Raw genomic sequence first — 42,242 nt, 5'->3', positions numbered from 1 at the left:
CTTCGATCCGTGACGGCAGAAGCGATACCTGCTCCCGATCCTCGCCGACGATATATCCCATGAAAATGGCCGCCCTGTTCCCAAGGCGGCCATCCTATCTGATTTGCCCGGCTTTCCACACAGCCTGTTCCGCCAGGGCCTTGTCAATAGTCTGAGGGCCCGGCAAATGCCGGGCCCTCAACATGATCGAAGCTAGGTTCGATTAGAAGTTGCGCTGGAAGCGGAGGTATCCAGCGGTCAGATCGGATTCGGCCGGGCCGGCATAATCCACCTCGGAGTAGTAGATGTCGGCCGACACGACGAAGTTGTCGGTGAGCTCGTAGGAGCCATAGAGCTCCGCGCCCCAGACGTCCGCGCTACCGTAGTAGTCGACATCGCCGACGCCATAGCCGAGGTCGAAGGTCTCACCGTAGAAGCCGCCGACCGCGACGAAGAGCTTGCCGAGTTCCTGGCCGTAACCACCCGAAGCCGACCACTCGATCGGCAAGTCGAAGCCGCCGTCCCAAACCGAATAGCGGTTCGGATCGAACGAGTAGGTGCCTTCGACGGTGAGGGTCGAACCAGCGGCAACCAAGTCGGTCAGGGTCAGATTGGCCTTGAGCGAACCAGACGTGTCGCCTTCGCTGCCTTCGAGGACGAAGGTGTCATAGGCATCGAACGTCTCGTAGTCGGTCGGATCGAGGAAGTCGTCACCGAAGCCGTAGTCGGTATCCTCATCCAAGCCGCCGTAGACGAAGAACGAACCCCAACCACCGGTGTAACCGATCTTGGCGCTGAAGTCTGGAGTGACGTCGCCCGTGCCATCGTCGTCAGCACCGATCGCAACGACGAAACCGTTGCTGGAGAACGTGTACTGGATGGTCTCGTCCTTGACCGCACCGACCTTGAAGTTCTGGTCGGCAGGCGTACCGGTACCGGCCTTGTAGATCGAGTCCAGATAACCCATCGTCAGGCCGCCCAACTGGATGTAGGCGGAGTCGATATGGAAATCGGCCGAGCTGTCGCTGTCGTCCTGCAGTGCCATGTAGGCGCGCAGCTGACCGAATTCGGTCTCTTCGCGAGCGTCGACGTTCAAGCGAGCGCGAGTCCGCCAGCTGGTGGCGTAGTCGTCGCCTTCGGAGTTTTCGGTATCGTCACCGCCGGTGCCCGAAATCTGGAAACGGACGAAACCGCCGATCTTCAGGCAGGTCTCAGTGCCCGGGATGTAATAGAAGCCCGTGCCGTACACGTCGCAAACGCGAACGTAGTCAACCGGCTCGGGTTCGACCATGACGACCGCGTCAGCCGCGCGGGCGCCAGAAACCGCGACGAGAGCCGCGGCGGAGCCGAGAAGAAGGCTCTTGATGTTCATGTCCTGACCTCCAGTCAATCTAGGTTAGGGTTGGGCCTTTTTTGAAGGACAGCCTTCCCTGCCCCAATCCCCTCTTCGAAAGCCCCGAAGCTTCCGCTCCGCGTCCTTTCCATGGCGACAATATCCAGGGCGCTTTTCGATGCAATCTCAGAAATGGCCCAGCGGGGGGTCTGAGACGCTTTGGACACACCGCTGTTGCGCAGATGCCACGATTTTCGTTACCACCCGGTAAGAACCCCTTCCAAATCGTTAACAAGCGGGTCTCCAAAGGCGCGATTTGCGCCGTTCGAGCCCTCGACTCCGGTCAGAATCACGCCGCAGGCTCGATTTCACCGAAACGATCCAATGACGACCACGCCGGCTCCGGCAGGAGCGAATCCGGCCGCATTCACCAAGCCACCTGCCGGAACGGAACGAGGCGCGTGCCGCCTGCGTTGATTCGCTCGATGCGGCATTTGTAGTTTGGAGTGATCGATGGCGCCTCGCCCCGTCTGGAAAGGACAGATCCGCCTGTCTCTCGTCTCGATTCCGGTCGAGATGTACACAGCCACCTCTTCCGGCTCGACCATCAGCTTTCGCCAGATCGATCGGAACAGTGGCAAACGCATTCATTATGAGAAGATCGTGCCCGGTCTCGGACCGATCGACGCCGCCGACATCGTCAAGGGCTACGAGGTCGGCAAGGACGACTACGTGGTCCTGACCGACGAGGAGATCGAGGACGTCAAGCTGGAGACGAAGAAGACGCTGGAACTCGTCCAATTCGTCGACACCTGCGAGATTCCTCCGCTCTATTTCGACAAACCGTATTATCTCGTCCCGCAGGACGACCTTGCCGAGGACGCATTCCGTGTCGTGCGTGACGCCCTTCGTCAGGCCTCGAAGACCGGCCTCGGCCAGCTCTCGTTGCGCGGCAAGGAGTATCTCGTGGCGGTGCGCCCTTGCGGCACCGGCCTGCTGCTGGAGACGCTCCATTACGAGGACGAGATCCGCAAGTCCGATTCGGTTTTTTCCGACATCTCCTCCAAGAAGGCGGAGAACGACCTTCTCGCGGTGGCCACCGAGCTGATCGAGCGCAAGACCGCGCCGTTCGAGGCCGGTGCGTTCAAGAATCACTATAGCGATGCGCTGAAGCGGCTGATCGCCGAAAAGCGCAAGGCTGGCGGCACGGTCGAGATTCACGAGGATGAGGATGAGGCGCCGACCTCCGGGCGGAGCAACGTCGTCGATCTGATGGCGAGCCTGAAGAAGAGCCTCGAATCGGACGGTGCCAAGAAGAGCGGGGCGAAGGCGGGCAGCGAGGCCAAGAGCGCCAAACGCGAGACGAGCCGTAGCGGCAAGGCGCGGGCCAAGCCGGTGGAGAAGAAGCCCGCCGCCGCGCCGCGCCGCCGCAAATCCGCCTGAGCGGCTGGGATCGCCCGATGGCCGCCAAAGCCGATACGCTGCTCAAGACCTATCGCGAGAAGCGCGACTTTTCGCAGACGCGCGAGCCAGCCGGTGCAGGGCGCAGGCGACGGAGCAAAGCGCTCTATTTCTGTGTGCAGAAGCATGCCGCGACGCGGCTGCATTACGACTTCCGGGTGGAGTGGGAGGGTGTGCTGAAGAGCTGGGCGGTGACGCGCGGCCCGAGCTACGATCCCGCCGACAAGCGGCTGGCCGTGCGCACGGAGGACCATCCGCTCGACTATGGCGACTTCGAGGGAACGATCCCCAAGGGTCAGTATGGTGGCGGCACCGTGATGCTGTGGGACGCCGGCACGTGGGAGCCGGTCGGAGATCCGGACGCGGGCTTGCGCGACGGCTCACTCAAAATGCTTCTCAAGGGCGAGAAGATGACCGGCCACTGGGCCCTCGTCCGCATGAAGGGCAAGAAGGGCGAAACCCGCGAGAACTGGCTTCTCATCAAGGAAAAGGACGATGTGGCCGATCCCGACCGCAACATCGTCGACGAAATGCCGCTAAGCGTGAAGAGCGGACGCGACCTCGATGCGATCCGCGAGGGCGATTCCCCGGTCTGGAACACCGGCGCCACGAGGACAGCATCGAAGGCCGGCACCAAGAGCGGATCGACCTCCCCCGCTCCGGCCTCGCATAAGGAGCCCAAGAAAAAGGCCGGGGCACTGGCGCTGCCCGAGTTTCGGCCGGTTCAGTTGGCGACGCTGGTCGATACGGCGCCGGACGGCGACGGCTGGATCAACGAGATGAAATATGACGGCTATCGCGTGCTGATCGCGGTCGCCGACGGGACATGCCGCCTTTACACCCGCAGCGGGCTCGACTGGACCGAACGCTTTGCGCCGCTGGGACCGGCCATCGAATCGCTTCCCTGCGACAGCGCGCTGATCGACGGCGAGGTCGTCGCCTTCGACGCGCACGGCGGCACCGACTTTTCCTCCCTGCAGAAGCGCCTGAAGGAGGGGGGCGATCTCGCCTGCTTCTGTTTCGATCTGCTCGAGATCGATGGCGAGGACCTGACGAAACGTCCCCTGATCGAGCGCAAGGAGCGGCTGGAAGAGCTGATCGGCAGCGCCGACCGCAAGGAACTGCTCTACAGCGAGCACATCACCGGCAAGGGGCCGCAGGTGCTCAAAAGCATCTGCGCGGCCGGCCATGAAGGAATCGTCGCCAAGCGCGCCGATGCGCCCTATCGCGGCGGCCGCGGCAAATCATGGCTCAAGGTCAAATGCAGCAAGCGGCAGGAGTTCGTCATTGGCGGCTATGCGGCAACCGACAAGAAGGCGCGGGCCTTCCGCTCGCTCCTGCTCGGCACCCACGAGAGCGGGAAGCTGCGCTATCGCGGCAAGGTCGGCAGCGGCTTCGATCAGGAGATGATGGACGACCTGAAGCAGCGCTTCGCCTCACTGACGCGCAAGACGGCGCCGTTCGACGACATCGCCCGGGCCGAGGCGCGTGGCGCCACCTTCCTGACGCCGACGCTGGTCGCCGAGATCGAATTCGCTGAACTGACTGCCGATGGGCACATCCGCCACGGCGTGTTCAAGGGCCTGCGCGAGGACAAGACAGCGGAGGACGTGGTGGACGAGAAGCCGCAAGCGACGAAAGCCGCAGCCGCCCCCTCGGCGAAAGACACCGCAAGACCGGCGCGAACGCGATCGACCGGCACCTCCAACGACCACCGGGTCGCCGGCATCAAGCTGACCCACCCCGATCGCGTGGTGTTCGAGAGCCAGGGCCTGACCAAGCTCGACCTCGCCCGTTATTATGAGGCGGTGGCCGACCGGATGCTGCAATATGCGGGCGATCGGCCGATCTCGCTGGTGCGCTGCCCGCAGGGCGGCCAGAAGCACTGCTTCTTCCAGAAGCACGATTCCGGCGGCTTTCCCGATGCCGTTCACAAGGTCCCGATTACCGAGAAGGACGGGGGAACGGAGGACTATCTCTACGTCTCCGATGCCGCCGGGCTGGTGGCGGCAATGCAGATGAACGCGCTCGAATTTCACATCTGGGGTTCGCGCAACGACCGCATCGAGCGGCCCGACCGCATGGTATTCGATCTCGACCCCGACGAAGGTCTCGGCTTCGACGACGTCAAGAGCGCGGCGAACGATCTGCGCGACCGTCTCGCGAAACTCGGGCTCGAAAGCTTTCCTATGGTCACCGGCGGCAAGGGCGTGCACGTCGTCGTGCCGCTCGCCCGGCGCCAGGAGTGGCCGCAGATCAAGGCGTTCGCCAGAGCCTTTGCCACCCAGAGGGCCGACGACGAGCCGCAGAGGTTCGTCGCGACCATGTCGAAAGCCAAGCGCAAGGGCCGCATCTTCATCGACTGGCTGCGCAACGAGCGCGGCTCGACGGCGATCGCGCCCTATTCCACCCGCTCCCGCCAGGGCGCGCCGGTCGCCACCCCGGTGAGTTGGGACGAGCTCGAAGGGCTCGCGGCCGCCAATCTGTTCCACCCCGCCGACATCCTCGAACGGCTGCAGGATGCCGATCCGTGGGCGGACTATATCGATGTCAAACAATCGCTGGCCAAGAAAGCAATGGCTGCCGTCGGCGCCGAATGAGCGACTGTGACCTGTGTCTTTCAGCTTGACGGCGGTCGCCGCGACGCGCGAGCGTGCGCGCGCCACGGAGAAAGACCCATGCCCATCTACGCCCTCGACGAGGAGGCGCCCGACCTGCCCGACGCCGACGATATATTCGTCGCGCCGACGGCCCATGTCATCGGCCGCGTCCGGCTCGAGCGCGACGTCGGCATCTGGTTCGGCGCGGCGCTGCGCGGCGACAATGAATGGATCCGGATCGGAACCGGCAGCAACGTCCAGGAAAACTGCGTCTTTCATACCGACATCGGCTTTCCGCTGACAGTCGGCCGGGGCTGCACCGTGGGTCACGGCGCCATCGTCCACGGCTGCACCGTCGGCGACAACACAATGATCGGCATGGGGGCGATCGTGCTCAATGGCGCCCACATCGGCGCGAATTCCATCGTCGGTGCGGGCTCGCTGGTCACCGAGGGAAAGTGTTTTCCGGGCGGGTCGCTGCTGCTCGGCAGCCCCGCCAGAGTCGCGCGCCCGCTCGCCGAGGCGGAGATCCGGAGGCTGCGCGAGATTGCCGCGCGCTATGTCGCCAAGGCTCGACAGTATAAGACCGGGCTGAAACGACTCGATCGTGAATAAGCTTTACTCCAATGGTTCCCATGTCCGCACGTCTTGCACTGTTCACGCCCCTCGCCCGCGAGCTGCCCGCGACCATTCCCTTCGTCGGACCGGAGGCGATCGAGCGCCAGACCGGCGTCCGGTTCCGGGCTCGGCTCGGCGCGAACGAGAGCGTCTTCGGGCCGTCACCGAAGGTGATCGAGGCGATGCAGGCCGCCGCCGCCGAAAGTTGGGCCTATGGCGACCCCGAAGTGCACGATTTGCGCGCGGCGATCGCCGCCCATCACCAGGTTAAGCCGGAGAACATAGCGGTCGGGGAAGGGATCGACGGGCTGTTGGGGCTGCTGGTGCGTGTGGCCATCGAACCGGGCGATACCGTGCTGACCTCGCTCGGCGCCTATCCGACGTTCAACTATCACGTCGTCGGCCATGGCGGCGTGCTCGACTTCGTACCGTATCGTGACGATGCGGAGGACCTCGACGCGCTTCTGGAGCGCGCGCGGGACATCAGACCGAAGCTTCTTTATTTCGCCAATCCGGACAACCCCACAGGGTCCTGGTACGACGCCGAAAGCGTCGAACGTCTGATCCGGGAGACACCGGAAGAGACGATCCTGGTGCTCGATGAAGCCTATGGGGATCTGGCGCCCGCCGGAACGCTGCCGTCGATCGGGCTGATGCGCCCCAATCTGCTGCGCTTCCGCACCTTTTCAAAGGCCTATGGCATGGCGGGCGTGCGGGTCGGCTACGCCGTGGGCGAGGCCGAGGCCATCGTGCATCTCGACAAGGTCCGCAATCATTTCGGCATTTCGCGCATGAGCCAGGCCGGTGCGCTCGCGGCACTCGAGGACCAGGGCTATCGGCGCCGAAGCATCGAGTCGATCGTCTCGGCGCGAGGCGCGCTGTGCGGTATCGCCACAGCCCAGGGACTGCGGCCCCTGCCCTCGGCCACCAACTTCGTCGCCATCGACTGCGGACGGGACGGCGCTTACGCGCGCGCGGTGTTGAATGGCGTGCTCCGCCAAGGGGTGTTCATTCGAATGCCGGGCACCCCGCCACTCGATCGGATGATCCGCGTCACCGTCGGACCCAGCGAGGATCTCGCTCTGTTCGCCGAAGCGTTGGCAGAGGCGCTGAAACAGGCCGACGCGACCGATCGTTGACGGGCGGCCGACCGGGCTGCAGTCTGCTCAGTGCAGCGAGCGCCATTCCCGCGCGGCGCGCAGGGCCCGGGCGATCTCGATCTTCGACATCTGCTCGGCGACTTCCTGGCGATAGAAAGCGGCACGTTCGGCGCCCAACTGGTCGGCCAGGTTGAAGTACATGTGAGCGGCGATCAGGTCGGTGTCGCTGTCGCGCCCGGAGGCGCAGCGCATGCCCATCTCGAAGAGAATTTCGGCGCTGGGGTGGAACGCGCCGCCGGCGGTGGCCATCGAAGGATCGAGGAGTTCAAAGCGTGCCATTGTCGTCTTCCCTGTTCTGCGCCGGGATCGCTGTCTGCCCCGGCTTTGATGACACGATCATCGCTCGGGGCCTTGAAAATCCTCCTAAAATGCGTGGCTAATTTGAGTTAAACGCCGAGGAAACATTTCAGAAAGCTTCGTAAGCGCGGCGGATCAAGCCGCTGCCTTGCAAGCTTTCTCTATTAATTTGACAGTTTCTTTAGCATAAGCCGGCAATATTGCATTCACCATCAAGTTCAAAGAGCGACCGCGAAAACAGACCCCGACTGGACATCGGCCGGGCGGAGAGATGTCGCGGCTACGGCTGATAGGCGATCGTTGCCGACGGCATCGTCGGACGGTGGTGCGTCGAGCCGCGAACCACGTTAATATGGAAGCATGACCTTTCCGAAACTCCGAAATCCAATCGGCGCCGTCATCCTCGACATGGACGGCACGTTGCACGACACCGAGATCGTTTATTATCGCGCCCTGAAACACGCTGTCGCCGCCACCGGTTTTTCGGCAAGCGACAGCCTTTGCCGGTCGTTGATCGGCATCCCCGGCAAGGAATGCGATCTCATCTTGCAGGAGCACTTCGGATCGAGTTTCCCGTTCGCGGAGTGCAACCGGCTATTTGCCGAGCATCGCGATGACCTGCTCTCACAAGGCGTACCTTTGAAACCGGGAGCGGTCGAACTGCTGGATGACCTCGTCGCGGAAGGGATCCCGACCGCCGTCGCAACATCTTCCAGTCGCCGAACCGCCGAGTCGCATCTGGCTCGCTCCGGCCTGCGAAACCGGTTGGCCACGCTTGTTACCCGCGATGACGTGGAACGTGGAAAGCCCTACCCTGATCTTTTCCTAACGGCAGCGAGGATGTTGAACATCCTCCCAACTGCATGTCTGGCCGTCGAGGACTCCGTTGCCGGAATCAGGGCAGCCCATAGTGCCGGAATGATGGTGGTCATGGTGCCGGATCTGGTGGCGCCAACCGCGGACATTCGCGCGCTCTGCGTTCATGTGGCCTCGGACCTTCACGAGGTCAGGGAGATCGCCGTCAAGCACTGGAACGCGCGATAGCGCATATGGCAAAGCGGGTCGGCCGAGCTGATCGGCGAGGCCTTGGTCATTCCTTATGCCATCGGACCGAACACAGGGGCCGGCGTCCGATGTCGCCGGCCCCTCGTCATGTCTGCCGTCGTGGCGTGCGTTCGCCATTCCCCAGGATCACATCAGTTCCGCGCCTTCTGACCGAACAGCACGCTCTGAGCGTTCTTGTCGGTGGCGAGATTCATCTTCTCCCGTTCCTCCTGCCCGATCGCCAAGCCCTTCTCGACCGCCGGACGCGCCAGCAGGGTCTCGAACCAACGCTTCACATTCGGAAAATCCTCGATCTCCTGGCCCTGGTTCTTGTACGGCTTGACCCAGCCGACGCAGGCCATGTCGGCAATGGAATATTCGCCGGCCAGGAAGTCACGGTCGCCGAGCCGCTTGTTCATGACGCCGTAGAGCCGGTTCACCTCGTTGGTGTAGCGGTCGATGCCGTACTGGATCTTCTCAGGCGCATAGTTGCGGAAGTGATGGCACTGGCCGGCCATCGGCCCGAGCCCTCCGACCTGCCAGAACAGCCACTCGTCGACGGCGACGCGCGCCCGCTCGTCGCTCGGATAGAAGCGGCCGAACTTGCGCCCGAGATATTGCAGGATGGCACCCGATTCGAACACCGAGATCGGCTCGCCGCCTGGCCCCTCGGGGTCGACGATCGCGGGCATCCGGTTGTTGGGTGAAATGGCCAGAAAGTCGGGCTTGAACTGGTCTCCGGCGCCGATGTTCACATACTGGATCTCGTAAGGAATGCCCAATTCCTCCAGCATGATGGAGATCTTCCAGCCGTTCGGCGTGGGCCAATAGTAAAGCTTGATAGGGTTGGTCTGAGTCGCCATGAAAGGCCTCGCAATGGATTGGGGAGAAATGTCTTGCGGAGGAGTCCGGTTTGATTTAGCGCATCCGATGTCGTTCGCAAACCTGCCCATCCGCCATCCTGAACGCTGATTGTATGAAAATGTCAGCCCCGGTTCAGCTTGGCTGTGCGACAGTCATCGCACCATCCAGGAGGCCACCGATGCTGATTCGACTGACGCTCGTCACCACCTTGATCGCGCTGTTCGCGCTGAGCTTCAGCGTCATTGTCGGCACCGCGCGCGGCGAACGCAGCTTCGCCGTCAGCCAGTCGCTGAACTGCAGCGGCTCGCAATCCCCGGCCTGCAGTTCCACGGGGAGCGCGTCGGGCCTGTTCTAGACGTCCTTGCGCCGCTTCGAAAGAAACGGCCGCAATCATGCTGTGTCGTCTTTCGCCGGTCGCAGAGTGCGGGTAGATTGCCGCGATGACGCCACTTGCCCAAGCTTCAACGGATCTTCCTCTCGTCAAGCCGGACGCCAGCCCGTCTCTCGCCTTCACGGATGCGGAAGCGGCGGTGGAGGCTCTCACCCGGCTCTATGACCGCTCGGTCGCCTTTCTGGCGGAGAAGTTCGACCACGTGCTGTCGACCAGCGAGACCAACCGGCACTATCGCGCCTTCTATCCGGAGATCGCCTTCGTCGCCGACAGTCATGCGCGCGTCGATTCACGCCTCGCCTTCGGCCATGTCTCCGAACCGGGCCGCTACGCCACAGCGATCACCCGTCCCGACCTTTTCGGGCCGTATTTGACCGAGCAGATCGAGCTTCTGATCCGCAACCACGGCCACCCGGTCTATGTCGGCGATTCGAAGACGCCGATTCCCCTGCACTTCGCCTTCCGCGAGGGGTCTTATGTCGATGGCGGCCAGGCCGCCAAGCTCAACCGGCCGCTGCGCGACCTCTTCGACGTCCCCGATCTGGCGGCGACCGACGACCGGATCGTCAACGGCAATTTCGAGCCGCAAACGGGCGAGCCGCTTCCGCTCGCGCCGTTCACCGCGCAGCGCGTCGACTATTCGCTGCATCGGCTGGCGCACTATACGGCCACTCACCCGACGCACTTTCAGAATTTCGTCCTGTTCACGAACTACCAGTTCTATGTCGACGAGTTCTGCATGATGGCCCGCGAGGTGATGGCGGGCGGCGGTGGCGGCTACACCGCCTTCGTCGAGCCCGGCAACCTGATCACGCCGGCGGGCGCCCGCGAGCCGGCCTCGGGGGTCGCACCGCTGCGCATGCCGCAAATGCCCGCCTATCACCTGGTGCGCGAGCACGGCCACGGCATCACCATGATCAACATCGGCGTCGGGCCGTCCAACGCCAAGACGATCACCGACCACGTCGCCGTGTTGAGGCCGCACTGCTGGCTGATGCTGGGCCACTGCGCCGGCCTGCGCAACACCCAGGCGCTGGGCGACTACGTGCTGGCCCACGCTTATGTCCGCGAGGACCACGTCCTCGATGCCGATCTGCCGGTCTGGGTGCCGATCCCGCCTCTGGCGGAGGTTCAGGTCGCGCTCGAGGAGGCGGTGGCCGAGATCACCGGCTATTCCGGCTACGATCTGAAGCGGATCATGCGCACCGGGACCGTCGCCACCATCGACAACCGGAACTGGGAGCTGCGCGACCAGACCGAGCCGGTGGAGCGATTGTCACAGTCGCGGGCCATCGCGCTCGATATGGAATCGGCGACGATTGCCGCCAACGGCTATCGGTTCCGGGTGCCCTATGGCACGTTGCTGTGCGTCTCCGACAAGCCGCTGCACGGCGAATTGAAGCTGCCGGGCATGGCAACGGAATTCTACAATTCCCAGGTCGCCCAGCATCTGCGGATCGGCATCCGAGCGATGGAAAAACTGTCGCAGATGCCGCCGGAACGGCTTCATTCGCGCAAGCTGCGCTCCTTTTACGAGACCGCGTTCCAATAGGCGTGGTGGGATGGCGCATCTGGACGACCGGTCCGTTTCCGCGCTCCGCGATGACGGCACAGCCGTGACCGCGGCCGGGCTGTTCTCAGCGGTCGTTCTGGGCGCCATGATCCTCGCTGGATTCCAGGGCCGACATGTCCATGCACTGGACAGCCTGAGCCATTTTCGCGTCCACTTGGCAGTATTGCTGGTCCTGGTCGTGCCGGTGCTGCTGGTGACGGGCCAGTGGCTGGCGGGCTTGGCCTGCGTGCTCGTGGCCGTCGTGGGGTTAAGCTCGGCCGTGCCCTATCTCGTGTCACAGCCGGAAGATGCCCCGCTCCAGGACGAGCAGCCGCGCTATACGCTGCTGCAGATGAACCTGCTCTATGATGCCGAGGATCACCGGCCGACGCTGCAGCGCATCAATGAAATCCGGCCGGACGTGATCACCCTGCAGGAGGCATCGCCGCGTTGGATGACCTCGCTTGCCGGCATCCGGGACAGCTATCCCTACCAATATTTCTGCGGCGGCACGTCGGCCAGAGACAAGATCGCCATCCTGTCGCGCCGCCCGTTCGCCGGCGACTGGTCGACATGCCGCCGGGACGACGGCCTGGCGGCGCGCGACGTCGACTTCGACGGTACCCCGGTGCGCATCGGCTCGATCCATCTCAACTGGCCTTGGCCGAGCCACCAATGGCGGCAGATCGGGTGGTTGCAGCCGATTCTCGCAGGCTTTCCCGGGCGCTCGCTTCTCGCCGGCGACTTCAATGCCGCGCCCTGGAGTGCTGCCGTCACCACCGTCGCACAGGCCGGCAGCATGCGTGTTACGCCCGGCATCGGGCCGACCTGGATCCACGCACGGCTACCGACAGCGTGGGCAGGCCGTGTCGGGCTGCCGCTCGATAATGTCATCGCCGGAAGCCAGATCCGGCATATAGCCACGCAGCGATTGCGGCCGACGGCCTCGGATCACCTGCCCGTACTCGTTGCATTCAGCGTGGTTCCACTGCCGAAGCATGACGAAGAAGACATATCAGGCGGGCAGCAACTGGCATCGAAACAGACCATACTTAACCATTAAAGCCACTTCATTACCGTTTTCGAATAATTTTTACAGCATCATCAAGACGAGAAATACCATAAGACGTAGCGGCAAGGAACTTTTACAAACAGCAATTCTTCTTTTCCCGAAAGGTCTTTTCGGACCAATAGTTTGGGAGAATAAGATGACTGACCGCACATTTCCGCGAGGGCTCGTCGTTCTGGCTCTGTTGACCGGGGCCAGCGGTCTCGCGATCGCTCCGACCTTCGCGCAGGTGAGTGTCGATGCCGGTGACGGCGGTGTCGATGCCGACGCATCGGTCGGTGGCGGCGACGATGGTGGTGTCGACGCGGATGTCGATGCCTCCGTGGGCGGCGGTGGCGGCGTCGATGCGGATGCCGACGCGTCCGTCGGCGGTGACGACGGGGTCGACGCCGATGCGGATGCCTCAGTCGGTCGCGACGATGGCGTCGATGCCGATGCGGACGTTTCCGTTGGGGGCGGCGATGGTGTCGACGCGGACGTCGATGCCTCGATAGGCGGCGGCAATGGGGCCAACGCAGACGTGAATGCTGCCGTCGGCGACACGACAAATGCCAATGTCGACGCATCGATTGGCGGCGGAACCGCTGCCGCGACGGGTGCGGTCGGCACGACCCCGGGTCAGGCGGCGGCTGGGACCCAGACCGTCGACCTGTCCGGCTTCACCGGCGAACAGGTGCAGTATTACAATTCGTTCGCCTCGATGTCGGAGGCCGACCAGATCGCCACCGTCAAGAAGTGCGCCGCGATCGTGATGGACCCCAAGGCCTACGACCACGCCCTCGTTGAGCTGTGCAAGGTGGTGCAGGCGGTCCAGTAGGGCTCGCATCGTCCCCTATCGAAGACCGAGAACGCCGGCTTGGTTGTCGGCGTTCTTTTTGCGCCCGCTACATCGCTTGATAGACCGGTCCCTCACCGCCCTGTGGAGGGACCCATTCGATGTTCTGGTTCGGATCCTTGATGTCGCATGTCTTGCAGTGGACACAGTTGGCGGAGTTGATGACGAAGGTCGGGCCTCCCTCCCCCTCGACCCATTCATAGACGGCTGCGGGGCAATAGCGCGCCGACGGTCCGGCGAAGACATCGTGTTCCGACGCCTTCTGCAGCGCCGGGTCCTTCACCTTTAGATGGACCGGCTGGTCCTCCTCATGGTTCGTTCCCGACAGGAACACCGACGACAGCCGGTCGAAAGTCAGGATGCCGTCGGGACGCGGATAGGCGATCGGCTTGTGCTTTGCCGCGGGCTCGGTCGCCGCATGATCGGGCTTGCCGTGGCCGAGCGTGCCGAAGAGCGAAACGCCCAGGAGCGCATTCAGCCACATGTCGAACCCGCCGAGTGCGATGCCGAGGCCTGTGCCGAAGCGCGACCACAACGGCTTGACGTTGCGCACCGGCTTGAGATCGCGACCGATCGAGGATGCACGCCAGCCCTCCTCGTAGGCGTCCAGCCTGTCGTGCTGCCGGCCGGCCGCGATCGCCGCGCGCGCGGCTTCGGCGGCCTGCATGCCCGACGCCATGGCGTTGTGCGCTCCCTTGATGCGCGGCACGTTGACGAAGCCGGCCGAGCAGCCGATCAGCGCGCCGCCGGGAAAGGCGAGCCGCGGCACCGACTGCCAGCCGCCCTCGCTGATCGCCCGGGCGCCATAGCCGATGCGCCGTCCGCCCTGCAGCAGCGCGGCGACGTCGGGATGCGTCTTGAAGCGCTGAAATTCCTCGAACGGCGAGAGATAGGGATTTCTGTAATTCAGATGGACGACGAAACCGACGGCCACCTGGGCATCGGCCATATGATAGAGGAAGGAGCCGCCGCCGGCCGACGAGCCCAGCGGCCAGCCGAAGGAATGCTCGACCAGGCCGGGCCGATGCTTGGCCGGATCGATCTCCCAGACCTCCTTGAGTCCGATCCCGAATTTCGGCGGCTCGCGACCGGCATCGAGGCCATAGCGCCGGATCGCCTGCTTGGCGAGAAAACCGCGCGCGCCCTCGCCGATCAGCACGTACTTGCCGAGAAGCGCCATGCCGCGCTGGTAGTTCGGCCCTGGCTCACCGTCCCGGCCGACCCCCATGTCGCCGGTGGCGACGCCGATGACCGCATCGGCTTCATCGACGATCAGCTCCGTCGCGGCAAAGCCGGGATAGATCTCGACGCCCAGCGCCTCGGCCCTTTCTGCGAGCCAGCGGCAGACCGGCCCGAGTTCCACGACGAAGCAGCCATGGTTGTTCATGAACGGCGGCATCAGCGCATTCGGCAAGCGGATGCCGCCCTGCGGCCCATAGAAGTGAAACCGGTCGCGCGTGACCGGCGTCTTGATCGGCGTATCCTCGCCGCGCCATTCGGGCAGCAACCGGTCGAGCGCCGAAGGATCGAGCACGCAGCCGGAGAGAATGTGGGCGCCAACCTCGGCCCCTTTCTCCAGCACCACCACCGACAGATCCTCGTCGAGCTGTTTCAGGCGGATCGCTGCAGCCAACCCCGCAGGCCCGGCGCCGACGATGACGACGTCGAACTCCATGCTCTCGCGTTCGGGCGCCCCGGCCTCGCTCATTGTCATCCCTTCCGATACTGGTCCGTCTTCGGCTACCCTGTCGGCCTGCACGCCGCAAGAACACAAAACTGCGCTTCGAAGCCGTTATGGGAAATGTCTTTCGCCTGTCGGCCAAGCCAAGGCGGTTTGGCAACGAGGCAATGGCATCGATTCACCCCGCGCTTTGATCTATGACAGCAGACGATGACCGAAGGCCCTGAATACGATCGAAGCCCGCAAGCGGCCGCCGCGCTTCTGGCGTGGTACGCCGAGGCCGGCGTTGACGCGCTGCTCGGCGAGACCCCGCGCGACCGCTTCGGCGAGACGGCGGCGCAGGCGCAGGCGATCGAAGGCCGCGATCCGACACCGTCGCCCGCCCCGGCGCCGCGGCCCGAACGCCGGGCCGAAGCGCGACCTGAGGAAGGGGCTGCCCCCGCCACGCCGTCCGCCGGCGAACCGGGGCGGTCCTCCACCGGTTTTCCCGCGCCCCATGTGGCGGTGCCCGACGAAATCGCCGTGGCCGACGCGCGTGAGCGGGCCCGCTCGGCGGCCACGCTGGAGGATTTGCGCCAGGCTCTGGCCGGCTTCGAGGGCTGCAACCTCCGCAACGCCGCGCGCTCGATGGTGTTCGGCGACGGCGCCGCCGACGCCGAACTGATGCTGATCGGCGAGGCTCCCGGTCGCGAGGAGGACGCCGCCGGCGAGCCGTTCGTCGGCCGCTCCGGCCAGCTTCTCAACCGCATGCTGGCGGCGATCGGCCTGGAGCGCGACGCGGTGCGCGTCACCAACACGGTGCCGTGGCGTCCGCCCGGCAATCGTCCGCCGACGCCGGCTGAAACCGAAATCTGCCTGCCTTTCATCACCCGCCAGATCGAGCTGGTGAAGCCCAGGGTCATCGCGTGCCTCGGCTCGCCGGCAACCAAGGCGATCCTGCGCGCCGACGACGGAATCCTGCGGATTCGCGGCCGCTGGATGCACTTCACCTACGGCCTGGAGGCCGAGGAGACGATTCCCGCCATGCCGATGCTGCATCCGGCCTACCTGCTGCGCCAGCCGGCGCAGAAGCGGCTCGCCTGGCGCGACCTCCTGGCGCTGAAGAACCGGCTCGACGAGCTCCGCACGGGTACCTCTACGGGGTCCTGACAGGCTCGATTCGTCATCAAAATGCCGCTCGCCAAGCGGCGGCAAATCAGCTACGGGCGGCCATCGCAGACATGTGCGGCGAGCCGCCGCACATCGTTTCAAGCTACTCGCAGCAGCCGACGCGCCAGGCTTCTTCATGTCCCTCCCGATCCTGCCGATCATCTCCCTGATGACCTCCACCTTCTTCCTGATGGCGGGTGCGGGCCTTCTCGGGATTCTATTGCCCGTGCGCGGTTCGATCGAGGGCTGGTCGGCCTATGAGATCGGCCTGCTCGGCACGGGCTATGCCATCGCCTTTACCGTGGGCTGTCTGATCGCACCGAGGATCGTGCGCAGCGCCGGCCACGTGCGCACGTTTTCCAGCCTCGCGGCCCTCCTCGCTATCTCGATGCTGATGAATGCGCTGATCGTCGACCCGATCGCATGGATGCTGATCCGCGGCCTTTCCGGCTTCGGGCTCGCCGGGGCCTACATGGTGATCGAGAGCTGGCTCAACGAGCGGGTGACCAACGAGACACGCGGCACGGTGTTCTCGCTCTACATGATCGTCACCATGAGCGCGATGATGGGCGGCCAGTACGTCATGCCCCTGAGCAATCCCGCGCTCGATGCGCCTTTCATGCTCGGCGCCATCCTCTTCGCCCTCGCGGTGATCCCGACCGCGCTGTCGCGGGCGCCCTCTCCGGCGCCGCTGACCGTGGTCAAGCTCGACGTCCCGCTGATCTACCGCAATTCGCCGGTCGCCGTCGTCGGCGTCTTCCTGGCCGGCGTCATCGCCAGCGCCTGGACCAATATGGCGCCGGTCTTTGCCGAACGGATCGGCTTCTCGACGACCGAGATCGCGACCCTGCTGGTGGTGACGATGGCCGGCGGCATCGTCTTCCAGTATCCGCTCGGCAGGATCTCGGACAGGACCGATCGGCGCTATGTCATGACGGCAGCCGGCCTCATCGGCGCGCTCGCGTCGTCGGTCGCGATCTTCTTTGCAGGCGCGACGGCGATAACGTTCTTCGCCGTCGCCTTCGTCATCGGCGGCGTGATGTATCCGGCCTACTCTCTGACCGTTGCGCACGCCAACGATTACGCGGACGACAAGGACTTCGTGAAGATCTCGAGCGGTCTGCTGATCCTCTACGGCTTCGGCACAATGATCGGGCCGTTGTTCGCCGCGGGTATGATGGCCAATCTCGGGCCGGTCGGCATTTTCGTGGCGATCGGCAGCGCAAATGCCGCCTTTGCTCTCTATGCCTTCTATCGCACCTACCGCCGCGAGCCGCCGAAGGCCGAGGAGCGCATCGACTTCCAGACTATCCCGCTGGCCCGCACCCAGACGCCGGCGACCTTCGCGCTCGATCCGCGCGCCGAGCTCGCCGAGCAGTCGGTCGAGCCTGTGTGAGGACGCCGGGGAAGCGTGATCAGCCGTTCGGCGTCATCACCTTGCGCGCCCGGGCGCGTTCGATGCCCAGCTGGTGCTCGCGATAGATGATGAAGACGCCAGCGCCGATGATGATCACCGCGCCGATCAGCGTCGTCGACGACACCGATTCGTCGAAGATCGCGTAGCCGATCAGGATGGCGAGCAACAGCGAGGAATATTCGAACGGCGCGACCGTCGAGGTGTCGGCGAAGCGGTAGCATCCCGTCAGAAGAAGCTGGCCCATACCCCCGCACAGTCCGGCGGAGACCAGGAAGAAGGCCTGCCAGCCGGTCGGCACCGTCCAGCCGAAAAAGATCGTCAGCGCCGAAATCGCGCTGCACATGACGCTGAAGTAGAGCACGATCGTGGCGGTCGGTTCGGAACGCACGAGGCGACGCACCTGGATCGCGGCGATGGCGCCGAAGACGGCGGAGGTCAGTGCGACCACCACGCCGACGGCCTCCGAGCTGTCGAGCCCCCCGCCGATCAGCGTCAGCTTGGGCGCCGAGACGACGAAGACCCCGGCCAGTCCGATCACCACGGCCGTCCACCGATAGGCGCGCACGACCTCGCGCAGGAAGATCGCGGCAAAGACCACGGTCAGCAGGGCCGCCGCATAGGAAATCGCGATGAACTCGGGGTAGGGCAGACGGGTCAAGGCGAAGAAGCCGAGCCCCATCGACGAAACGCCGATGACGCCGCGCCACACGTGGCCCAGCAGGTCGTCGGTCTTGAACGCGGTCTTCAGGACGCCCAGCCAGGCGAGATAGGCGGCAACGGGAATGAGTGCGAAGAAGGAGCGGAAGAAGACCACCTCGCCCGGCGGAACTCCCTGCCCGGCCGCCTTGATGCAGGTCTGCATGCCGACGAAGAAGACGATGGACAGAAGCTTCAGGCCAATGCCGATGGCGGGATTTCCCTGCTGGGCGGCGTTCGGTGCGGACGGTTCACTCAGCATGGCTCTTTCTTTTCGCCCATTCGGGCTGCGCTTTCACTCCGGGGCCCGGCGAAACCGGACATTCGGCTGGACTGCCTCCGATCGGGCCTATCCGGACGACGGCGCCTCGGCACCGCGCACAGCGCGTCGAACGGCCGCATCGACTGTGCGGCGAGGATCGCGAGAGGCTCCTGAAACAGACCCGGCGGGAACGCATCGGTAACGATGCGCATAACCGGGTTACTTATGGCGTGGTGAAGGCTACGTCGAGCCCGAAAAAACAGCCGGACCGCCAACTGTGATCGGGCGCGGCGAAGGCGGGCGTTGGCAAGCGCGTGCTGGACGGCTATCCCCGCACGAAAGCGTTGAGGAACCAGACATGTTGGACACCGACCAGTCGCAAGTCGTTCGGCTTGAGGATTACCGACCGACCGATTTCGTCATCCATACGATCGACATGACCGTGCGCCTGTTCGAGCAGCGAACGGACGTGACCACGGTGCTGTCGATGGAACGGCGGCCGGAAACGCCCGCGTCTGCCGCACTCGTGCTCGACGGCGACGAGTTGGTCCTGACAGGGCTCAGGCTCGACGGCGAGCCCGTGCCCGCCGATCGCTATCAGGCGACGCCCGACGAACTGCGGATCGATGGCCTCCCGGAAAGCGGCCGGTTCCAGCTGACGATCGAGACCGTTCTCGAGCCCGAGAAGAACACCAAGCTGATGGGCCTCTATCGGTCGAACGGCGTGTGGTGCACCCAGTGCGAAGCGGAGGGCTTCCGGCGGATTACCTATTTCCTCGACCGGCCCGACGTCCTGTCCGTCTACAGCGTCCGGCTGGAGGCCGACCGCACCCAGGCGCCCGTGCTGCTCTCCAACGGCAACCGGGTTGAAACCGGCGATCTCGCCGGAGGTCGCCATTTTGCCGTGTGGCACGATCCGTTTCCCAAGCCGAGCTATCTCTTCGCGGTGGTCGGCGGCGACCTCGACGCCCTGAACGACACGTTCCGCACCATGAGCGGCCGCGACGTCGCTCTGGCGATCTATACGGAAAAGGGTATGGGCCGGCTGGCCACTTACGCCATGGACGCGCTCAAGCGCTCGATGGCCTGGGACGAGCGCCGCTTCGGCCGCGAATACGATCTCGACCAGTTCTCCGTCGTGGCGATCTCCGACTTCAACATGGGAGCGATGGAGAACAAGGGGCTCAACGTCTTCAACCACAAATACGTTCTGCTCGATCCCGACACCGCGACAGACACCGACTATGCCGGTGTCGAGACGGTCATCGCGCACGAGTATTTCCACAATTGGACCGGCAACCGCATCACCTGCCGAGACTGGTTCCAGCTCTGTCTGAAGGAAGGTCTGACGGTCTATCGCGACCAGGAGTTCTCGGCCGACGAACGCTCCAGGCCGGTCAAGCGCATCGCCTCGGTGCGCGGTCTGAAGGCGCACCAGTTTCCCGAGGATCAAGGACCGCTGCAACACTCGGTGCGGCCGCACGAATACCGCGAAATCAACAACTTCTACACCGCGACGGTCTACGACAAGGGCGCTGAACTGGTCCGCATGATCGAGACGATCGTCGGCTTCGCCGGGTTCCGTGCCGGCATGGATCTCTATTTCGAGAGGCATGACGGCGAGGCGGCGACCGTCGAGGATTTCATCCGCTGCTTCGAGGATGCGACGGGTGCCGACCTCGGACAGTTCATGCTCTGGTACGATCAGGCGGGCACGCCGATGCTGTCGATCGACGAGCGTTTCGACGTGGCCTCCGGGACGCTGACGCTGACGATGCAGCAGGAGCTGGCCTGCGGCGCAGCCAAGACCGGCATCAAGCCGATGCACATTCCGATCCGCTTCGGCCTCGTGGGTGCGAACGGCGAGGACATGGCGTTCGATAAGGCCACCGGGGCCGAGATCGCGGACGATGTCATTCATCTGCGCGAACGCCAAGCAACCGTCACCTTCACCGGCCTGGGTTCGCGGCCGTACGTATCGATGCTGCGCGACTTTTCCGCGCCCGTCAGCCTGCGCATGGAGCAAAGCGAGGACGATCGGCTCGCCCTCGGCCGGCTCGATCCCAATCCGTTCAACCGCTGGCGTGCGCTGATGGACGTCGTGGGCGACGAATTGCGGCGGGCCAGCGCCGACGCGCGCCTGGGTGCGAGCGTGCGGGTCGACCCACGGGTGATCGAGACGCTGATCGCCACAGCTGCGGATCCTGCCCTCGACCCGGCGTTGCGGGCTCAGGCGCTGTCGCTGCCGGGGGAATCGGAGATCGCCCGCCTGATCGGCGAGGAGATCGATCCCGACGCCGTGCACACCGCCCGCGCGGAGGCGGTCCGCGCCATCGGGGGGGCGGGACGCGATGTCTTCGCGAACCTCAGAACCTCTCTCGATGAGCAGACGGCGTTCTCGCCCGACGCGGCCAGCGCCGGCCGCCGGGCCCTGCGCAACGTTGCGTTGGAATATGCCGCTGCGGCCGGCGGCGACCCCTCGGTCGTGGCTTCGCAGTTCGAGACCGCCCAGAACATGACCGATCGCCTGGCGGCGCTCGGCATCCTGGCGCACTGGTTTCCTGAAGCCTCCCCGACCGCTTCGGCCCTCGGCAGCTTCTACGAGCGCTACTGCGACAATTCGCTCGTCATGGACAAATGGTTCGCCATCCAGGCCACCGTGCCGCAGACCTCGACCCTCGACGCCGTGCAACGGCTGGCCGGCCATCGCCTCTTCACCCTCAACACCCCGAACCGGGTGCGTGCCCTGATCGGCAGCTTCGCCTCCGGCAACCAGGTCGCGTTCAACAGGGCGGACGGCGCCGGCTATCGCTGGGTCGCGGAGCATCTGGTCGAACTGGATGCGCTCAATCCGCAGATTGCCGCGCGCATCGCCACGGCGTTCCGCTCCTGGCGCAGCTTCGAGAGCGGGCGGCGCGAGGCGGCCCGTTCGACCTTGACCTGGCTCTCGGAGCAGAAGGATCTGTCAGTCGATCTTCGCGATATTGTGGATCGTTCACTGAGGTAGTTGACTCCTTAACTATTTCTTTTGCGACCGACAAGGTCTGGACAAGCTGATTCGCATCTGATCAATTCGACGCGATTCGGATGCATCGCATTCGAATCAAATGCGGCGGAATACGAGGGGTCAGATATGGTAGCGGACGCGCCCAGCGTGTCGGCACGGAGGCGTTTGTCCTTAATTTGGGACCTTCTGGGATCGGGCAAAGCGATCCTGGAGCGTGTCCGGCCGGCCTCCAGGCCGCCGCGCCCGCCTCTGCCGACTGCTTCTCTGTTGCGGCATGCCATCCCGATCTTCATCGTCGTCTTTCTCAGCGCGCTCGCTTGCGTGCGCTTCATTTCCCTGATGGATGCCCGCCAGACGATCGAGGACGGCGCGCGGGACAGCCTCAAGGTCGCGGCCAGCCTGCTGCAAGCCCAGAGCGAGAGCCTGGCCCGCGGCGCGGCTGATCTGCGGACCCAGGCCACGACCATCCTGACCAGCGCGATCCCGCAGGAGCTCTCCGAACACGGGCGCTTCGCGCTCATTTCCGATGCGTCCGGGACCATCGTCGGGACCACACCGGGGCAAGAGCACTACGTCGGCAGCAATCTCAATCAGCTGCTTCCCGGCATCCAGCCTCTGCTGATGTTCGGCATTCGCGCCGACGTGCTGGACAGCGATCTCGACGGCGAACCGGTGATCGTCGCCAATGCCCGGCTGGAGCCGCCCTTCGGCTCGACCACCTTCATCCAGCGCCAATCCGACATCCTGGCCGATTGGCGCGAGAGCGTATCCATCAACGTTTCGCTCTACGCCATCACCAGCCTGGTGCTCCTCGTCATCCTCTTCGCCTATTTCCGGCAGGCCGATTACGCCCGCGAGGCCGACGCGCTCTACCTCGAGGCCCATCAGCGCGTGGACACCGCGCTTTGCCGCGGCCGCTGCGGACTTTGGGATTGGGACATCGCGCGCGGCCGCATGTACTGGTCGCGGTCCATGTACGAACTGCTCGGCATGCGCCCGCAACGGAGCATCGTTTCCTTCGCCGAGGTCGACGCGCTGATCCATCCCGACGACGGCAAACTCGTCGATATCGCCCGGGCCGTCGCAGCCGGCAAGCTGGACCTGCTCGACGAGACCTTCCGGATGCGCCAAAGCAACGGTGAGTACCGCTGGCTGCGGGCTCGTGCCGAGGTGATGCGCAGCAGCGAAAACGAGGTGCACCTCATCGGCATCGCTGTCGACATCACCGAGCAGCAGGCGATGGTGCGCCGGACGACCGAGGCCAACACGCGCCTTTTCAACGCCATCGAGAACATCTCGGAAAGCTTCGTCCTATGGGACAGCCAGAAACGGCTCGTCCTCTGCAATTCCAAGTACCAGCAGGTGCTCGGCCTGGCCACGCATGAGGTCATGCCCGGCACGCCCTACGACACCATCATGGCCCGGGCCAGGAAACCGATCGAGAACCGGCGCCTGTCGAACCCCGCCTTTGCCGACGGCGAACGGGTGAACGAGGCGCTTCTGCCCGACGGTCGCTGGCTGCAGATCTCCGAACGGCAACTGACGGACGGCGGCTACGTCTCGATCGGCACCGACATCACGCAATTGAAGATGCATCAGGAGCGCCTCAGCGATTCCGAGCGGCGTCTGATGGCGACGATCAACGACCTGTCCGTGGCGCGCCGTGACGCCGAGGCCCAGGCCAGGCAGCTGTCCGAGCTGAACCGCCGCTACGGGACCGAGAAGGATCGGGCCGAGGCGGCGAGCCGGGCAAAGACGACCTTCCTGGCAAACATGTCGCATGAACTGCGAACGCCGCTCAACGCCATCATCGGCTTTTCCGAGATCATGCGCGAGGCGAGCTTCGGCCCGCTGGGCAGCGACCGCTACGTCGAATACGCCTCGGACATCCACCAGAGCGGCCACTACCTGCTGCGGCTGATCAACGACATTCTCGACATGTCCAAGATCGAGGCGGGTCGCCTGATCCTGGCGCAGGAAGACATGAACCTCGCCGAGACGATCGACGAGGCGATGAACATCCTCAAGATCCAGGCCAAGCAGAAGTCGATCGAGGTCGACGCCCGCGTCGCCGACAGCCTGCATGTCTCGGCCGATCGGCGCGCCGCCAAGCAGATTCTGCTCAACCTGCTCGCCAACGCCGTCAAGTTCACCGGCGACGGCGGCACCGTCCGGCTCAGGGCACGCTCGCTCGGCGAAACGATTGTCGTCACCATCTCCGACACTGGCATCGGCATTCCGCGAGCCTCCCTGGAAAATCTCGGACGGCCGTTCGAGCAGGTGGAAAACGAGCTGACGCGCACCAACAAGGGCACGGGTCTCGGCTTGGCGATCGCCCGATCACTGATCCACCTGCATGGCGGCCGATTCCGCATCGTGTCCACCGTCGGCGAGGGAACCATCGTCGCGATGCGTCTCCCGCAGAGCCGGCCGCAGGAGATCATCGAAGTCGAGACCGGGCCTCGCTCCACTGCGGCGGCCTGATCGAGGGACCTCGGAACCGCTCGGACGCGCGAGCCGTCAGGCAGGCCCGCCCATCTGGTGCCCGGGATCAAGCGGCAGCAGAGCGCCGAAGCATTCCCGCACACCATAAGCCAACGTATCCATCGTCGGCTCGATCTGTCCGACATCGGGCACTTCCAGCGCCTCGGCGATGCGTTCCGCCAAGCCTGGCGGCAGCGCCTCGACCGTCCAGCTTCCTCCCGGACCGAGCCGCAGCAACTGGATGACGCGCGTCTGGGCAAGGATCGCCGCATCGAGCGCGACGCCCGAACTGGCGCCGGGCAGCGCCCGCTGTCGCTCGGCGGCGGCGATCACCTCGCAGGTCGGTCGGCCGACGAGATCGACCGGCACGGCGCCCTCCAGAAGCGCCCATTGCGCCATGAACTCCAGATCGATCAGTCCACCCGCCCGAAGCTTGAGATCCAGAGGACCGCGCGACGACTTGTCCCGCTCGATCCGAGCGCGCATCGCCGCAATGTCCTTGCGTTGGAGCTCCGGGTCGCGTCGATCCTCAATTGCATCCCGGACGATACCGCCGATCTCGTCGATCAGGCTGTCGTCGCCGGCGATCGGCCGCGAGCGGGTCAGCGCCATGCGTTCCCACGTCCAGGCCTGACTTTTCTGGTAGGACCGGAACGAACCGACATGAGTGGCGAGCGGCCCCTTGTTGCCGGACGGGCGCAGGCGGAAATCGACCTCATAGAGCACCCCCTCGCCCATCGGCGCGGTAAGAGCGGCGATGAGGCGCTGCGTCAGTCGTGCGTAGTAGAGCGACGGCGGCAGAGGCTTGGGGCCGTCCGACTCCTCGGCCTTTTCGTCGTGATCGAAGAGCAGCATCAGGTCGACGTCGGAGCCGGCGGTCAGCTCGCGGCTGCCCAGGCGCCCCATACCGAGGATCGCCATCCGACCGCCCGATACCCGCCCGTGCTGCTCGACGAACATCGCCTCGACGGCAGCGAACGCCTCCTTCAAGACGACATCGGCAATGTCGGAGAAGGCCGGCCCGGCCGCCTCTCCCTCCATCGCGCCGCTGAGCAGCCGCGCGCCCACCAGGAAGCGCTGTTCCGAGGCGAAAATGCGCAGTCGCGCCAGCTTGTCCTCATAATCCTCCGCGTCCGCCAGGAAGCCTTCGAGGCGTTCGGCCAGCAGGTCGCGCGAGGGCGCCTCGCGATAGAAGGCGGGATCGATCAGGGCGTCGAAGACGTGCGGCCGAGCGACGATCGTCTCGGCCAGGCGCGGCGCCGACGTGATGACCAGCGCCAACAGATCGAGAATGCGGGGGTTGGCCGCGATCAGAGCGAAGAACTGCAGGCCGGACGGCAATCGCGCCAGAAACGCATCGAAGGCCGCCAGCGCCGAATCCGCCTCCTTGGCCCGGCCGAAGGTGCGCAGGAGCAGCGGCAGGACATTGGAAAGCTGGGCGCGGGCGGCTTCCGAGCGGGTCGCGCGATAGCGGCCGAAGTTCCAGTTTCGGATGATGCGGGCAATGTCCTTGGGCCGTTCGAAGCCGAGTTCGGCCAGATGCGCCACGAGTTCGGGATCCTCGTCTCCGGCGGAGAAGTCCCCCATCCGCATGCCTTTGGTCGCCGGCCCGCGCCGTCCGGCGAAGAGCTCGGCAAAACGCCGATCGACCACGGCGAGACGCTGCATCAGCGCCTCGCGAAGCCCCGCCCGCGTCTCGCAGCCCGCCAGGCGGGCGACCCGCGCCAACCCTTCCTCGTCTTCGGGCAACGTGTGGCTCTGATCGTCGGCGACCATCTGGATCGCATGCTCGACCCGTCGCAGAAACCAGTAGGCCTCGGTCAGCTCGGCCGCTGCTCCGTCGCCGATCCAGCCGCCGGCGGCGAGCTCGCGCAACGCCTCCTCGGTGCGTCGCACCCGAAGTCGCGGCGAGCGGCCTCCGGCGATCAGTTGCTGGGTCTGCGCGAAGAATTCGATTTCACGGATGCCGCCGCGCCCGAGCTTGACGTTGTGGCCTTCCATGCCGAGGTCGTCGAAGCCGCGATGACGATCGATGCGGTCCTTCATCGCCTGGATGTCGGCGATCGCCGCGAAATCCAGATATTTGCGCCAGACGAAGGGCGCGATGTCCTCCTGAAACCGCTGTGCGGCCTTGCGATCGCCGGCAAGCGGGCGCGCCTTGATCAGCGCCGTTCGCTCCCAGTTGCGCCCGCTGCTTTCGTAATAGGCGAGCGCAGCCGGCAGCGGGATGGCGAGCGGCATCGCCCCCGGATCGGGCCGCAGCCGCAGATCGGTGCGGAAGACGTACCCGTCGGCCGTCCGCTCGCCGATCATGCGGACCAGGCGCTTGACCAGTCGTGAGAACAGATCGACGCTCTCGCCCGTATCGAGAACGGCCGGCGCCTTGGGATCGAAGAAGCAGATCAGGTCGATGTCGCTGGAATAATTGAGCTCGCGGCCGCCCAGCTTGCCCATGGCGAGCAGGAAGATGCCGCAGTCCTCCTCCGGTCGGTCGGGGTTCGGCAGGGCCAGCTTGCCGGTTCGATGCAGCTCGGAAAGGCCGAAGCGAAGCGCGGCTCCGACCGCCGCCTCGGCCAGATCGGACAGGTCGGCACATGTTCTTGCCGTGTCGACAGCGCCGAACAGGTCACGCAGGGCGATCAGGAGCGACGCCTCCAGCTTGGCCTGACGCAACTCGGTCATCAGCTTGGCTTCGGTGGTCTCTTCCACCGGCAATCGGCGCAGCCCCGCGATCAGTTCGCCCAGGCGCTCGCCCGCATCCTGATCGAGGAGCCGGGCGATCCATTGCGGACTGCGCAGCATGATGCCGTTGAGATAGGACGACAGATCGAGCACCGCCGCCAGGCGCCGCCGGTCGGCCTCGGCGCCTTCGCTGAGAAAGCGCTGAAGAGCCGGCAGCTCCTCGGCCTCGGCGCGAGCGCCGAGATCGGCCAACCATTCGTCCGCCCGCCTGCGATCCAGAGGCTCGAGGCCAGCGTCACCGCCGATCCTCAGCCGGTTCCTCCCGCTGCTTGCCATCCTCTTCAGCCTCTTTCCTCACGGGCAAGTCGAGCGTCACCCTCAGCCCCGGCTCGGCATCACCGAGAACGATCTGGCCTCCATGCAGCCGCGCGATCGCCTGCACCAGAGAGAGCCCCAGGCCGGAGCCCGGTTTGGAGCGACTTTCGTCGAGCCGATAGAATCGCTCCAGGACGCGGTCGCGCTTATCCTCGGGGATGCCTGCTCCGTTGTCTACCACCGAGAGCAGCAAGCGGTCGTCGCGATGCGCCAGCTCGATCGCGATGCGCGTCGCGCCATCGGCCCGAGACGCATATTTCAACGCGTTGTCGATGAGATTGGACAGCGCCTGCGCAATCAATTCGCGGCTGACGCGCGACTCGACGGAATCGCAATGGCCGACGACGATCTCGGCTCCGGCCTCATCGGCCAACGGCTCGTAGAGCTCGGCGACGTCGGAGACGATATCGGCGAGATCGACCGGCGTCATCAGCGTCGGCAGGAAGCCGGCCTCGACGCGCGAGATCATCAACAGCGCGTCGAAGGTGCGGATCATCTGATCGGCTTCCGCAATCATACCCTCCAGCGCGGCGCGCTGTTCGGCCGTTGCCGTGCGGTCGGCGATCGCCGCCTCGGCGCGGTTGCGCAGTCTGGTCAGCGGCGTCTTCAGATCGTGCGCGATCGAATCCGAAACCTGGCGCTGGCCTTCCTGCAGAAGGGCGATGCGCGCGAGAAGCTGGTTGAGATTGTCCGAAAGCCGATCGAACTCGTCGCCGGCGCCCGTCACTGGCAATCGTTCGCTCAGATCGCCCGCCATGATCCTGGCGCTTGACCGGCTCATCCGGTCGAGCCGCCGAAGCGCACGCCGGCCGACCAGGAACCAGGCGAGCAGCGCGCCGGCGCCCATCAGCCCGAGCGCCAGAATGACCGCGCGATTGACGATCGCGCTGAACCGTTCCTGTTCGCTCTGGTCCCGCCCCACAAGGATGCGCATGCCGTTGGGGAGTTCGACGATCTCAGCCACCGCCCAGTGCAGCGGGTCCTTGCCGGTCTCGGAAAACCGCTGATACAGAAACGCGTTGTCGGTAAAGCCGACGTCGTCGAGGATCCCGGCCTCCAGGCTCTGGACGTTGCCGGCAAGAATCCGGCCGGTCGCGTCCGTGACGAGATAAAGCGAGGCGCCCGGCTGGCGCGAGCGCAGATCGATCGTCTGGACCAGGCCGATGATGCCGGAAGTGCGGTAGACGCTGCCGAGCTGTGCGATCTCGTCGCGGATCGCCTCGCGGCTCTGCGCCTCGAGTACGCTGGAGGCCGTGCCCGTCACATAGACGACGAGCACCACCGCGAACACCGCGAACAAGGCCAGATAGACCGCCGACAGCCGCACCGCCGTCATCCGCGACAGCGCCCTCAGACGCGCCAACACGCTCATCGGATCATCGCTTCCGACGCGGGATCAATCGTCCTCGCGCATGATGTAGCCCGAGCCGCGCACGGTGTGCAGCAACGGCTTGTCGAAGTCGCGCTCGATCTTGGAGCGCAATCGTGAGATATGCACGTCGATCACGTTCGTCTGCGGGTCGAAGTGATAGTCCCAGACGTTTTCCAGCAGCATCGTGCGGGTCACCACCTGCCCGGCATGCTCCATCAGATATTCCAGCAGGCGGTATTCGCGCGGCTGCAGGACGATCGGCTTGCCGGCCCGCTTGACCTCGTGCGACAGCCGGTCGAGTTCCAGCTCGCCGACGCGGTAGACCGTTTCGATCTCGCGACCGCCGCGGCGACGGCCGAGAACCTCGACGCGCGCCAACAGCTCCGAAATGGCGAAGGGTTTCGGCAGATAGTCGTCTCCGCCGGCCCGCAATCCGGTCACCCGGTCGTCGACCTGGCCGAGGGCCGACAGGATCAGCACGGGGGTTCGATCCCCCTCGCCGCGCAGGCCGGAAATCAGCGACAGGCCGTCGCGCTTGGGCAGCATCCGATCGACCACGAGCACGTCGTAATCGCGGGTCCGGGCCATGTGAAAGCCTTCTTCGCCGTCCGGCGCGTGATCGGCGACATGGCCGGCCTCGCGCAGCGCCTTGACGAGATAGGCGGCCGCCTCGCGGTCATCTTCGATGATCAAAATGCGCATGGACTGCTGCTGGGGCAACGATTCGGCGAGGGCCATCATAGGGCCTCCGGGGGTACAATTGAAAGAAAGGGCGGCGGACCGTTACGATCCGCCGCCCGCAGTTTTCGACCGCTCGCGGCGGGTGGCCGATATCAGCTCTTGGAGAGCGGCAGCGCCACGAAACGATTCTGGTCGTTGGTGCGAAGCTGCAGCAGCGCCGCCCGGCGGCCGGAATCGGCCGCGCTCTTCAGCGCCTGCTCCACATCATCCTGCGACTCCACATCCTGGCCGTTGATCGAGACGATCACGTCACCAGCCTGGATGCCCTTGTCGGCAGCCGACGAGGACGGATCGACATCGGTGACCACGACACCCGAGCCATCCTCGGACGGCGTAATGGTCAGCCCGTAGCCGGACAGCGAGGACGGATTGACCGGCACCGACGGGTTCTCGGTCTCCGAGGCCATCTGCTGGTCCAGCGTCGAGAGATCGCCCAGCGTTACCGAGACGGTCTTGCTCTTGTCATCGCGCCAGATGGTGACGTCGACCTTGGTGCCCGGCGCAAACGCCGCGATGGTCCGGGCCAGTTCGCGCGGGCCGTCGACCACGTCGCCGTTGACGGCGGTGATCACGTCGCCTGTCTCGATGCCCGCCGTGGAAGCCGGCGTATCGCCGTCGGGCAGCGTCACGATGGCGCCCTTAGGCTCGGCCAGACCAACGGCGTCGGCGATATCCTGGCTGACATCGGCGATCTGCACGCCGAGCCAGCCGCGCTTGACGTCGCCGTTCTCGCGCAGGGAGCTGACGACGGTCTTCGCCACCGACGCAGGGATCGCGAAAGCGATGCCGACATTGCCACCTGACGGCGAGAAGATAGCTGTGTTCACGCCGATAACCTTGCCGTTCAAATCGAAGGCCGGGCCGCCGGAATTGCCGCGGTTGACCGCCGCGTCGATCTGCAGGAAATCGTCATAGGGGCCGGCGCCGATATCACGGCCGCGCGCCGAAACGATGCCCGCTGTGACAGAGCCGCCGAGACCGAACGGATTGCCGACGGCCACGACCCAGTCGCCGATCCGCACCTTGGAATCATCGCCGAATTCGACGTAGGTGAGCTTGCGGCCCTTGGGATCGATCTTCAGCACCGCCAGGTCGGTGCGCTTGTCGGTGCCGATCAGCGTGGCGGGGAATTCGGTGCCGTCGTCCATCACGACGGTGAAATCCGAGCCATCCTCCACCACGTGGTTGTTGGTCACCAGATAACCGTCGTCGGAGATGAAGAAGCCGGAGCCCTGGGCCATCGCCTGGCGCGGCTGCTGCCGCTGCTGCATGCCGTTCTGGCCGTCGGGCATGCCGAACTGGAAGAAGCGGCGCAGCGGATGGTCTTCCGGCAAATCCTCGAACGGGAATCCGAATTGATTGCCCTGCATCGCCGTCGGCTGGATGGTCTCCGTCACGCGGACGGAAACGACCGCCGGCGAAACCTTCTCGACCACATCGGCAAAGCCGAAATTCTGGGCCGGCGCCTCGACCGCCACCGGGTCGGCATGCACCGGCAGCGTGTTGGAGACGATTCCGCCAGACAGCGCCAGTCCGGCGACGCCGGCGGCCAGCACAGCGGCGCGGAAACGGCTCGTGCCCTTGGTCTTCTGCGTGGTGTTCCGCATCGTTGATCCTTTCTGAGATTCGACCGCGACGGCAGCGTCCGGCAGGGACCGTCCCCCGTCTTCGTCTCCCTAGATAGGACAGCACAGATTACAGGACCCCTTCGATGGCATGACAGTTTCGTAAGGTGGGACAGGTTCGCGCGAAATCGGTGCGCAGCCCGATCGCCCGGCTTCGCCGGTAGACGTTTCGAGAGAGTGCGGTGCTCCGCGACCTTTCCGGCCCGTGATGATGAGGGCCTGGAGGGCGGATCAGTCGTCATCCTCCAGGATGCGTACCGCATCGCCTTCCAGATCGTCGAACTGGCCGTTGCGATAGGCCCAGAGGAAGGCCCCGAGGCCGAGGCCGCCGAGACCGATGGCGATCGGGATCAAAAACACAAGCACGTTCATGCGGCGGCCTCCAGCCTGGACGCCGGCTTTGCCAGCGAATCGCGCCGCTGCGGCTCTGCCGACCGGTCGCGGAAGGCGATCCGCAGCCGCAGCGCATTGCTGACGACCACCAGCGACGATGCCGACATGGCGATCGCAGCGATCAGCGGCGTCACCTCGCCAAAGATGGCAAGCGGCACCGCGATCACGTTGTAGAGGATTGCCAGGGCGAAGTTCTGGCGTACCGTCGCCAGCACAGCCTTCGAGAGCGCCCATGCATCCTTGACCGCCGCAAGCGAGCGGCCGGTGAAGATGAAATCGGCGCTGGCGCGGCCGACATCCGAGGCATCGGCCGGCGTCATCGAGACGTGAGCGCTGGCAAGCGCCGGCGCGTCGTTGATGCCGTCGCCGACATAGAGCACGGCTCCCGCGCCGGAGAGCCGCTCGACGGCCTCGATCTTGCCACGCGGGGACAATTCGGCAAGCGCATGGTCGGCCGGCAGGTTCAAAGCCGCGGCGGCCGCTTCGACGCTCCGCCGGCGATCGCCGGACAAGATCCAGGCAGGCAGGCCTTTCGCGGCCAGATCGGCGATCGTCTCGGCGGCGGCGGGCCGCAAGGTGCCGTCGACCGGCAGGGCCTTGACCGGTCCGCCATCGAACGCGAGCCACAGGCCGGCCGTTCCCTCCGCCGGATGGCCGGCAGCGATCTCACCGACCCAGGCGAGCCGCCCGAGCCGGACACGGCGACTGTCGGCGAGTCGGCCTTCCATGCCCTCGCCGGGCGTCTCGACCACATTGGTCACCGTGGTCCGCGACAAGCCGCGCGCCCGCAACGATGCCGTAACCGCCCGCGACAAGGGGTGGCGGCTCGCCTCGGCAAGGCCCGCAGCCAAGGCCAGATCGTCCGGCGAGACCGACGGATCGACGGCGAGGCTGCCGGGCAGCGTCAGCGTGCCGGTCTTGTCGAAGACGACCTGCCGGATTTCCGCCATCCGCTCGAAGGCGGAGCCGGTGCGAACCATGATGCCGCGTTTCAACAGAATGCCGGCGCCGACCACCTGGGCGATCGGCACGGCCAGCCCGAGAGCACAGGGGCAGGTGATGATCAGCACCGCGATGGCGGCCCTGAGCGAATCGTGCCAGTCGCCGGAGACGACCATCCAGCCGACGAAGGTCGCCGCTGCCAGCACGTGAACGATCGGCGCATAGGCGGAGGCCGCCCGATCGGCAAGCCGCATGTAGGCCGCCTTGCCCTGCTCGGCCGCCTCCATCAGCCGCACCATCTCGGCAATCAGGCTGTGCTCGGCATCGGCGGTCGCCTCGATCTCGACCGGCGTGGTCAGGTTCAAAGCGCCGGCTTCGACCACGTCGCCTTGCCGCAGCGCGACCGGCAGGCTCTCGCCCGTGGCAAGGGACCGGTCCACATCGGTGCGGACGGACAGCAGGCGCCCGTCGACCGGGAAGCGCTCGCCCATCGCCACCTTCAGACGCATGCCGAGGCGCACCTCGTCGACCGGCGCATAGCCGACCTCGCCGTCGCCATCGACGACCATGGCGCCCTTGGCCGCCATTCGGGTCAGGCTTTGGATGGAACTGCGCGCTCTTTCGCGCATCTGCTGATCGAGCACCCGGCCGATCAACAGGAAGAAGACCAGCGTGGCGGAGGCATCGAACCAGGTTTCGCCGCCGCCGAGGAACGCCTCGTAGACGCTCATGCCGAGGGTCAGGAGCACCGCCAGCGAGATCGGCACGTCCATGTTCAGGTGGCCGCCACGCAACGCCGCGAGCGCCGACCGGTAGAACGGCTGGCCGGCATAGATGACGGCCGGCACGGCGATGGCGCCTGAGACCAACTGGAAGAGATGGCGGGTCTCGCCCTCGGCGCCCGACCACACCGACACCGACAGCAGCATGATGTTGCCGGCCGCGAAGCCTGCGACGACGAGCGCGCGCATCAGCCCGGCAAACACCGGGTCCGACTTTTCGTCCTCGGCCGCCAGATCGATGAAGGACACCGTATAGCCCAGGCGCTCCACCGTCTCGACGATGCGGTAGGGGTCTTCCATGCCGGGATCGGCGGCCACGCGCACACGCCGGGTCGACAGGTTGACGCGCGCCGCGGTGACACCGTCCAGACGCCCCAATGCGCGCTCGATGGTCGAGATACAGGCGGCACAGTGCACCTCGGGCACGGTGAAGACGTAGCGGATGCCGCCCTCGCCGTCCTCCACGCCGGACCGCGAGAACTCTTCCCGGCGCAGGTCCTGCGAGTCGGGCGCAAGCTCGGTCTCGGAAACGGCGGTTCCCCCGCAACAGCTCATCGCGAGCCTCCATCCGCAACTCAGGAGCACGACAGGTCAGCCGAAGCCTTTAAGCGCTATCGCTGCTCCGCAAACAGGAAAGGGCGCGGTATCACTGCCATACCGGATACCCTGGACGCACGCGCTCCGACTGGGGCGTCATTGCTCGAATGCGGCCATACAACAGGGCCAGGATAGGGCAACGAACAGGCAAGCCCCAATCACATCTCGCTTGAAGCCGGCCTCGATGTCCCTCCGACGTCCCTGTGCCCCGGCTAATCGTGAATGACGAAGCGATGCGTCGCGACGAACGGTTCGCCATCGCGCCCCACCGCCTCGAACGTTGCATCCCACAGACCCGGGCCGAGATCGGCATCGGCGGTTAGCCGACCGTCGCCGTCCAGCGCCGCGGTCAGGATATGGTCGTCGGTGTCCGTCGTCGGACGCGTCATGACGATGCGCGCCGTCTCGGCCGGCGGATTGCCCGTCTCGTCGCGCAGATCGACGCTGACCCGGTGTTCGTGGACGTCGAACTTCGCGGTCCAGCCCAGTTCCTTCTGCCGTTTCACGGCGGCCAGTTTCTCGTTGAAGTGCTGGCTCGCCACATAGGAGTTTTCGACCACGAGCCCGGACCAGGTGCCGGTAGCGGCGAAGGCCATGGCGAAGTTGACGGCGATGATCGTGCCGAAAAAGCCGACCATGATGAGCGCCATGTGCTTGCCCGTGAATTCGCGGGGCTTTTCGGGCTTGCTCATCGGCTACCTCTCTGGTGCATCGAAGACGGCGTCGATCTCGGCGGTTTCCGAACCGTCGACCTGCTTGACGACGAAGCCGAAGGACTGCCGGCTGTCGTCGATCGCCGAAGGCGGCAGGATGACCAGCACGCGCTGGGTCAGAACCTTGTCGGGCTCGGCCGTCAGAACCACCGAACGCGGGTCGCGTAGCGCGACGCCTGGCAGTTCGAGCGTCGCATCGGGCAACCCTTCCAGACTGACGGAAAAGTCGCGCGGCTCCGGCACCATGTTGGAGATCTTCAACGTATAGCCATTGCGGATCGAACCGTCGGACAGCTGGACGTAGATCGGGTTGCGGTCATGAGCCACGGCCACGTCGAGCCGGGTGCGGGTGGCGAGCGACGCCGCCATCAGCAGGCCGATCGAGGCCCAGATGACGAAATAGATGATGGTCCTGAGCCGCACCAGCTCGCGCCAGCGGAAATGGGTGAACCCCTCGCGCAGACGGCCGGCCGCATCGCGTACCCGGCCCGGCTCGATAACGCCGTCCGCATCGGTCGCCCTGACCATGTTGGCGTTGTAGTCGGCGAGCGTCGCATAGGAAATCAGCCCGCGCTCGCGCCCGACACGGTCCATCACGCCGTTGCAGGCATCGATGCACAGCGCGCAGGTGATGCATTCCAGTTGCTGGCCCTCACGGATGTCGATGCCCATCGGGCACACCGAGACACAGGCGTTGCAGTCGACGCAGTCGCCGACCGGGGTGCCTTGCGCCATCGCCCTCTTCTGGTGACGAGAACGCGGCTCGCCGCGCCAGTCATTATAGGTGACGACCAGCGAGTGCTCGTCCAGCATCGCCGCCTGGATGCGCGGCCAGGGGCACATGTAGGTGCACACCTGCTCGCGCATCAGCCCGCCGAAGATGTAGGTGGTGGCCGTCAGCACGCCGATGGTCGTGTAGGCCACCATCGGCGCTTCGAAGTGGAAGAGGTCGCGCGCCAGCGTGGGCGCATCGGCGAAATAGAAGATCCACGCGCCGCCGGTCAGCACCGCGATCAACAGCCAGGTCGCATGCTTGGCGAAGCGCTTGCGAAACTTGTCGAAGCTCATCGGCGCTTGGTCGAGCGCGATCCGCTTGTTGCGCTCGCCCTCGAAGAAACGCTCGACCACCAGAAACAGGTCGACCCAAACGGTCTGCGGACAGGTATAGCCGCACCACACGCGGCCTGCCACGGAGGTGATCAGGAACAGCCCGAGCCCCGCCATGATGAGCAGGCCCGCGACGTAGAAGAATTCCTGCGGCCAGATCTCGATGAAGAAGAAGTAGAAGCGCCGATTGGCGAGATCGACCAGCACCGCCTGATCCGGCGCGAAGGGACCGCGATCCCAGCGCAGCCAGGGCGTCAGATAGTAGATCGCCAGGGTCACCGCCATGATGATCCATTTCAGGCGCCGGAAATTCCCGTGAGCGCGCCGGGGATGGATCTTCTTGCGGGCGGCATAGAGCGAGGGGCGTTTCTTCTTGAAGCCGCTGTTGACCGGCTCGACGTCGAAACGCTCCACCTCGGTTTGGGTCAGCATGGGCATCCTCCGTGTGGAGCCCTGACATGGCTAAACCATGTCTAATATGAAAGTCCGGGAATATACGTAAGCCGGCGGAGACTTAGTCGAGCCGGAGTTCGGCCGCGGCAACCGCGGCCGAGCTATTCCAGGCGTCAGTCGATCGAGGCCTGCTCCACCGTGGCGCCGCCAAGCGAATAAACGTAGCTCGCCAGCTCCTTGACGGTGGTATCGCCGAGGCGCGGCAGCCAGGCCGGCATGACGCCATGGCGCGGATTGCTCACCTGCGCGATGATGTCCGCCTCCTCGTCGCCATACAGCCAGATCGCGTCCGTCAGGTTGGGCGCGCCCAGTTCGTGCATGCCCTCTGCAGTCTCGCCGTGGCACATGGCACAATTGTCGGCGAAGATCTGTGTGCCGTCCTGAGGATTGCCGAGTTCGGCATGATGGCCGGACAGGCTCAGAACATAGGCGGCCACGTTGCGGATCTGGTCGCGGTCGAGCACGCCATCTCGGCCGAAGGCCGGCATCTCGGAATAGCGTGTCTCGTCGTCGTCGCTGCGCACGCCGTGCGAGATCGTGGTGTAGATGTCCTCGATCGAACCGCCCCACAGCCAGTCGTCGTCCTGCAGGTTCGGAAAACCCGGACCGCCGGTCGCGCCCGAACCATGGCACTGGACGCAGTTGACGGCAAAAGCCGACCGGCCGGCCGCGCTGGCGAAGCGGAAGAGGTCCGCATTGGTCACGATTTCGGCGATCGGCGTCGCCGCGATCTGGTCGCGGAACTGAGCCTGGCCTTCGGCCGCCGCCACCTGCGTCTCCTCAAGGTCCGTGCGGCTGTGCCAGCCGAGCAGGCCGCCCGTTGCCGAATGCACCAGCGGAATTGCCGGATAGAGCACGACATAGATCAGCGCAAACACGATGGTGCCGTAGAAGGTCCAAAGCCACCACCGCGGCAGCGGCGTGTTGAGCTCCTTGATGCCGTCCCAGGAATGCCCCGTCGTTTCCGTCCCCGTGGCCGGATCGACTTCCCTGCCGGTGGCCTCCTCCATTTCGTCATTCGCCATCGACATGGTCCTCCTTGAAGGGAATGGCAGCCGCATCGCGGGCCTGCTGGGCCGCGCGGGGCCGAAGCAGCACAAAGGCGATGGAGACCGCGAAGAACGCGAACATGAAGGCGAGGCCCCAAGAGTCCGCGAACCCACGCAACGCGTTGTAAGCCTCCATCAGCGCTGCTCCCCCGGGCCGGGATTGTAGGAATTGACGTCGACCAACGTCCCCAGCATCTGCAGATAGGCGACGAGAGCGTCCATCTCGGTGATCGTGCCGGGATCGCCGTCGAAGTCACGCGCCACCACCTTCGGATAGCGCTGCTCCAGGCCCGCCGTGTCGGCGTCGGGCGTGGCCTGCGCTACGAGATCGGCTTCGGCGTTCTCGATGTCCTCTTCCGTATACGGCACGCCCACATCGGCATTGGCGACCAGATGAGCCGAGATATTCGGCACCTCCAGCGGCTGCTCGGCCAGGAACGAGTAGGTCGGCATGATGGATTCAGGCACCACCGAGCGCGGATCCTTCAGATGCGCGACGTGCCATTCGTCGCTGTAGCGCCCACCCACCCGGGCGAGATCCGGCCCGGTGCGCTTGGAGCCCCACTGGAACGGATGGTCGTACATCGATTCCGCTGCCAGCGAGTAATGGCCGTAGCGCTCCACCTCGTCGCGGAACGGCCGGATCATCTGGCTGTGGCAGTTGTAGCAGCCCTCGCGGATGTAGATGTTGCGGCCTGCCAGTTCGAGCGGCGTGTAGGGCCGCATGCCCTCCACCTTCTCAATGGTGTTCTCCAGGTAGAACAGCGGCACGATCTCGACGATGCCGCCGATGGTCACCACCAGGAAGGACAGGACCAGGAGCAGCGTGGCGCTGCGCTCGATCTTGTCGTGGTGCGTGATCAGCCCACGGGCGATGGGGTCCGCCTTAGCCTCAGGCGGCTCCCCCGCCATGGTATTCGCTTTGTCCTTGGCCATCGTGCTCTCCCTACTCGGCCGGCTGCAGGGCAGTCTCGCCCATGGGGATTTCGGTACGTTCGACGCCGCGGATGGTCTGGATGATGTTGTAGGCCATCACCAGACTGCCCGTGAGGTACATCAGACCGCCGAGGAGACGCATGACGTAGTAGGGATGCATGGCGGCCGTGGTCTCGGCGAAGGAGTACACCAGGAAGCCCTGGTCGTCGTACTCGCGCCACATCAGGCCCTGCATGATGCCCGACACCCACATCGACGCCGCGTAGATGACGATGCCGATGGTGGCCAGCCAGAAGTGCCAGTTGACCAGACGCAGACTGTACAGACGGTTCCGCTCCCACAGCCGCGGCACCAGGTAGTAGATCGCGCCGAAGGAGATCATGCCGACCCAGCCGAGCGCACCGGAATGCACGTGGCCGATGGTCCAGTCGGTGTAGTGGCTGAGCGAATTGACGGCCTTCACCGACATCATCGGCCCTTCGAAGGTCGACATGCCGTAGAACGCGACAGCGATCACCATCATGCGGATGATCGGGTCGGTGCGCAGCTTGTCCCACGCGCCTGACAGCGTCATCAGGCCGTTGATCATGCCGCCCCAGGAGGGCATCCACAGCATGACAGAGAACACCATGCCGAGCGTCTGCGCCCAGTCGGGAAGCGCGGTGTAGTGCAGGTGGTGCGGGCCGGCCCAGATATAGAGGAAGATCAGAGACCAGAAGTGCACGATCGACAGCCGGTAGGAATAGACCGGACGGTTCGCCTGCTTCGGGATGAAATAGTACATCATGCCGAGGAAGCCGGCCGTCAGGAAGAAGCCCACCGCATTGTGGCCGTACCACCACTGGGTAAGAGCGTCCTGGACGCCCGAGAAGGCGGAATAGCTCTTTGCCCCGAGGAAGCTGACCGGCATCGACAGGTTGTTGACGACGTGCAGCATCGCGATGGTGACGATGAACGACAGGTAGAACCAGTTCGCCACGTAGATGTGCGGCTCACGGCGCTTCACGATCGTGCCGAGATAGACCACCAGATAGGCGACCCAGACCAGCGTCAACCACAGGTCGACATACCATTCGGGCTCGGCATATTCGCGCCCCTCGGTGATGCCGAGGACGTAGCCGGTGGCCGCCAGCACGATAAAGAGCTGATAGCCCCAGAACACCCACCAGGCGAGATTGCCGCCGAACAGGCGGGCCCGGCAGGTGCGCTGCACGACATAGAAGGAGGTGGCCAACAGCGCGTTGCCGCCGAAGGCGAAGATCACCGCCGACGTGTGCAGCGGACGCAGCCGCCCGAAGTTCAAGTAGGGCTCGACGTTGAGGACCGGCCAGGCGAGCTGCGAGGCGATCAGGGCACCGACGAGAAAGCCGACGACGCCCCAGAACACGGTCGCGATCGCGCCGGCACGGATGACACCGTCAAGATAGAAGCCGTCGTCGCTCGCTCCGAAGATGGTGTATTTGGCACCGCTCGGAACGGCTTCCACCCGCCGGATGAGAACAATGGCGGCAATCGCCATGACGGCAAACAGCACATAAGAGTGCACCCTAAACGCCTCGTCGGCTGCGAACGCCGCTCCCAGCAATGCCAGGAAAGCGACGACCGCGACGACGATCGTTTCCGTCGCGAATTTCATTGGCTGAACCCCTCCTAGATCCGGCGGACAGGCTGATAATCTGGAATCGCTCCAATTTAAGAGCTTCCGCGATAATTGATCGCAGCCCGCCCAACATTGACCACGATCAAGGCGCCACCCGCATAACACCGATTCGGCGAGGGCGATCATGGGGGCAGCCCGCCCGTCACGCCAGCGTCGAATCGACTTGGGACACTTTGCCGCAGCTTATGCGCGAAACGCCCACTGGAAAAGGCGTTCGCAGGACACACACCGCCCTATCCGGGTTCGGAGCATTGGACCGCTTCCGCCTCCGTTAAAACGAGAGCGCCGTGCCCGGACGGCGTCGTTCACCACGACGAATTTCGTCGGTCGCCAAGCCAGCCGACGTGGCCGGCGTCAAGGGTTTCGAGATTCCCGGCCCGCCTTCGCCCGGACCGGAAGCCGCTTCCAAAACAGGATCGTGCTGGTCAGCCCGCCGTGGGGCTTCAGGGCAAAATCCGGGATCTCGCCGGCCCGGGTATAGCCCAACCGCTCGTAGAACGGCGCGGCCCCCTCCTCTCCAGCGGTGTCGAGCACCAGCAAGGATCGCTCGCGCTCTATCGCCAGAGCCTCGGCCGCCCGCATCAAGGCGGTGCCGACGCCTTGTCCGCGATAGGCCTTTCGGGTCATCAGCTTGGCGATTTCGGCGCGATGCGGCTGGTTGGGCGGCAGATCGAGGAGCAGGCTGACGGTGCCCACGAGATCCTCTCCGGCAAAGGCGCCAAGCACGACGCGCTCGCCGCGCCCTGCCGATGCCAGAGCGGCAGCCCAGAAGGCCTCCGCAGGCGCCATGGCCAAGGGATGCATGAAGCTGACCGAGCCCCCGCCCGCCACGGTCTCGATCAACAGTTCGGCCAGGGCCGCGCAGACTGGTGGGTCGTCGGACAGGGCTTCGACCTTTACCGACATCGGCTTCATCTCCGAACCAGAACGACGACATAGGAACAGGCGGCTGCGGTTTCGTTGGCGAACGTCACGTCCGAGGGCGGACCGAAGCCCAGGCAGTCTCCAGGTCCGAGTTCATGCCGGTCGGTCGGCTCGATGATCGTCAGCCGCCCGACGGTTACCCGAACGATCTGCCGGATCGCGGCGTAGGACGAGGCCGGCAACGTCACACTCTGCCCGGCAGGAAGGCTGATCTCCGCCATCTCGATCGGATGGTCGGCCCGGGCAAAGACCTGCCGCCGCTCATAGCCGGTGGCGGGATCCCGCCATGTCGGCTGGTCGGCGGAGCGTGACAGGCGGCTGCCATCGCTCTCGGCGCGGATCAGCAGACCGGCGAGCGTCAGGTCGAAGGCGGTGGCGAGGCGCACCAGAACGATGGCGGTCGGGCTCGTCTCGCCGCGCTCGATCTTGCTGATCGCGGACTTGGAGACCCCCGATCGCTGTGCGAGCTCAGCCAGCGACCAGCCCCTCGCCTCACGCTCCAGCCTGATGCGCCGGGCGATAGCCGACCCGGCATCGTCCATCAAATGATCCATTCGTCTCTTTTATGAGATGGATGGATTAAAGACAAGCCGGCACGGGAAACCGTGCCGGCGCTCTCGTCGAGTCGGGTAGCCGACCTAGCCGACCTAGCGGAACAGCAGGACCGGAACCTTGCAGGTGCGCACCATTTCGCTCGTCGTGCTGCCGATGAAGAAACTGCGCAACCGACCGTGGCCGTAGGCGCCCATGATCAGGAGATCGATCGATTCCGATTCGATCCGGGCCGTGATCACCTTCTCCGGCTCGCCGGGCAGCACGACCTTCGAGGCATCGAGGCCGGCCTGCTTCAATTGGCCGAGCGCCTCGTCCATATGCGTCCGGTCGGCGCTGCTGCCGGTTCCGGCCATCACCAGTTCGCAGGCGACACCCTTCAGGAGCGGCTGGCTGGCGACATAGTCGATGGCCTTCATGACGCTTGCGCCGCCGTCGAAGGCGATCAGAGCCTTGCGAACCGGCCGAAAAGCTCGCGACGTCACCAGAACCGGCTTGTCGCTGCCGCGAATCACCCTTTCCAGATTCGACCCGAGGTGGCCCTTGGCGAAATCGGCGCCCTCACCGCGCTTGCCGACCAGGACCAGGTCGGTGAATTCCTCGGTCTCGTTCACCGTCTCGGCGACGTCGCCATGGCGCAACCGGATGGTGATCGCGCCCTTGACCCCGGCTTCCTTGAGGCGTGCCGTGGCCTCCTCCAGCAGCATACGGCCGCGTTTCTGGGCCAATTTGGCGTTCTGCTCGTCGAGTTGAGCCAGTTCGGCGAGCAAGCTCTCGCGCTCGCCCACATCGAGGTTGCCGCTGAGATTGACCGGCGCGCTCGAAGCCTCGTGGCCGAGAACGTGAAATAGGAGAACGTCGGCCGACAGCGCCTTGGCCGCCCAAGCCGCATAATCACAGACGCTCTTGGAATATTCCGATCCGTCGATACAAACCAGGATCTTGGTCATTGCCGCCTCCCGTCAGTGCACCGAAGCCAGATCGAGGGCTTCGGGTTTATCGTGAACTGCCAACTTGTCGACGAGTGTAGCACTCGCCTCGTTTAAACCGAGTATCCGGACTTCGGCGCCTTCGCGACGAAATTTCAATACTGCCCGATCAAGCGCCGCCACACCCGTAAGGTCCCAGATGTGAGCCTGGCTCACGTCGATGACGACCCGATCCAGCCCCTCCCTGAAGTCGAAGGCGCTCGCGAACCGATCCGCCGAGGCGAAGAACACCTGCCCCAGAACGACATAGGTCCGTTCCGACCCGTCTTCGGAAAGCGTCGAGGCCACACCGAACAGCTGAGACACCTTCCACGCGAAGAAGATACCGGAGAGCAGCACGCCGACAAGGACGCCGATCGCCAGATTGTGCGTCCACACGACGGTAACGACGGTCGCCAGCATCACCAGGCTGGAGCGCCGCGGATTGGTGCGCAGCTTGGCGATCGAATCC

Annotated in this window: 34 protein-coding genes (1 of these 34 cut by a window edge); 13 read left to right on the top strand and 21 right to left on the bottom strand. The window is 65.0% G+C overall.

The window, feature by feature from the left end:
- Positions 1 to 202: 202 nt before the first annotated feature.
- Positions 203 to 1,351, bottom strand: a complete 1,149-nt coding sequence (locus SMD10_RS12860) for a porin (RefSeq protein WP_331686099.1) — start codon at positions 1,349 to 1,351, stop codon at positions 203 to 205.
- Between the two features lie 474 nt (positions 1,352 to 1,825).
- Here SMD10_RS12860 and ku point away from each other — a divergent pair, with 474 nt between their 5' ends.
- From ku to SMD10_RS12840, 4 genes are all read left to right on the top strand, one after another.
- On the top strand, positions 1,826 to 2,755 hold the full coding sequence (gene ku, locus SMD10_RS12855; protein ID WP_331686098.1) for a non-homologous end joining protein Ku: 930 nt from the start codon (positions 1,826 to 1,828) through the stop codon (positions 2,753 to 2,755).
- A 17-nt stretch (positions 2,756 to 2,772) separates the two neighbouring features.
- On the top strand, positions 2,773 to 5,373 hold the full coding sequence (ligD, locus tag SMD10_RS12850; RefSeq protein ID WP_331686097.1) for a DNA ligase D: 2,601 nt from the start codon (positions 2,773 to 2,775) through the stop codon (positions 5,371 to 5,373).
- Positions 5,374 to 5,451: 78 nt separating this feature from the next.
- Positions 5,452 to 5,988 (top strand): gamma carbonic anhydrase family protein, encoded by a 537-nt coding sequence (locus SMD10_RS12845; RefSeq protein WP_331686096.1) that lies wholly within the window; start codon positions 5,452 to 5,454, stop codon positions 5,986 to 5,988.
- Between the two features lie 20 nt (positions 5,989 to 6,008).
- Positions 6,009 to 7,130 (top strand): pyridoxal phosphate-dependent aminotransferase, encoded by a 1,122-nt coding sequence (locus SMD10_RS12840; protein ID WP_331686095.1) that lies wholly within the window; start codon positions 6,009 to 6,011, stop codon positions 7,128 to 7,130.
- A gap of 27 nt (positions 7,131 to 7,157) precedes the next feature.
- Here the strand turns inward: SMD10_RS12840 and SMD10_RS12835 are convergent, their stop codons facing one another.
- Positions 7,158 to 7,430, bottom strand: a complete 273-nt coding sequence (locus SMD10_RS12835; protein WP_331686094.1) for a sel1 repeat family protein — start codon at positions 7,428 to 7,430, stop codon at positions 7,158 to 7,160.
- A gap of 378 nt (positions 7,431 to 7,808) precedes the next feature.
- Between SMD10_RS12835 and SMD10_RS12830 the strand changes: the two genes are divergently transcribed.
- Positions 7,809 to 8,492, top strand: a complete 684-nt coding sequence (locus tag SMD10_RS12830; RefSeq protein WP_331686093.1) for an HAD family hydrolase — start codon at positions 7,809 to 7,811, stop codon at positions 8,490 to 8,492.
- A 152-nt stretch (positions 8,493 to 8,644) separates the two neighbouring features.
- On the opposite strand, the gene SMD10_RS12825 is transcribed toward SMD10_RS12830, so the two are convergent.
- Positions 8,645 to 9,355: a glutathione S-transferase family protein gene (locus SMD10_RS12825; RefSeq protein ID WP_331686092.1), complete on the bottom strand. Its 711-nt coding sequence runs from the start codon at positions 9,353 to 9,355 to the stop codon at positions 8,645 to 8,647.
- 179 nt (positions 9,356 to 9,534) lie between these two features.
- Here SMD10_RS12825 and SMD10_RS12820 point away from each other — a divergent pair, with 179 nt between their 5' ends.
- From SMD10_RS12820 to SMD10_RS12805, 4 genes are all read left to right on the top strand, one after another.
- Positions 9,535 to 9,711: a hypothetical protein gene (locus tag SMD10_RS12820; protein ID WP_331686091.1), complete on the top strand. Its 177-nt coding sequence runs from the start codon at positions 9,535 to 9,537 to the stop codon at positions 9,709 to 9,711.
- A gap of 85 nt (positions 9,712 to 9,796) precedes the next feature.
- Positions 9,797 to 11,299 (top strand): AMP nucleosidase, encoded by a 1,503-nt coding sequence (locus SMD10_RS12815; RefSeq protein ID WP_331686090.1) that lies wholly within the window; start codon positions 9,797 to 9,799, stop codon positions 11,297 to 11,299.
- 10 nt (positions 11,300 to 11,309) lie between these two features.
- A complete protein-coding gene (locus SMD10_RS12810; RefSeq protein WP_331686089.1) occupies positions 11,310 to 12,362 on the top strand; it encodes an endonuclease/exonuclease/phosphatase family protein in 1,053 nt (350 codons plus the stop codon).
- Entirely contained in the window at positions 12,298 to 13,185 is an 888-nt protein-coding gene (locus tag SMD10_RS12805; RefSeq protein WP_331686088.1) for a hypothetical protein, read from the top strand. The genes SMD10_RS12810 and SMD10_RS12805 overlap by 65 nt, the downstream gene beginning before the upstream one ends.
- A gap of 67 nt (positions 13,186 to 13,252) precedes the next feature.
- Here the strand turns inward: SMD10_RS12805 and SMD10_RS12800 are convergent, their stop codons facing one another.
- Positions 13,253 to 14,911, bottom strand: a complete 1,659-nt coding sequence (locus SMD10_RS12800) for an electron transfer flavoprotein-ubiquinone oxidoreductase (RefSeq protein ID WP_331686087.1) — start codon at positions 14,909 to 14,911, stop codon at positions 13,253 to 13,255.
- A gap of 183 nt (positions 14,912 to 15,094) precedes the next feature.
- Here SMD10_RS12800 and SMD10_RS12795 point away from each other — a divergent pair, with 183 nt between their 5' ends.
- Positions 15,095 to 16,033 (top strand): uracil-DNA glycosylase, encoded by a 939-nt coding sequence (locus SMD10_RS12795; RefSeq protein WP_331686086.1) that lies wholly within the window; start codon positions 15,095 to 15,097, stop codon positions 16,031 to 16,033.
- A 136-nt stretch (positions 16,034 to 16,169) separates the two neighbouring features.
- Entirely contained in the window at positions 16,170 to 17,429 is a 1,260-nt protein-coding gene (locus SMD10_RS12790; RefSeq protein ID WP_331686085.1) for an MFS transporter, read from the top strand.
- Between the two features lie 19 nt (positions 17,430 to 17,448).
- Here the strand turns inward: SMD10_RS12790 and SMD10_RS12785 are convergent, their stop codons facing one another.
- Complete coding sequence (locus SMD10_RS12785; RefSeq protein WP_331686084.1) at positions 17,449 to 18,408, bottom strand: DMT family transporter; 960 nt, start codon at positions 18,406 to 18,408, stop codon at positions 17,449 to 17,451.
- Between the two features lie 358 nt (positions 18,409 to 18,766).
- On the opposite strand from SMD10_RS12785, the gene pepN reads away from it, so the two are divergent.
- Both pepN and SMD10_RS12775 read left to right on the top strand, forming a co-directional pair.
- The gene (gene pepN, locus SMD10_RS12780) at positions 18,767 to 21,415 is read left to right on the top strand and encodes an aminopeptidase N (protein ID WP_331686083.1); all 2,649 of its coding nucleotides are present in this window, start codon (positions 18,767 to 18,769) and stop codon (positions 21,413 to 21,415) included.
- 165 nt (positions 21,416 to 21,580) lie between these two features.
- Positions 21,581 to 23,899 (top strand): PAS domain-containing sensor histidine kinase, encoded by a 2,319-nt coding sequence (locus SMD10_RS12775; RefSeq protein WP_331686082.1) that lies wholly within the window; start codon positions 21,581 to 21,583, stop codon positions 23,897 to 23,899.
- A 36-nt stretch (positions 23,900 to 23,935) separates the two neighbouring features.
- Here the strand turns inward: SMD10_RS12775 and SMD10_RS12770 are convergent, their stop codons facing one another.
- From SMD10_RS12770 to SMD10_RS12695, 16 genes are all read right to left on the bottom strand, one after another.
- Positions 23,936 to 26,833: a bifunctional [glutamine synthetase] adenylyltransferase/[glutamine synthetase]-adenylyl-L-tyrosine phosphorylase gene (locus tag SMD10_RS12770; RefSeq protein ID WP_331686081.1), complete on the bottom strand. Its 2,898-nt coding sequence runs from the start codon at positions 26,831 to 26,833 to the stop codon at positions 23,936 to 23,938.
- A 43-nt stretch (positions 26,834 to 26,876) separates the two neighbouring features.
- Positions 26,877 to 28,322, bottom strand: a complete 1,446-nt coding sequence (locus SMD10_RS12765) for a sensor histidine kinase (protein ID WP_331686102.1) — start codon at positions 28,320 to 28,322, stop codon at positions 26,877 to 26,879.
- Between the two features lie 30 nt (positions 28,323 to 28,352).
- Positions 28,353 to 29,066 (bottom strand): response regulator transcription factor, encoded by a 714-nt coding sequence (locus SMD10_RS12760; protein ID WP_331686079.1) that lies wholly within the window; start codon positions 29,064 to 29,066, stop codon positions 28,353 to 28,355.
- 95 nt (positions 29,067 to 29,161) lie between these two features.
- On the bottom strand, positions 29,162 to 30,676 hold the full coding sequence (locus SMD10_RS12755) for a Do family serine endopeptidase (RefSeq protein ID WP_331686078.1): 1,515 nt from the start codon (positions 30,674 to 30,676) through the stop codon (positions 29,162 to 29,164).
- A 249-nt stretch (positions 30,677 to 30,925) separates the two neighbouring features.
- Positions 30,926 to 31,066, bottom strand: a complete 141-nt coding sequence (ccoS, locus tag SMD10_RS12750) for a cbb3-type cytochrome oxidase assembly protein CcoS (RefSeq protein ID WP_331686077.1) — start codon at positions 31,064 to 31,066, stop codon at positions 30,926 to 30,928.
- Complete coding sequence (locus SMD10_RS12745) at positions 31,063 to 33,366, bottom strand: heavy metal translocating P-type ATPase (RefSeq protein WP_331686076.1); 2,304 nt, start codon at positions 33,364 to 33,366, stop codon at positions 31,063 to 31,065. Before SMD10_RS12745 ends, ccoS begins: the two co-directional genes overlap by 4 nt.
- A gap of 254 nt (positions 33,367 to 33,620) precedes the next feature.
- Positions 33,621 to 34,100 (bottom strand): FixH family protein, encoded by a 480-nt coding sequence (locus tag SMD10_RS12740; protein ID WP_331686075.1) that lies wholly within the window; start codon positions 34,098 to 34,100, stop codon positions 33,621 to 33,623.
- Positions 34,101 to 34,103: 3 nt separating this feature from the next.
- Entirely contained in the window at positions 34,104 to 35,660 is a 1,557-nt protein-coding gene (ccoG, locus tag SMD10_RS12735) for a cytochrome c oxidase accessory protein CcoG (RefSeq protein ID WP_331686074.1), read from the bottom strand.
- Between the two features lie 134 nt (positions 35,661 to 35,794).
- The gene (gene ccoP / locus SMD10_RS12730; protein WP_331686073.1) at positions 35,795 to 36,706 is read right to left on the bottom strand and encodes a cytochrome-c oxidase, cbb3-type subunit III; all 912 of its coding nucleotides are present in this window, start codon (positions 36,704 to 36,706) and stop codon (positions 35,795 to 35,797) included.
- On the bottom strand, positions 36,696 to 36,866 hold the full coding sequence (locus tag SMD10_RS12725) for a CcoQ/FixQ family Cbb3-type cytochrome c oxidase assembly chaperone (RefSeq protein WP_331686072.1): 171 nt from the start codon (positions 36,864 to 36,866) through the stop codon (positions 36,696 to 36,698). Before SMD10_RS12725 ends, ccoP begins: the two co-directional genes overlap by 11 nt.
- Complete coding sequence (gene ccoO, locus SMD10_RS12720) at positions 36,866 to 37,642, bottom strand: cytochrome-c oxidase, cbb3-type subunit II (protein WP_331686101.1); 777 nt, start codon at positions 37,640 to 37,642, stop codon at positions 36,866 to 36,868. Before ccoO ends, SMD10_RS12725 begins: the two co-directional genes overlap by 1 nt.
- 34 nt (positions 37,643 to 37,676) lie before the next feature.
- On the bottom strand, positions 37,677 to 39,302 hold the full coding sequence (gene ccoN / locus SMD10_RS12715; protein WP_331686071.1) for a cytochrome-c oxidase, cbb3-type subunit I: 1,626 nt from the start codon (positions 39,300 to 39,302) through the stop codon (positions 37,677 to 37,679).
- A gap of 378 nt (positions 39,303 to 39,680) precedes the next feature.
- Positions 39,681 to 40,232: a GNAT family N-acetyltransferase gene (locus tag SMD10_RS12710; protein WP_331686070.1), complete on the bottom strand. Its 552-nt coding sequence runs from the start codon at positions 40,230 to 40,232 to the stop codon at positions 39,681 to 39,683.
- 5 nt (positions 40,233 to 40,237) lie between these two features.
- Positions 40,238 to 40,804, bottom strand: a complete 567-nt coding sequence (locus tag SMD10_RS12705) for a helix-turn-helix domain-containing protein (protein ID WP_331686069.1) — start codon at positions 40,802 to 40,804, stop codon at positions 40,238 to 40,240.
- Positions 40,805 to 40,897: 93 nt separating this feature from the next.
- Positions 40,898 to 41,752 (bottom strand): universal stress protein, encoded by an 855-nt coding sequence (locus SMD10_RS12700; protein WP_331686068.1) that lies wholly within the window; start codon positions 41,750 to 41,752, stop codon positions 40,898 to 40,900.
- A gap of 12 nt (positions 41,753 to 41,764) precedes the next feature.
- Positions 41,765 to 42,242, bottom strand: the final stretch of a protein-coding gene (locus SMD10_RS12695) for a SulP family inorganic anion transporter (RefSeq protein WP_331686067.1). Its footprint extends 1,007 nt past the window's final position; 478 of the gene's 1,485 nt are visible here — the last part of the coding sequence; the start codon falls outside the window, past its right edge — the gene reads right to left on this strand; its stop codon occupies positions 41,765 to 41,767.

Source organism: Consotaella aegiceratis (assembly GCF_036541425.1).
Lineage (GTDB): Bacteria > Pseudomonadota > Alphaproteobacteria > Rhizobiales > Rhizobiaceae > Consotaella > Consotaella aegiceratis.
This window is presented reverse-complemented; position numbering and strand designations above follow the sequence as displayed.

Coding starts and splice junctions, on each gene's coding strand:
- SMD10_RS12860 (WP_331686099.1), bottom strand. CDS start 1,351: ATGAACATCAAGAGCCTTCTTCTCGGCTCCGCCGCGGCTCTCGTCGCG.
- ku (WP_331686098.1), top strand. CDS start 1,826: ATGGCGCCTCGCCCCGTCTGGAAAGGACAGATCCGCCTGTCTCTCGTC.
- ligD (WP_331686097.1), top strand. CDS start 2,773: ATGGCCGCCAAAGCCGATACGCTGCTCAAGACCTATCGCGAGAAGCGC.
- SMD10_RS12845 (WP_331686096.1), top strand. CDS start 5,452: ATGCCCATCTACGCCCTCGACGAGGAGGCGCCCGACCTGCCCGACGCC.
- SMD10_RS12840 (WP_331686095.1), top strand. CDS start 6,009: ATGTCCGCACGTCTTGCACTGTTCACGCCCCTCGCCCGCGAGCTGCCC.
- SMD10_RS12835 (WP_331686094.1), bottom strand. CDS start 7,430: ATGGCACGCTTTGAACTCCTCGATCCTTCGATGGCCACCGCCGGCGGC.
- SMD10_RS12830 (WP_331686093.1), top strand. CDS start 7,809: ATGACCTTTCCGAAACTCCGAAATCCAATCGGCGCCGTCATCCTCGAC.
- SMD10_RS12825 (WP_331686092.1), bottom strand. CDS start 9,355: ATGGCGACTCAGACCAACCCTATCAAGCTTTACTATTGGCCCACGCCG.
- SMD10_RS12820 (WP_331686091.1), top strand. CDS start 9,535: ATGCTGATTCGACTGACGCTCGTCACCACCTTGATCGCGCTGTTCGCG.
- SMD10_RS12815 (WP_331686090.1), top strand. CDS start 9,797: ATGACGCCACTTGCCCAAGCTTCAACGGATCTTCCTCTCGTCAAGCCG.
- SMD10_RS12810 (WP_331686089.1), top strand. CDS start 11,310: ATGGCGCATCTGGACGACCGGTCCGTTTCCGCGCTCCGCGATGACGGC.
- SMD10_RS12805 (WP_331686088.1), top strand. CDS start 12,298: ATGACGAAGAAGACATATCAGGCGGGCAGCAACTGGCATCGAAACAGA.
- SMD10_RS12800 (WP_331686087.1), bottom strand. CDS start 14,911: ATGAGCGAGGCCGGGGCGCCCGAACGCGAGAGCATGGAGTTCGACGTC.
- SMD10_RS12795 (WP_331686086.1), top strand. CDS start 15,095: ATGACCGAAGGCCCTGAATACGATCGAAGCCCGCAAGCGGCCGCCGCG.
- SMD10_RS12790 (WP_331686085.1), top strand. CDS start 16,170: ATGTCCCTCCCGATCCTGCCGATCATCTCCCTGATGACCTCCACCTTC.
- SMD10_RS12785 (WP_331686084.1), bottom strand. CDS start 18,408: ATGCTGAGTGAACCGTCCGCACCGAACGCCGCCCAGCAGGGAAATCCC.
- pepN (WP_331686083.1), top strand. CDS start 18,767: ATGTTGGACACCGACCAGTCGCAAGTCGTTCGGCTTGAGGATTACCGA.
- SMD10_RS12760 (WP_331686079.1), bottom strand. CDS start 29,066: ATGGCCCTCGCCGAATCGTTGCCCCAGCAGCAGTCCATGCGCATTTTG.
- SMD10_RS12755 (WP_331686078.1), bottom strand. CDS start 30,676: ATGCGGAACACCACGCAGAAGACCAAGGGCACGAGCCGTTTCCGCGCC.
- ccoS (WP_331686077.1), bottom strand. CDS start 31,066: ATGAACGTGCTTGTGTTTTTGATCCCGATCGCCATCGGTCTCGGCGGC.
- SMD10_RS12745 (WP_331686076.1), bottom strand. CDS start 33,366: ATGAGCTGTTGCGGGGGAACCGCCGTTTCCGAGACCGAGCTTGCGCCC.
- SMD10_RS12740 (WP_331686075.1), bottom strand. CDS start 34,100: ATGAGCAAGCCCGAAAAGCCCCGCGAATTCACGGGCAAGCACATGGCG.
- ccoG (WP_331686074.1), bottom strand. CDS start 35,660: ATGCTGACCCAAACCGAGGTGGAGCGTTTCGACGTCGAGCCGGTCAAC.
- ccoP (WP_331686073.1), bottom strand. CDS start 36,706: ATGGCGAATGACGAAATGGAGGAGGCCACCGGCAGGGAAGTCGATCCG.
- SMD10_RS12725 (WP_331686072.1), bottom strand. CDS start 36,866: ATGGAGGCTTACAACGCGTTGCGTGGGTTCGCGGACTCTTGGGGCCTC.
- ccoO (WP_331686101.1), bottom strand. CDS start 37,642: ATGGCGGGGGAGCCGCCTGAGGCTAAGGCGGACCCCATCGCCCGTGGG.
- ccoN (WP_331686071.1), bottom strand. CDS start 39,302: ATGAAATTCGCGACGGAAACGATCGTCGTCGCGGTCGTCGCTTTCCTG.
- SMD10_RS12710 (WP_331686070.1), bottom strand. CDS start 40,232: ATGTCGGTAAAGGTCGAAGCCCTGTCCGACGACCCACCAGTCTGCGCG.
- SMD10_RS12705 (WP_331686069.1), bottom strand. CDS start 40,804: ATGGATCATTTGATGGACGATGCCGGGTCGGCTATCGCCCGGCGCATC.
- SMD10_RS12700 (WP_331686068.1), bottom strand. CDS start 41,752: ATGACCAAGATCCTGGTTTGTATCGACGGATCGGAATATTCCAAGAGC.